A 57,033-nucleotide genomic window follows, 5' to 3' on the forward strand; every position below is an offset into this window, starting at 1 on the left:
GCAGCGTTGCCGCCTCCGGGTGGTGGGCCAGCAGGCCGTTGAGCAGGGTGCCCGACCAGTTGCCGGCCGCCGGGTGCACCACCAGCCCCGCCGGCTTGTCGATCACCAGGAGGTGAGCGTCTTCGTGGACGATGGCCAGGGCGACCGGCTCCGGCCGGAAGGCGCGGCTCTCGGCCGGCGGCACGAGGTCGATCTCGACACGCTGTCCGAGCAACAGCTTGCGCGATGCGGTGGTCGCCACCCGCCCGTCCACTTGCACGCGGCCCTGCTCGATGAGCCCCTGGAGGTGGCTGCGCGAGAACTCCGGCGCCATGGCCACCAGCGCCTTGTCCAGGCGTTGCGCATGGCCGGCGTCGTCCACGACGGCGCTGCGCCGCTCGGCTTCGCCGCCGGCGGGCTCGGCCGCCTCGGTGTCGTCGTCCGGGTCGCTGGGCAGGGTGGCGGAAGGGGCGCTCATATACTGTCGGCTCTTTGCACGAGAAGCGGCTCGGCCGCGGGTCGAAGTTGATGAACCTGTTCTGCTTGAAGGATCGCGGCCTGCACTGGCTGCGATGCGCGGTCGCCGTCGCGGCGGTAGGCCTTGTGAGCGCGTGCGGCTCGATGTCGAGAGACGAGTTCGCCGGCACCAGCAATGAAAAATTGTATGAGGATGCCCGCGACGAGATCTCCGCCGGCAACTACGAGCGGGCGATCAAGATGTTCGAGAAGCTCGAAGGCCGTGCGGCAGGCACTCTGCTGTCGCAGCAAGCGCAGCTCGATCTGGCGCACGCCTACTACAAGACAGGCGAGAAGGCGCAGGCCCTCTCGACCGTGGAGCGCTTCATCAGGCTGCATCCGTCCAGCCCGGCAATCGACTACGCCCACTACCTGCAGGGCCTGATCAACTTCAATGACGATCTCGGCCTGCTCGGCAAGCTCTCGAGGCAGGACCTCTCCGAGCGCGACCAGCAGGCCGCGCGCGACTCGTACCAGTCGTTCAAGCAGCTGATCGAGCAGTTTCCGGACTCCAAGTACGCACCGGACGCCCGGCTGCGCATGAACTACATCATCAACTCGCTGGCCGCCTACGAAGTGCACGTGGCGCGCTACTACTACCGCCGCGGCGCCTATGTCGCGGCCGCCAACCGCGCGCAGCAGGCCGTGCAGGACTTCCGCAGCGCACCGGCCGCCGAAGAGGCGCTCTACATCATGGCGCGCAGCTACGACCGCCTGGGTCTGGCCCAGCTTCGCGACGATGCAGAACGTGTGCTCAAGCAGAACTTCCCGGAGAGCGGCTTCCTGACGGGTGGCTTCCGGACGGAAGACAAGCCCTGGTGGCAGCTCTGGTGACGCGGCGCGGATGAGAGCCGCTGCAGCGGCTCAATGCCGCTGCGCCAGAACCGCCAGCCACTCCTTCGCTTCGCTCTCGCTGGCCAACGGTGTCATTTCGGGCAGGGCCGCCCGCAGCCGGCGCCCGTAGTTCATCTGCGCCATGCGCGGGTCGCAGATCACCAGCAGCCCATGGTCCGACTCGGTACGGATCAGACGCCCGGCCCCTTGCTTCAATGACACCGCCGCCTCGGCGACGAAGTAGTCGCTGAAGGCATTGCGCCCTTCGGCTTCGAGGCGCTTCACCCGCGCCTCCACGAGGGGATCGTTCGGGGGCGGGAACGGCAGCTTGTCGATGACCACGCACTGCAGCGCGTCGCCGGGCACGTCGATGCCTTCCCAGAAGCTCTGCGAGCCCACCAGCACGCTGCGCGGCGTGGCCAGGAACTGCTGCAGCAGCTGCCGCTTGGGCGAGCGCCCCTGCACCAGCAACTGGATCGACCCTCCCGGCGCCGTTGCCAGCGGCTCGGCCAGCACCTCGCTGATGGTCTGCAGCGCACGCAGCGTGGTAGTCAGCACGAAGGTGCGCCCTCCAAGGGCATGCGCGAGTTCGATGGCGAGCCGGGCCACCGCCGCCGGATGCCCCGGCTCGTTCGGCTTCGGAAAGGCACGCGGCACGTACAACCGGGCCTGCGCCGCATAGTCGAACGGGCTGCCCACGCGCAGCGTACGCGCCCCCTCGAGCCCGGCCGCCTCGGTGAACCACGACAGACTGTCGTCGTCGCCGAGCGTCGCCGAGGTGAAGACCCAGGCCTTGGGGGCACGTTCGATCTGTTCGCGCATCGCCTCTCGCACGTCCAGCGGCGACTCCACCAGACGGGCTTGGTGCGCGGTGAGGTCGATCCAGCGCACCTGGCCCGGCGCCGCAGGCAGCAGGAAAGCCCGTGCACGCTGTTCTAGGGTGTGTGCACGCTCGACCAGCTTGACGAAGTCGGGCGACAGCTCGCTCACCGTGTCGAGCCCCTCATGCGCCGCGGCGCAGGCGCGCGCCAGCGCCTCGAGGGCCAGGCGGAACTCCTCGCGCGCCCCACGCTCCTCCCAGCGCAGCTTGAGGGCGCTGCGCACGTCGCGCAGGGCGCCGGCCGCTGCGATGCGCAGGTCGCGAGCGGCTCGATCGCAATGGGCGGCCAGGTCGTTCCAGGGCACGAGGCCACGGGCCTGCTGCAGGCCTGCGGCCAGCATGTCGCGCGCGAAATCGAGCACCTGGCTGGTGCCGAGCGTGGCGCCGAGGAACTGCACACCCGCTTCCGCCAGCTGATGCGCCTCATCGAACACCGCGATGTCGACGCTCGGCAGCAACTCCGCCACGCCGCTGTCGCGCAGCGCCACGTCGGCAAAGAAGAGGTGATGGTTGATCACCACCACGTCGGCGGCCATCGCGTCGCGGCGCGCCTTCATCACGTGGCAGCTGCGGTATTCGGGGCACTCGGAGCCCAGGCAGTTCTCGCGCGTGGAGGTGACGAGCGGAATGACGGGCGAGCGTTCGTCCAGCCCCTCGAGCTCGGCCAGGTCGCCGCTCACCGTGCCGTGGGACCAGGTCTCGATGCGCGCCAGGGCGCGCACCGCAAACCGGTCTGGCAGCTCGGCGGACTGGCGCGCCTGGGCGAGCCGGTGCAGGCACAGGTAGCTGCCGCGGCCTTTCAGCAGCGCCGTCGTCACCGGCACCTGCAGGGCTTCACGCAGTCGCGGCAGGTCGCGCAGGTACAGCTGGTCCTGCAGGCTCTTCGTGGCTGTGCTGATGAGCGCCCGGCCGCCGGACAGCAGCGTGGGCACGAGGTAGGCGAAGGTCTTGCCCACGCCTGTGCCGGCCTCGGCCACGAGCACATCCTTCGCGTCGATGGCTGCCGCCACTTCGCTGGCGAAGCGCACCTGCACCTCGCGCTCGCGATAGCCGGCATCGGCACCGGCCAGGGCGCCGCTGGGCGCGAACGCAGCGGCCACAGCCTCCTGCAGCTCAGAGGCGGGTTCACTCACGCGGGTTCTTTCGGGGAGAGGTCGGCTTCGAGGCGGGCAATCTGGTCTCTCAGCATCAGGCGACGCTTCTTCAATCGGCGCAAGGCCAGTTCATCCTTGGCCGGCTCGGTCGCTGTCTGGTCGATCAGGCTGTCGAGGTCAGCATGTTCGATGCGCAGTTCGATCAGGCGGCGCTGCGGAGAGTGCAAGTTGTCGTCCATGGCGCACGCGTGCGGGTGGTTTTCGAGATTCGAACGAACCCAAAACGATTATAGTTTTCGCCCATGAGCACAACGGCCCAGGGATACCGCCTCACCGCCGCCACCGGTATTCACCGTGGCGATCGGATGTACCAGCAGGACCAGGTGGAGATCCTGCCCCACACCCGGGTGCCAGGCTGCCTGTTGGCCGTCGTGGCCGACGGCATGGGGGGCAAGAGCGGCGGGCGCAAGGCGGCCGACCAGGTGATCCTCACTGCCAAGCAGCTGTTCGAGCGTTACGCACCGGCCAAGGACGACCCGGCCGAGGCGCTGAAGCAGGTGGTGCTCGAGTCGCACCTGATGATCAAGCTCACCGCGATCACGGCCGAGGAAGAGCCGCACAGCACGGTGGCCGCCTTCCTCATCAACCCGACACGCGAGTGCGACGTCATCCATGCCGGCGATTCGCGCGTGTACCACTTCCGCGGCCCCGACATGGTGAGCCGCACCACCGACCACTCCTTCGTGCAGCGGCTGGTCGACGAAGGCCAGATCACCGAAGACGAGGCCAACACGCATCCGCAAGCCAACCTGCTGACCGGCTGCCTGGGCACCTACCAGGACCCGCCGCTCACGCTGCACCGGATCGACCGCCTCGAGATCGGCGACAGCCTGCTGGCCTGCAGCGACGGCCTGTGGCACTACTTCACCCCCAAGGAACTGGGCGCCATCGTGCACACCCTGCCGCCGCGCGAAGCCAGCGAAATGCTCATCAGCAAGGCCCGGCACCGCGCCCGCCAGGGTGGCGACAACCTCTCGCTCGCGCTGGTGCGAGTCGAACCGCTGGCCTGATCGAAAAAGAGCCGTCAGGGCTTCGGGCCGCCGACGGCCGAAGCTGCCGGCACCGGCAACGGCGCAGCCCGTTCGCGCTTGGCCGCCCGCTCGGCCCGCCGCCTTTCAACCGACGCACGGTGTTCTGCCGCCTGCTTGCGGCGAGCGCGTTCGGCCTGCGCCGCCTGGGCCGCCCCGCGTTCCGATGACCTGGCGCCGGACGCCGCGGCAGAAGCCTCTTCCGCGGGTTCAGGCTTCGCTGCACTGGCCATGGCGCTGGCAGGCACCGCGGCCGCACGCGGCTTCGGCTCCCGCAGCGGGCGGGGCGGCGCTGCCGCCGCGGCGCTCTGCGCGCCGACCTTTTCATGGATGCGGCGCATCCGGTCGGCCGCCCTCCTCTGGCGCTCGGCGTCGTCCAGCGCCTGCTGCCGCACCCGCACCTGGTCCAGCGCAGTGCGCCTGTCCCTTTGCGCCGCATCCAGGCAGGCGGTGACGAAAAACTCCTGCTGGCAGGCCTGCGCCCTTTCGGCGTGACGCGATTCGATGGCGCCCCGTTCGGCCGCCAGCCGGGATCGCTCCGACGGCTCCTGCGCCCCAGCAACCAGGACGCAACCCACCAGCACCGCCAGGCAAGCGATCGTCTTCATGTCAGTCGTGTATCGACTTCACGCTTGGCCTGCGTGAGGTATTCCTTGGACTGCATTTCGTTCAGCCGCGACACCGTGCGAGGGAATTCATGTGCGAGTGGCCCCTCGGTGTACAGCTGCTCGGGCGGCACTTCGGCAGAGATGATGAGCTTCACGCGCCGATCGTAGAGCACGTCAACCAGCCAGGTGAAGCGGCGTGCCTCCGAGGCCAGCCGCACCGGCATGGCCGGCACGTTCGACAGGATGATGGTGTGGAACTGGCTCGCGAGCTCGAGATAGTCGTTCTGCGAACGCGGACCGCCGCACAGCGTGGCGAAGTCGAACCACACCACGCCGCCGGCACGCCGCAGCGCCCGCAGCTCGCGGTGCTCGATGTGCAGGCGCGGATCCTCGTCCTTCGCTTCGGCCAGCCGCTCGAAGGCCTCCTCGAGCGCAGCATCCGCCTCGTCATCGAGGGGGGTGTGGTACAGCTGCACCTGCTCCAGCGTGCGCTGCCGATAGTCGGTGCCGTTGTCGACGTTGATGACCTCGAGCTTTTCCTTCAGCAGCGCGATGGCCGGCAGGATGCGGTCGCGGTGCAGGCCGTTCGGGTACAGGCCGTCGGGGTGGAAGTTCGACGTGGTGACGATGCTCACCCGATGCTCGAACAGCGCCGCCAGCAGGCGGTGCAGGATCATCGCGTCGGTGACGTCGGCCACGTGGAACTCGTCGAAGCAGATGAGCCGGAAGCGACGCGAGATGCGCTGGCCGAGCGCGTCGAGCGGGTTCACCGTGCCCTGCAGCTCCTGCAGCTCACGGTGCACTTCGCGCATGAACTCATGGAAGTGCAGCCGCGTCTTGCGCGCCAGCGGCACGGCCTGGAAGAAGCAATCCATCAGGAAGCTCTTGCCGCGCCCCACCCCACCGAACATGTAGACGCCGCGCGGCAGCGGAGGGCGCACCAGCAGCTTGGTGAGCGCGTTCGAGCGCCGGGCCTTGTAGTCGGCCCACTCGTCCTGACAGCGCTGCAGTGCCGCCACCGCGCGCAGCTGCGCCGGGTCCGGCTTGTAGCCGCGTTCGGCGAGTGTCTGATGGTAGAGCTCGGTAACGGTCGGCACGTCTCATCCCCGCCGCGGCCAGCGTGTCGTCGATATGGGCCGGGCGCGGCGGTCCGTGCCGCGCCACGGCTGCAAGGGTCAGAAGTTCAGCGAGCGCTTGTCGACCGCCAGGGCTGCTTCCTTGGTGGCTTCGCTCAAGCTGGGGTGCGCATGGCAGATGCGCGCGATGTCCTCGGCGCTGGCCTTGAACTCCATCGCCACCACGCTCTCGGCGATCAGCTCCGAAGCGTAGGGGCCGACGATGTGCACGCCCAGGATCTCGTCCGTCTTGGCATCGGCCAGGAACTTCACCATGCCGGTGGTGTCGCCCAGCGCCCGCGCACGGCCGTTGGCCATGAAAGGGAACGTGCCCGCCTTGTAAGCACGACCCGCCGCCTTGAGCTGCTGCTCGGTCTGGCCCACCCAGGCGATCTCGGGGCTGGTGTAGATCACCCACGGGATGGTGTTGAAGTTCACGTGGCCGTGCTGGCCGGCAATGCGCTCGGCCACAGCGACGCCCTCTTCCTCGGCCTTGTGCGCAAGCATGGGGCCGCGCACCACGTCACCGACCGCCCACACGTTGGGCAGGTTGGTCTTGCAGTCGTCGTCCACCACGATGGCGCCGCGCTCGTCGAGCTTCAGGCCCACCGCCTCGGGGTTGAGGCCGATGGTGTTGGCCACCCGGCCGATCGAGACGATCAGCTTGTCGACCTCGAGCACCTGGGCACCGCCCTTGGCGTCGGTGTAGGACACCTTCACGCCCTTCTTGTCGCTCTTGACCTCGTTGATCTTCACGCCGAGTTCGATCTTCAGGCCCTGCTTGGAGAAGGCCTTGTGGGCTTCCTTGGCGATCTGCTCGTCCACCGCGCCCAGGAAGGTGGGCAGCGCCTCGAGCACGCTCACCTCGGCGCCGAGGCGGCGCCACACCGAACCCATCTCGAGGCCGATGACGCCGGCGCCGATGAGGCCCAGCTTCTTCGGCACGCCCTCGATGCGCAGTGCGCCGTCGTTGCTGAGGATGTTCTCCTCGTCGAACGGCGCGCCGGGCAGCGCACGGGCGTTGGAGCCGGTGGCCACGATGACGTGCTTGCCGACGATGCTCTCTTCGGCGGCGCCGGCCACCTTGATCTCATAGCCGCCCTCGGCTGCCTTCACGAACGAGCCGCGGCCGTGGAAGAACGTGACCTTGTTCTTCTTGAACAGGTAGACGATGCCGTCGTTGTTCTGCTTCACGACGTTGTCCTTGCGGGACAGCATCTTGGCCACGTCGATCTCGAGGCCCGAGACCGTGATGCCGTGGTCGGCGAAGTGATGCCTGGCGTGCTCGTAGTTCTCGCTCGACTGCAGCAGGGCCTTCGACGGAATGCAGCCGACGTTGGTGCAGGTACCGCCCAGGGCCGGGCCGCCCTTGGCGTTTTTCCATTCGTCGATGCAGGCGGTGTTGAAGCCCAGCTGCGCCGCGCGGATGGCCGCGACGTAGCCGCCGGGGCCGCCGCCGATGACAACGACGTCGAATTGTTTTGCGCTCATGGTCCGCCCCTCAGATGTCGAACAGCAGGCGGGCCGGATCTTCCAGCGCTTCCTTCATGGCCACCAGGCCCAGCACGGCTTCGCGGCCGTCGATGATGCGGTGGTCATAGCTCATGGCCAGGTAGTTGATCGGGCGCACGACGACCTGCCCGTTCTCGACCACGGCGCGGTCCTTGGTGGCATGCACGCCCAGGATGGCCGACTGCGGCGGGTTGATGATCGGGGTGGACAGCATCGAGCCGAACACGCCGCCGTTGGAGATCGAGAAGGTGCCGCCTGAAAGCTCTTCCAGCGACAGCTTGCCGTCCTTGGCCTTCTGGCCGAACTCGGCGATCTTCTTCTCGATGTCGGCGAAGCTCATCTGGTCGGCATTGCGCAGGATGGGCACCACCAGGCCGCGCGGCGAACCCACCGCGATGCCGATGTCGAAGTAGCCGTGGTAGACGATGTCGTTGCCGTCGACGCTGGCATTGAGCACCGGGTACTTCTTGAGCGCGGCCACCGCGGCCTTCACGAAGAAGCTCATGAAGCCGATCTTGACGCCGTGTTCCTTCTCGAACTTTTCCTGGAAGCGCTTGCGCATTTCCATCACCGGCGCCATGTTCACCTCGTTGAAGGTGGTGAGGATGGCGTTGGTGGCCTGCGACTGCAGCAGGCGCTCGGCCACGCGCGCGCGCAGGCGGCTCATCGGCACGCGCTGCTCGGGACGGTCGCCGAGGTTCACCATGGCCGGCGCGGCCACGGCCGGCAGCGGCTTGGCGACTGCCGGCGTGGCAGGCACCTGCACGGCCGGAGCCTGCACGCCGGCGGCGATGGCACCCAGCACGTCGCCCTTGGTGACGCGGCCGTCCTTGCCGGTGCCGGCGACCTGTGCCGTGCTCAGGTTGTTGTCGGCCAGCAGCTTGGCTGCCGCGGGCATGGCGACGTCGGACTTGGAACCACCGGCCGCCGGGGCGGCGGCAGCCGGGGCCGGCGCGGCAGCAGCGGGCACCGCCTTCACTTCGAGCGGGCTCACCTGGGCCTTCGCCTCGGTGTCGATCCTGGCGATGACCTCGTCGCTGGTGACGGTCTCGCCATCGTTCTTGACGATCTGGGCCATCACGCCGGCCGAGGGTGCCGGCACTTCGAGCACGACCTTGTCGGTCTCGATCTCGATGAGGATCTCATCCACCGCCACGGCTTCGCCGGGCTTCTTCTTCCACTGCAGCAGGGTGGCTTCGGCCACCGATTCGGACAGCTGGGGGACCTTGACTTCAACAAGCGCCATGATGCGTGTCTTCCTTGATTCTTCGCGTTGCGTGCGAGTGTTCGCTGTATTCGCTGTGTTCGATGCGTAAGCGCAAGCCGGCCGCGCTCAGGTAACCAAGCGCGCCAGCCTGCAAACCGTCATTTCGTGAGCACGAAGCCCTTGAGCTTGGCAAAGGCCTGGTCGAGCAGGGCCTTCTGTTGCTCCTGGTGCAGGTGGGCATAGCCCACCGCGGGCGACGCCGAGGCCGGGCGGCCGGCGTAGCCGAGCTTCTGGCCTTCGAGCATGTTCTCGTGGATGTTGTGCTGCACGAAGAACCAGGCGCCCTGGTTCTGCGGCTCGTCCTGGCACCACACGATGTCGGTCGCGTTCGGGTACTTCTTCAGCTCGGCAGCGAACGCCTTGTGCGGGAAGGGATAGAGCTGCTCGACGCGCAGGATCGCCGTGTCGGTGCTCTTCTTCTCGTCGCGCTTCTTCACGAGGTCGTAGTAGACCTTGCCAGAACAAGCGATCACGCGCTTGACCTTGGAAGCGTCGATGTCGCCGTTGAGCTCGCCGATCACGGTGCGGAACTCACCCTTGGTGAATTCGGTGAGCGCAGACGTCGCGTCCTTGTTGCGCAGCAGCGACTTGGGCGTCATCACGACCAGCGGCTTGCGGAACATGCGCACCTGCTGGCGGCGCAGCAGGTGGAAGATCTGGCTGGCCGTGGTGGGCTGGCAGACCTGCATGTTGTTATCGGCCGCCAGCTGCATGAAGCGCTCCAGGCGGGCCGAGCTGTGCTCGGGACCCTGGCCTTCGTAGCCGTGCGGCAGCAGCAGCGTGAGACCGTTGGCGCGGCCCCACTTCACTTCGCCGGAGGCGATGAACTGGTCGATCACCACCTGCGCGCCGTTGGCGAAGTCGCCGAACTGCGCTTCCCAGATGGTGAGCGTGTTCGGGTCGGCGCTCGCATAGCCGTATTCGAAGCCGAGCACGGCTTCTTCGGACAGCAGCGAGTCGATGACGACGAACGGCGCCTGGTTCTCGGCCACGTTCTGCAGCGGAACGTAGATGCCTTCGTCCCACTTCTCGCGGTTCTGGTCGTGCAGCACCGCGTGGCGGTGGGTGAACGTGCCCCGGCCGCAGTCTTCGCCCGACAGGCGCACCGGGTAGCCGCTGGCCACCAGCGACGCGTAGGCGAGGTGCTCGCCCATGCCCCAGTCGACGTTGATCTCGCCGCGGCCCATGGCCGCGCGGTCGGCCAGCACCTTCTCGACCAGCGGGTGAGCCTTGAAGTTGGACGGCAGCGTCGTGATGCGCTCGGCCAGGCGCTTGATCTCGGCCAGCGGCAGCGCGGTGTCGGCCGCGTCGGTCCACTTCTTGCCGAGGTAGGGCTGCCAGTCGACGGCGTACTTGCTCTTGTAGTTGGTGAGCACCGGGTCGACCGTGTGCTTGCCGGCGTCCATGGCGGCGCGGTAGGCCTTGACCATGGCGTCGGGGCCGTCGGCCGGCAGCACGCCCTGGGCGACCAGCTTGTCGCCGTAGAGCTTGCGGGTGCCGGGGTGCTGGCCGATCTTCTTGTACATCAGCGGCTGGGTCAGCGCAGGCGTGTCCTGCTCGTTGTGGCCCAGCTTGCGGAAGCAGATGATGTCGACCACCACGTCCTTGTTGAACTCCTGGCGGTATTCGAGCGCGAGCTGGGTGGCGAACACCACGGCTTCCGGGTCATCGCCGTTCACGTGCAGCACCGGCGCCTCGATCATCTTGACCACGTCGGTGCAATACAGCGTGGAGCGCGTGTCGCGCGGATCGCTGGTGGTGAAGCCGATCTGGTTGTTGATGACGAGGTGCACCGTGCCGCCGGTGTAGTAGCCGCGCGTCTGCGCCAGCGCCAGCGTTTCCATCACCACGCCCTGGCCGGCGAATGCGGCGTCGCCGTGCACCAGCACCGGCAGCACCTGGTCGCCTTCCTTGTCGCCGCGGCGGTCGAGGCGGGCCTTGACCGACCCTTCTACGACCGGGTTCACGATCTCGAGGTGGGAGGGGTTGAACGCCAGGCTCAGGTGCACCGGGCCGCCGGGGGTGGACACGTCGCTCGAGAAGCCCTGGTGGTACTTCACGTCGCCGGCCGGCAGGTCTTCCTTGGCCGTGTGCTCGAACTCGGCGAACAGGTCGGCGGGCATCTTGCCCAGCGTGTTGACCAGCACGTTCAGGCGGCCGCGGTGGGCCATGCCGATCACGAATTCCTGCACGCCCTTTTCACCGCCGCGCTGCACCAGCTCGTCCATCGAGGCAATGAAGCTCTCGCCGCCTTCGAGCGAGAAGCGCTTCTGGCCGACGTACTTGGTGTGCAGGTAGCGCTCCAGGCCTTCGGCCGCGGTGAGGCGGTCGAGGATGTGCTTCTTCTTCTCGGCGCTGAAGTTCGGCTTGCTGCGGCTGCTTTCGAGCTTTTCCTGCCACCAGCGCTTTTCCACCGGCTCGGTGATGTGCATGAACTCGGCGCCGATGGTGCCGCAGTAGGTTTCACGCAGCGCCTGCAGGATCTCGCGCAGCGTCTGCTGCTCGGCCTTGGTGAAGTAGGTGTTCGTGGCGCTGAACGTGATGTCCATGTCGGACTCGGTCAGGTCGTAGAACGCCGGCTCGAGTTCGGGGATCTTGGCGCGTTCCTGGCGCTTGAGGGGGTCGAGGTCGGCCCAGCGGGCACCGAGCGAACGATAGGCAGCAATCAGGGACTGGACATGGACCTGCTTGCGGGCCACCGCCAGTTCGCTGGCGCTGGCGCGCACCGCGAAGGCGTTGGCCTTGGCACGCTGCGCGAACGACTCGACGACCGGCGCATGGGCCACGTCGCGCGATTCCGTGCCGTCGACGGCCGGAACGTTCTGCAGGGCATCGAAGTAGGCCCGCCAGTTGTCGGGGACCGAACCGGGGTTGTCGAGGTACGCCTCGTACAACTCTTCCACATAGGGCGCATTGCCCCCGAACAGGTACGAGTTCGACCTGTATTGCTGCATCATCTTTCGCTCACCTTTTGCGCCGGTTTCCAGCGCTCATGTGGGTTGAACAACCTTCCGCGACACGGCTTGACCGGTTGGCGGATTGCGACCCGCCTTTACGGTTCCGAGAACCAGAAAAGGGGACGGGAAGGACCTACAGAGTCAGAGGCGCGACTCTAACACCGCCCCGGTTGCCTCACAAATGCGTGGAAACCGAGAGCGAGAACAGCTGCACGGCCCGCGGGCTCTGGCTTTGGCTCTGGCTCAGGCGATCGTCGCTTCGTCGCTGCGCTTGTCACCGCGGCTGTCGGTCCACGACACGCTGAGGCGGTCGCCCGCCTTGCCGCCCTTGAAGCTGAACTGCAGGTAGGGGTTCTTCGACACCGCGGCGCCCCACTGGGCGGCGAGCACGGTGCGGCCGGCATGCTGGACCAGCACCTCCTGGATGAACCAGGCCGGGATGGTCCGGCCGGCCGCGTCCTTGCGCTGGCCGCTTTCCATCTCGTGGGCCATCAGGATGCGCACGGTGGTCCTGTCGCCCTGCACTTGCGCGCGGATGCGCATCGGTTCTGCCATGTTCGAGGGCCCGTCCTTCAGTTGCCGCAGCCGCCCAGCGTCACGGTGACCTGCTGCGCGGCGTAGTAGTACCGGTCGCCGACCTTCGCCAGGGCATAGACCTTCGAGGTTTCGGCCATCTTGATGTTGGTGGCGAGGTGGGCGTCGGTGCCTGACGGCAGCTCGAACACCGCCGCCAGCGCATTGGGATTCTTCTCGACCACGATGGCCAGCTGCGTGGTGCCGGGCAGCTGGCTGGCGGCGCTGACCCGCACGACCGCGCCGTTCTCTGCGATCTCGGGGGCCTGCAGCTGGACCTGCCGGCTCTCGGCCGCGGCCGCCGTGCCGCCCAGGGCCTTGACCACGGCGGCCAGCGACTGCGCCTCGAAGGCGGCCTGGTTCCAGGCGGCCCGGGCTGCCTGCGGCGAAAGGCCGGCCGCCGCGCCCAGCACCGCAGCGCCGGACTGCAACAGCTCGCGGCGGTTCGTCATGTGTGCTCCATCGGTTCGAGAAAATTGCATGCGGGAGCATGCGGGGCGCACTCTACGGCAAATGCGCAGGCCCCTCCCCGCCGGCCTTTGCCGCCGGCGCCGTCAGGCCAGCACCGCGCCCTGGGCAGCCCCTGCGTCGCGCCCCTGCAGCGACATCAGCCGCTCGAAGGCCTCGGGCGCCACCGCCGGCGAATAGAGGAAGCCCTGGAACTCGTCGCACCCCGCAGCCTCCAGGAAGCGGCGCTGCGCCTCGTTCTCCACCCCCTCGGCAATGACGGCCAGGCGCAGGGCCTTGCCCAGGTGGATGATGGCGTGGGCGATCCCGACGTCGCTCTCGTCGTCGGGCAGGCCGCTGATGAACGACCGGTCGATCTTGAGCTTGCGGATCGGGAAGCGCTTCAGGTAGCCCAGGCTGGAGTAGCCGGTGCCGAAGTCGTCGATCGCCAGGCACACGCCCAGCCGGGCCAGCGCGCTGAGGCGCTGCAACGCTTCGTCGGCATCGCGCAGCAGGATGGACTCGGTGAGCTCGAGCTCCAGGTATTCGGCGGGCAGCCCGGCACTGCCCAGCACGCCGGCCACCCGCTCGACGAAGTTGACCTGCTGGAACTGCAGCGCCGACACGTTGACCGACACGGTGATCGGCTGGCCGGCGCGGTACCACTGTGCGCCCTGCCGCACCGCCTCGGCCAGCACCCAGTCGCCCAGCGCCACGATGAAGCCGCTCTCCTCGGCCACCGGGATGAACTGCGCAGGCGACATGTCGCCCATCACCGGATCGCGCCAGCGGATCAGTGCCTCGGCACCGATGATGCGGCCGCTCGCGAGCTCGACCTGCGGCTGGTAGTGCAGCTTGAACGCGTCGTTGGCAAGCGCCAGCCGCATCGCGTGGTCCAGCTTCATGCGCGACAGCAGGTCTACGTTCATCTGGGGCTTGTAGAAGCGGAAGCTGCCCCGGCCGCGTTCCTTCACCCGGTACATCGCGGTGTCGGCATGCTTGACCAGGTCGTCCAGCGTGACGCCGTCGTTCGGGTACATCGCCACCCCGATGCTGCCGGTGACGGAGAAGTTCAGGTCGCCCAGCGCGAACGGCAGCGCCAGCGCTTCCAGCACCCGGCGGGCTGTCGACTCGGCGCCGCGCGCGTCTGCCTCGTGCAGCAGCATCACGAATTCGTCGCCGCCCAGCCGGGCCACGGTGTCCACCTCGCGAAGGCAGCCCTTGAGCCGCTCGGCCACTTCCATCAGCACGCGGTCGCCGAAGTGGTGGCCCAGCGAGTCGTTGATGTGCTTGAAGCGGTCGAGGTCGAGGAACAGCAGCGCGAAGCTGCCGTTGTCGCGCCGGGCCAGCGCCAGCGCGAACTCGATGCGCTCGGTGAGCTTCAGCCGGTTGGGCAGGCCGGTCAGCGCGTCGGAATAGGCGAGCTGCTCGATGCGGCGCTGGTCATGCAGCTTGTCGGTCAGGTCGCGGAAGAAGCAGATGTAGTGCAGCGGTGCGCCGTGAGCATCCGGCACCCGCACGAAGGACACCTGGCCGGGCCGCGCCTCGCCGTCGGCGCGGCGGTGCCACAGCTCGCCGGCCCAGTAGCCCTGGGCCGCCAGCGCCTGTTCTGCCCGGGTGGTGCCGGCTTCGTCGGCCGGATCGTGGAACAGCTCGTGCAGCCGCTGCCCGGCGACGCTGCGGCCCACCCCGCCCAGCAGCCGTTCGCAGCTCGGGTTGGCGGCCACGATGCGGCCATCGGCATCGGTCACGAAGATCGCATCGAGGCTGGCCTCGAACACCTTGGAGGCCAGCTGCAGCCGCGACTCGTTGGCCAGGCGCTGGGTGATGTCGCGGAACGAATACACCCGGCCGATCGGGCGACCGCGCCCGTATTGCGGCAGCGTCACACGTTCGAGCACCTTGCCCGAGTGCAGCACCAGCACGTCGGTGGCCCTCAACAGCGGCGCGTTGTCGATGTCCAGCAACCGGCGGGTGTAGCTCGCCTCGTCGACCACGCCGCGGTGCATCCAGGCATAGATGGCCGCGTCATTGCGTTCGGTCAGCAGCTCCGGCGGCAGGCTCCACAGCGCGGCGAAATGCTGGTTGTATCCGCGGATGCCGCCGTCGAGGTCGGTCACCAGGATGCCGTCGGCGGTGCTCTCCAGCGTGGCCCGCAATTCGGCCACCAGCTTCTCGAGCTCGTCTTCGGCGCGGCGCTGTTCGCTCAGGTCGCGCACGCCGACCACATAGACGGCCTCGCCGGGCGCCACCCACACGCGGCTGACGCGCCGCTCCACCTGCACCGTGCTGCCGTCGCGGCGGCGCACCAGCGTGTCCGACAGGATGCGGTCCGACACCCCGGCAGTCACGTCCTCCCAGAAGAACAGGTCCTCGGGCGCCGCCGCGAGATCCACCACCGGCAGTCCGACCAGTTCGGCCGCCGGTGCGCCGAGCAGACGCGCCGCCGCCTCGTTGGCCGCAAGCAGCCGCAGCTCGTGCGGGTCGACGACCCACACCGCCTCGAGCATGCCCTCGATGAGGTTCTTCCACGACATCACGCGGCCTCCGGCGGCGCCAGCTCGCGGGCACGCTCGAAGAAGTAGCTGATGCGAGGGCGCGGCGACAGGTAGTCGAGCGTCGCGCGGGGCAGCTGCTGCGGCTTGAGGCTGCGCCGCACGCCGAGTTCGGGCGTCTCCTCGAGATCGAGCACCAGGCACTCGGCACGCGGCACCCGCACGTCGTGCACCACCACCCGCGGCTTGAGCGGTCGCGCCGAGTTGACCGACACCACCAGGGCATAGCGGTCGTCGGTGAGCTGCACCACCGAGCCCGGCGGGTACACGCCCATCATCTTGATGAACGCACCCAGCATGGCGGCGTCGTAGCGCGCCTTCATCTGGGCAAAGATGTATGACAGCGCCTCGTGCGGCGTCATCGCCTGCGCGGGGCTGGGCGGGTTGCAGAGGTTGTCGTAGCGGTTGACCAGCGCAATGATGCGGCCGGCCTGGGTCATGCGGTCAGCCTTCGCCCGCTGCGGGAAGCCGGTGCCGTCGGCATGCTCGTGGTGCTGGCCGATCGCCAGCGTCGCGCCGGCGCTCAGGTTCATCTTGCGCGCCAGGTTCACGCCGTGGTTCACGTGCTCCTGGTAGAGGCGCGCCTGGGCCGCCGAGAAGGTGTCGTCCTTGTAGCGCACCCGGTCGGGCAACTCGATCTTGCCGATGTCGTGAAGCAGTGCGCCCACGCCGAGGTCCGCCAGCTCCTGGCCCTCCAGCCCCACCGCCTTGCCGAGCAGCAGCGAGGTCACCGTCACGTTCAGCGCATGGGTCGAGGCTCGGTCGCCGGCCCCTTCGGAGAGCAGCCGGATGCAGATCTCGTCGGCGCAGGACATCCTGTTCAGGAAGCCGTCCACCAGAGCCTCGGACTGCTCGCGGGCGGTCTGCGGTTGTGCCGAGCACAGGTCGACCGCCTGCCTGTAGGCCTTCGCAGCCTCGGCGAACTGGCGCTCGCACTGCCGCAGGCTGGCCTGCTGGCTTTGCAGCAGCTCCCGCCGGGCGCGCAGGCCGGCTTCGCGTGCCTCGGCCTCGGCACGCGCCGCTTCGTTCGCCGCTTCGTTCGCCGCCTCGGTCACCGGCAGCGTGGCCATCGACGCCGGCTGCAGCGGCACCTCGGGGTCGCTGCGCTCGGGCGAGTAGCGCACGCGGGCCATGCCCAGCTCGCGGATGGTCGAGATCTGGTCGGCCGAGGCGATCTTGAAGCTGCTCAACGGGAATGGATGCCCCATCCACCCGACGTCGAGGTGGACAAACATGCCGACGCGCAAGTGCGCCACATCGACATACTGCGGATCCGGTTTGGTCTTCATCCCTGAACGGTCAACTCGACGGCGGCCCATGCGGGCCTTTTCGCTTCTCCAGCGGATATCGACACCGTTTCAGGCTTCTTGAGCACGCCGCAGGTGCAGGGAAAAGCAGGTGCCCGTGATCTCCGGCGCGCTGGCCACTGTGAGGCGCCCGCCCAGCCGTTCGCTGACCTCGCGGGCGATGGCCAGGCCCAGGCCGGAGCCGTCGTCATTGCGGCGGTCGGCCCGGTCGCCGCGCCAGAACGGCTCGAACACATGCGCCAGGTGCTCGGGCGGGATGCCCGGCCCGTCGTCATGCACGCCGATGTGCACGCCGGCGTCGTCCTGCTCGATGCGCAGCTCGATGTTGGGTCCGCCGTAGCGCAGCGCGTTGTCGAGCAGGTTGTTGACGATCTCTCCCAGCCACACCGGATGTGCCCATGCCAGGCAAGGCTGCGGCGGCGCTTCGAGGGCAATGTTGCGGCCCTCCCGCACCGCCTGGAGCACCAGCGGCTCGGCCGCGCTGCGCAGCACCGGCGTCACGTCGAGCACCTGCTGCGACTGCACGTCGGTGAGGGCTGCTTCGGCGCGCGCAAGGCGCAGCAGCTGCGCGATGAGCCGGGCCATGCGGTCGGTGGACAAGGCGAGCGCGTCGGTCAGCTGGCTCCAGCCGCCCGGCGGAAGGGCCTGCAGCTCATGCTGCAGCTCCTGCACCAGCACGCGCAGGCCGGCCACGGGCGTGCGCAACTGGTGGGCCGCGTCGGCCACGAAGCGGCGCTGGCCGTCGATCGATCGCCTCACGTTGCCCAGCAGCGTGTTGATGCGCTCGATGAGCGGCAGGATCTCGCGCGGCACGGCCGCCAGCGGCAGCGGCCGCAGGTCGTGGGCGTCGCGCCGCTCCACCTCGCCGATCACCTCGCGCAGCGGTGCCACGCCGCGGCGGATGCCCCAGGCCAGCAGCACGAAGGTCAGCGTCCCGAGCGCCAGCGTCGGGCCGATCGCGCCCCACTGCACCTCGCGCACCAGCTGGGCGCGCTTGCGGGTCGTTTCCACCACCACCACGGTGACCAGCTGGTCGAGCATCGGCGAGGCCACCGTGACCAGGGCGCCGCGCACCGGCTCCTTCAGGTAGGTGGCGTCGAACAGCACCGTCTTGTCGAGGTTGCGGGTTCGAGCGGGCGGCATCGGCAGGTCGCCGGCGCCGGCCAGCACCTGCCCGTCCTCGTCCACCACCATGAAGCTGTTGCGGTCGGCCACGTCCCAGGACATGAGCTCCAGCGTCTGGCGGCTGATCTGGATGCTGGGGCCCTGCTCGCCCCAGGTGACCTGCGTGGCAATGGCGCCGGCTTCGTCCTGCAGGGCGCGGTCGAAGGCCGCATTGCCCGCATAGCGGGCCACGACGTAGGCGCCGCCGGCGGCGACCGCCACGCCGAACAGCCACACCCACAGCAGCGGCGCGAGCAGCTGGCGCCGCAGGCTCGGCTGGCGGGGCGAATAGAAGTCGGGGACGGCCAAGGTTCAGGGGTGGGCGTCGGCCGGCGCGGCGCCCGGCTCGGCAACTTCCATCACGTAGCCGAAGCCGCGCACCGTCTTGATGACGACGCCGAGTTCGCCAAACCGCTTGCGCAGCCGGTGCACATAGACCTCGACGGAGTTTTCGCTGAAGTCGGCCTCCCAGTTCGAGAGGGTCGAGACGATCAGCTCCTTGGGCACCACGCGGCCGGGCTTGGCCATCAGCATCTCGGTCAGCGCGAACTCGCGCGGCGACAGCCGCACACGCTCGCCGTTGCACCGCAGTTCCTTGTGCTGCAGGTCCATCGTGAGCGGCCCGAGCTGCAGGGTGTCGTCCACCCGGCCGTCGGAGCGGCGCTTGAGCGCCCGCAGGCGGGCCAGCAGCTCGGGGATGTCGAAGGGCTTGACCAGGTAGTCATCGGCGCCTGCGTCGAGCCCCTGCACCCGGTCGCGCACGTCGTCGCGCGCGGTGAGCAGCAGCACCGGCAGCTTGGCACCCTGCTTGCGCCAGAAGCGCAGCACCTCCATGCCGTCGCGGCGCGGCAGGCCCAGGTCGAGCACGGCCATGTCGAACTGGCCGACCAGCCCTTCGGCACAGGCGGCCATGCCGTCGGCCAGCACGTCGACCTGCCAGCCTTCGCGCTGCAGCGCGCGCGCCACGCCCAGGCTCAACGCCGAGTCGTCTTCCACCAGCAACACCCGCACCGCCATCGTCACCTCCAGCGCGGAATTGTCGCCGTGCCGCGCCATGAAAAAGGCCGGCTCGAGGCCGGCCTTTCCCCAATAGCGTGTGCGATCAGGCGAAGTTCTTCTCGGCGAAGTCCCAGTTCACGAGGCTCGTGAGGAAGGTCTCGACGAACTTCGGGCGGGCATTGCGGAAGTCGATGTAGTAGGCATGCTCCCACACGTCGATGGTGAGCAGCGGCTTGTCGGTGGTGGTCAGCGGCGTGGCGGCGTTGCTGGTGTTCACCAGGTCCACGGAGCCATCGGCCTTCTTGACCAGCCAGGTCCAGCCCGAACCGAAGTTGCCCACGGCCGACTTGGTGAAGGCTTCCTTGAAGGCGGCATAGCTGCCGAACTTGGCATTGATGGCCGCGGCCAGCGCCCCCTTGGGCTCGCCGCCGCCCTGCGGCTTCATGCTGTTCCAGAAGAAGGTGTGGTTCCAGACCTGGGCGGAGTTGTTGAAGATGCCGCCGCTGGACTTCTTGATGATCTCTTCAAGGCCCAGGTTCTCGAACTCGGTGCCCTTGATGAGGTTGTTGAGGTTGGTGACGTAAGCCTGGTGATGCTTGCCGTAGTGGAAGTCGAAGGTTTCCTTCGAGATGTGCGGGGCGAGTGCGTCGGCCGCATACGGCAGGGGGGGCAGGGTGTGTTCCATGTCTTCTTCCTCTCGTGAGATGGGTGGTTCGAATCGAACCGGAGGATTGTAGGCAGGCGTGATGGCCCTGCCGTGCCTGCAGACTTGGGCGCCTCAGGGCTTGCCTTCCTCGATCCGATGGACCTGCGCCTCGATGCGCCCGTCGGCCAGCACCGCGACGATGCCCTGCCCCAGCTGCACCTGCTTCGCGGAGGTCACGGCATGGCCTTGCGCATCGCTGATCCACGCATAGCCGCGCTGCAGCACGCGCTGCGGGTCGACCGCCGACAGGCGGTTGCCCAGCGTTTCGAGCCGCTGCCCGCGCAGCAGTTGCGCCATGGCCGCCGCACGCTGCAGCCGCTCGGCCTGCCGCAGCAGCTCGCGCTCGCGAGCTGCGCGCCAGTGGGAGGTGCCGGTCAGCCAGCGCTGCTGCAGGAGCGCCAGCGTGTGCCGGTGCCGCTGCAGCATCTGCGCCGGCCTTGCCATGCGCAAGGCCGTCTGGTCGAGCCGCTGATCGGAGGCGTCGAGCTGGCGCCTCACACGCTCGCGCAGGCGGCGCGCGAGCGCTTGCAGGTGCGACTTGCAGTCGGCACACACCGGGGCCGCCAGTTCCGCGGCCGCCGTCGGCGTGGGCGCCCGCAGGTCGGCCGCGAGGTCGGCCAGCGTCACGTCGGTTTCATGGCCCACGCCACAGACCACCGGCAGCGGGCTCGCGGCCACCGCACGCACGACCCGCTCGTCATTGAAGGCCCAAAGGTCCTCGAGCGAGCCGCCGCCGCGGCAGAGGATGAGCGCGTCGACTTCAGCGCGCCGCCCCGCCAGCGCCAGCGCGGCCACCAGCTGTGCCGGCGCTTCGGCGCCCTGCACCGCACTCGGGTAGACGATCACCTCCACCTGAGGCGCCCGCCGGGCCAGCGCCGTCACCACGTCGTGCAGGGCCGCAGCCCCGAGCGAGGTGACCACACCCAGGCGCCGCGGGAATCGCGGCAGCGCCCGCTTGCGCTCGGCGGCGAAGAGGCCCTGCGCCTCCAGCCTGGCCTTCTGTCGCAGGAACTGCTCGTACAACGCGCCGGCACCCGCGCTGCGCATGCTCTCGACCACGAACTGGAGGTCGCCGCGCGGCTCGTACACCGCGACGCGGCCGCGCACCTCGACCAGCTGGCCCTCCCGCGGCTCGAAATCGAGCAAGGCGGCCGAGCGGCGAAACATCGCGCAACGCAGCAGCGCGGCGCCGGACTCGTCTTGCAGGCTGAAGTAGCAATGGCCGCTCGCTGCGCGGCTGAACCCCGCGAGTTCGCCTCGCACCGTGCAGGCGGCAAAGCGCGCGGCCAGCGTGTCGGCCACCGCATGCACGAGGCCGGCCACCGTCCAGACTTGCCGCCCGAGCCCGCCGGACGGGGCGTTCATGTCACGCATGCGGCGCCAGCCCAGTGTTTTTGCGGCACCAGAACTCCACAACCGCGCCGTTGCAGGCTTTGCGCCGGGGTGTGCATGTCATGAGGCTTTCACAATCGCGTAAGTGACTGATCTGCAATGACTTTTCATTGCCTTTTGTTTGAGCATTTTGTCGAAAGCCTTGATTTTTCGGGCCTTCGCGTGGCGGCGACCCCGGTTGCCCACAAAGTTGTCCACAGCAACGGTGGATGGATCCGGGTTTCAGGTCGGTGTGGTGCGCATGCCGCGCCACCTGATCCACGAGGCCCATGCGGCGCCATAATCGCGCCCGACTCAAAGCCGCCTAGAGGGGACCTTGCTTTCGATCATACAAGCCGCTGGCTGGCCGATCTGGCCGCTGATCCTGTGTTCCATCGTCGCGCTGGCGCTGGTGATCGAGCGCTTCATGAGCCTGCGCTCCACCCGCGTGGCGCCGCCCAAGCTGCTCGATGAAGTGATCTCCTTCACCCGCTCGAGCCTGCCCGCCCCCGACGTGGTGAACAAGCTCGCGAACAACTCGGTGCTGGGCATGGTGCTGGCTTCAGGCCTGCGAGCGCTGATCGCGGAGCCGCGCATCAGCGAGCAGGCCCTGCGCGCGGTGTTCGAGTCGGCCGGCCGCGCCGCCGTGCACAAGCTCGAGCGCTACCTCAACACGCTGGGCACCATCGCCACCGCAGCGCCGCTGCTGGGGCTGCTGGGCACTGTGGTGGGCATGATCGAGATCTTCGGTTCGCAGTCGCCCACGTCCGGCAGCAATCCCGAGCAACTCGCTCACGGGATTTCGGTGGCGCTGTACAACACCGCGTTCGGCCTCATCGTCGCCATCCCGTCGCTGATGTTCTACCGGTACTTCCGCGGACTGGTGCATGACTTCACCATCGAGCTCGAGCAGGCCGCCGAGCGCATGGTGCCGCACCTGATGCGCTTCGTGATCGCCCGCGAGAAGCAGCAGCAACAAGGCTGAGCCAGGCCATGCGATTCACCCACCGCCGAAGCGAAGAGCCGGAGATCAACCTGATCCCGTTCATCGACGTGCTGCTGGTCGTGCTGATCTTCCTGATGCTCACGACCACCTACTCGAAGTTCACCGAACTCAAGGTGAACCTGCCGGTGGCCGATGCGGAGCGCTCGCGCGACTACCCGAAGGAAATCATCGTCTCGGTGGCAGGCGACGGCCGCTATGCGGTCAACAGGAAGCCGGTCGAGGGTCGCAGCATCGAGCTGCTGGCCGCCGAGCTGGCGGCGGCAGCCGCCGGCGAAAAGGACCGCATGGTGATCATCTCGGCCGATGCCACGGCAGCCCACCAGAGCGTCATCAACGTGATGGACGCGGCACGCCGCGCCGGGCTTTCGCAACTCACCTTCGCGACGCAGTCCTCACGCTCCGGCGGCGACTCGAACTGAGTCGCGCCACGGAAGGCCCTCGCTTGTCCACCGGGTCGCAGCGGCTGCAGCAGGCCTGGCTGCAGCGCGGCGCACTCTCCCGAGCGCTGTGGCCGCTGTCGCGGCTGTTCGGCCTGCTCGTCGGCACCCGCAGGCTGCTGTATCGCAGCGGACTCAAGCGCGCCGAAAGCGTGGGGCTTCCGCTCGTCGTGGTGGGCAACCGCATCGTGGGCGGCGCGGGCAAGACCCCGGTGGTGATGGCGCTGGTGGAGCACCTGCGTTCACGCGGCCTGCGGCCGGGTGTCATCTCGCGCGGCTACGGCCGGCGCACGCAGGGTGTGCTCGAAGCCACGCGTGAGCGCACCGCCAGCGAGGTCGGCGACGAGCCGCTGCTGATCCACCTGCGCACCGGAGCCCCGGTGGTGGTGGGCCGCGACCGCACAGCGGCGGCCTGGGCCTTGCGGACCGCCCATCCCGAAATCGACGTGATCGTCTGCGACGACGGCCTGCAGCACCTGCGCCTGGCGCGCGAGATCGAGATCATCGTGTTCGACGATCGCGGCGCCGGCAACGGCTGGCTGCTGCCGGCCGGCCCCTTGCGCGAACCGTTGCAGGCCGCATCGCTCGCGAAGCGCCAGATCGTGCTCTATACCGGCGGCGTGGCGAGCACGCCGCTGCCGGGCTTCATCGCGCAGCGCGGCCTGGGCGGCGTGGTGCCGCTGGCCGGCTGGTGGAATGCGCGTACCGCCACCGACCTGCGGGTGTTGGCCGGCCGCAGTGTCTTGGCGGTGGCCGGCATCGCGCGCCCCGAGCGCTTCTTCGAATCGCTGGCCCGAGCCGGCCTGGAGATCACCCCGCTCCCGCTGCCCGACCACGACGGCTTCGAGCATCTGCCCTGGCCGGCCGGCACGACCGACGTCGTGGTCACCGAAAAGGATGCGATCAAGCTGGACCCGGCGCGGGTGGCGCGCGAAACGCCGGCGACGCGGGTGTGGGTGGCAACGCTAGACTTCCAGCCCGATCCGGAATTCTTCGGCGCCGTGGACCGTGCGCTGCAGGACATCGGTGCCCTCGCGCACTGACCGGCCGAACGCCTCACCGAGAACCGCCATGGACACCCGCCTGATCGAACTGCTGGTCTGCCCCCTCTGCAAAGGACCGCTCACGCACGAGCGCGAAGCGCACGAACTCGTCTGCCCGGCCGACCACCTGGCCTTTCCCGTGCGCGACGGCATCCCGGTGATGCTGGAGAGCGCCGCACGGCCGCTCGACGAGCCCGCGCCCTCCGTTCCGGCGGCCAGCGCATGAGCTTCACCGTGCTCGTGCCGGCACGGCTGGCTTCGACCCGCCTGCCCAACAAGCCGCTGGCCGACATCGCCGGACTGCCGATGGTGGTGCGGGTGGCGCAGCGTGCGGCACAAAGCAAGGCCAAGGCCGTCGTGGTCGCGGCGGACGATGCCTCGGTGGCCGAGGCTTGCAAGGCCCATGGTGTCGGTGTGGTGCTGACGCGCCGCGACCACGCCACGGGCAGCGACCGCCTGGCCGAGGCTTGCATGCTGCTGGGGCTCGATGGCACAGACGTGGTGGTCAACGTGCAGGGCGACGAGCCGCTGATCGACCCGGCCCTGATCGACGCCTGCGCGGCCCTGCTGGCCGAACGCAGCGACTGCGTGATGAGCACGGCCGCCCATGCGATCGAAGACCCGGCCGAGTTCACCAACCCCAACGTGGTGAAGGTGGTGCTCGACGCGGCAAATCGCGCGCTCTACTTCTCGCGCGCGCCCATCCCGTGGTGGCGCGACGGCTATGCCTCGGGCATCTCAGGCCTGAGCGACCCATTGCCGCTGCGGCATGTGGGCCTCTATGCCTACCAGGCCGGCTTCCTTCGCCGCTTCCCGAGCCTGCCGCCGGCGCCTCTCGAAGGCGTGGAGTCGCTCGAGCAATTGCGTGTGCTGTGGCACGGCGAACGCATCGCAGTCCATGTGAGTGCGTCGCGTCCCGGACCGGGCGTCGACACCGCCGAAGACCTGGAGCGGGTGCGCGAAATCCTCTTGCGGGCCGCCTGATGGTGCGTGCCCCCGCAGGGGGCGCCGAGTCAGGTTCGCGAAGGGGTGCGTGGTATCCTCGCCGCGAAAAAACGCGGGGCCTCAGGCTCTCTCTTCGAGGACCCCGGATCCATACGAGACACCAAGGAATCCCATGAGATTGATCCTGTTGGGCGCCCCCGGCGCCGGCAAGGGCACGCAGGCTGCCTTCATCTGCCAGAAGTACGGCATCCCGCAGATCTCAACCGGCGACATGCTGCGTGCCGCAGTGAAGGCCGGGACTCCGCTGGGCCTGGCCGCCAAGAAGGTGATGGATTCCGGTGCCCTGGTGAGCGACGACATCATCATCGGTCTCGTGAAGGAACGCATCGCCCAGCCGGACTGCGCCAAGGGCTTCCTGTTCGACGGCTTCCCGCGGACCATTCCGCAGGCCGATGCCATGAAGGCTGCCGGCGTGAAGCTCGACTACGTGCTCGAGATCGACGTGCCCGATGAAGCCATAATCGAGCGCATGAGCGGGCGCCGCGTGCATGCGGCGTCGGGCCGCACCTACCACGTGAAGTACAACCCGCCCAAGGTCGCCGGCCGTGACGATGCCACCGGCGAAGAACTGATCCAGCGCGAGGACGACAAGGAAGAGACCGTCAAGAAGCGCCTGGCCGTCTACCAGGCGCAGACGCGCCCGCTGGTCGACTACTACTCCGCCTGGGCCGCCACCGGCGATGGCGCGGCGCCGAAGTACCGCAAGATCAGCGGCACCGGCGGCGTCGAGGAGATCACCGCACGCGCGCTCGCCGCACTGGCCTGAAGTCTGCAAGATGGAGCCGCCCGCGAGGCGGCTCTTTTTCGGCCTCGAATTGACGTTTACGTCAACGTCAACGAACTGCGGCCGACCGTACTCACTCACACATCCACCGACAGGAGCACTCCATGGAAATCAAAGGCAAGGTCTTCATCGTCACCGGCGGCGCATCGGGCCTGGGCGAAGGCACCGCACGCATGCTCGCCAGCGAAGGCGGCAAGGTCGTGATCGCCGACCTGCAGGTCGAAAAGGGCGAGGCCCTGGCCCGCGAGATCGGCGGCGCCTTCGTGAAGTGCGACGTGTCGGACGAAGAGGACGGCAAGGCCGTCGTGGCGAAGGCCGTCTCGATGGGCAAGCTGATGGGCCTGGTCAACTGCGCCGGCATTGCGCCCGCCGTCAAGACCGTAGGCAAAGACGGCGCCCACCCGCTGGCGGTCTACACCAAGGTGATCAGCGTCAACCTGATCGGCAGCTTCAACATGATCCGGCTGGCTGCCGAGGCGATGTGCAAGAACGAACCGGAGGCCACCGGTGAACGCGGCGTGATGATCTCCACCGCCAGCGTGGCCGCCTTCGACGGGCAGATCGGCCAAGCCGCCTATGCGGCCTCGAAGGGTGGCGTGGTCGGCATGACGCTGCCGATCGCCCGCGACCTGGCACGCAACGGCATCCGCAACATGACCATCGCCCCCGGCATCTTCGGCACGCCGATGCTGTTCTCGATGCCGCAGGAGGTGCAGGACGCGCTGGCCGCCAGCGTCCCCTTCCCCAGCCGCCTCGGCAAGCCGGAGGACTACGCGAAGCTGGTGCACCAGATCATCACCAACGACATGCTCAACGGCGAAGTGATCCGCCTCGACGGCGCGATCCGCCTCGCCCCTCGCTGACGTCCGACCGCGGCATGCGGTTGTGAGCGAGGTAACAAAACGCCAGCAGCGCTCGCGGCGCAGGGAGTGCTGGCGCAGGATGGCGTGTTTTCCGGAGACACCATGCATCTGAAGAGCACGTCGACATCGCCGCACCATCGGCTCGCCGCTCATGCCTGGCTGCTGAGCCTGTTGTTGCTCCTGGGTGCCTGCGCCACCCAGCGCCCTGCTGCCGAGTTCAACTACCAGCCGCCCGACCAGCCCGAAGCCGCGTCGGGTTATGTCGAGAAGTCCGGCTGGCAGACGCGCAAGTTCGCGGTGGCGGCGGCCAACCCGCTCGCCACTGACGCGGGCTACCAGGTGCTCAAGGCCGGCGGTTCCGCCATCGATGCGGCGATCGCGGTGCAGATGGTGCTCACGCTGGTGGAGCCGCAGTCCAGCGGCATCGGCGGCGGCGCCTTCCTGATGCACTGGGACGGCAAGCGCACCGAGGCCTACGACGGGCGCGAAACGGCGCCGGCTGCCGCCGATGAACGCCTGTTCCTCAAGCCCGACGGCACGCCGATGAGCTTCATCGAGGGCGTGGTCGGCGGCCGCTCGGTGGGAACGCCGGGCGTGCTGCGCATGCTCGAGCAGGCCCACAAGGAGCACGGCAAGCTGCCCTGGGCCCAGCTGTTCGAGCCCGCCATCCGGCTGGCCGAACAAGGTTTCAAGCTCAGCCCGCGGCTGCACACCCTGCTGTCCGGTGAAAAGCACCTGGGCCAGGACGGCACCGCCGCCGGCTACTTCCTGCTACCCGACGGCAAGGTGCCGGAACTCGGCACGGTGATGCGCAACCCGGCGCTCGCCGCCGTGTTGCGGCAAGTAGCCAGCAAGGGCGCCGATGCGTTCTATCGTGGGCCCATCGCCAGGGACATCGCCGCCAAGGTGCGCAACCACTCGAGCAACCCCGGCCGCCTGAGCGAAAAGGATCTCGCGGACTACAAGCCGAAGAAGCGCGAGCCGCTGTGCACTGACTGGCGGCGCTACCGCCTGTGCGGATTCCCGCCGCCGTCGTCCGGCCACATCGCGATCGCACAGATGCTGGGCATCCTCGAGCAGGCCACGCCCGTGGGGTCACCGCTCACCAACGGGCTGCCCAGCGACGAGGTGCTGCACAACTACACCGAGGCTGCACGCCTGGCCTTCGCCGACCGCGGCATGTACGTGGCCGACCCGGACTTCGTGGCGCCGCCGGCCGGCTCCTGGCGCAGCCTGCTGAGCGAGGCCTACCTGCTGGAGCGCGCCTCGCTGATCGGCCCCCAATCGATGAAGATCGCCAAGCCGGGCCAACCGCGCGGCACCTCGCTCGCGTGGGCGCCGCAGCCCGAGCAGCCCGAACGCGGCACCTCGCACATCTCGATCGTCGACGCCGAAGGCCGCGCCATCGCGATGACCACCACCATCGAGGACCAGTTCGGCTCGCGCCAGATGGTCAATGGCGGCACCGGACTGGCGGGCGGCTTCCTGCTCAACAACCAGCTCACCGACTTCAGCTTCGCGCCGGCCGATGCCACCACAGGCCAGCCCATCGCCAACCGGGTGCAGCCGGGCAAACGCCCGCGCTCGAGCATGAGCCCGACGCTGGTGTTCGACAAGGCGAGCGGCGAGTTGCTCATGTCGGCCGGCTCACCGGGCGGCGCGCTGATCATCCACTACACCGCGAAGACGCTGTTGGGCACGCTGGCATGGGGGCTCAACGCCCAGCAAGCCATCAACCTGCCCAACTTCGGCTCGAACAACGGGCCGACGCTGCTGGAGGCCAAGCGGTTCCCGCTCACCACCGTCGAAGCGCTCAAGTCGCGCGGCCACGAGGTGCGCGAGCAGGACATGACCAGCGGCCTGCAGGCCTTGCAGCGCAACGCCGAAGGCTGGTTCGGCGGCGCCGACCCGCGCCGCGAAGGTGTGGTGGCAGGCGACTGAGGCGGCCTCCTCGCGGAAGCGCCGCTCAGTCGAGGTTGAACCCGAGCTCCACCACCGCAGTCTGCGTCTTGCGGACCGGCTTGAAGCGCCATTGCGACACGGCCTCGATGGCCGTTTCGTTGAGGCGGCGATGCGTGGTCTTCACGACCTCGGCCTTGGCGACCGTACCGTCTGCCTGCACGTCGAAACGCACCTGCACCAGGCCCTTGCGCAGCTGGCGCATCACCGATGCCGGGAATTCGGGCTCGCCTTGCCGCACGGGCACCAGCGCGATGTCTTCGTCGTCGTCGTCAGCCGGCGCGGCGGCCTGGTTCGGAGCCACCGAGGCGACCTGCCTCTGCGCTGTGTCCGCGCTCTGGCCTTTCGCGAGTTCGCCGCCAGCCGGGTTCGCCGATACGGAGGCGGACGAAGCATCCACCTTGGTGGCATCACCGCCCTTCACTGCTGCTGAAGCTCCAGCAGTCGCGGCCGCGTCCGCGCGAGCAGGGCGCCCAGCCGGGGACGCTGTCGCTGTCGCTGGCGCAGCGGCCGGCCTGTCCTTGTCGTCGCGCCTGGATTCGGCCTTCGCTTCGGGCCTTGCCTCAGACTTGGGCTCGGGCTTGGGCTCGCCTTTGGCTTTGCGCGGCTTGTCCGAGTGGATCATGATCCAGTGGAACACCTTGTCGGCATCGCGCTTTGCGCGCTCTGCCGCCGACATCTCGCCGTTCGGCGCGGGCGGCGGCGCCACGGCAGCAGGTGCTTGCGCATGCGCCGCTTCGGCCCCCAGCGCCATGAAGGCAATGGCGGCCATTGCATGGCGACCGCGCTCACGCATGCGGCGCGCAGGTTCCAGCAGGCAGTGGGTGAGCTCCAGTGAAGTGCGCGGCAGCGATGGCCTGCCGGCAGATGCATGACGGGGCATGCAGTCCTCCGAACGTCCTTGGCGCGCACGCACACGATCGGTGGACGGCGCTTGTTGTGTTGTGCTTTCGGGTGGGAAAGCGGCTCGTGGCCGCAAGATCGCAAAAAGTGTACCCAGCTGTAGCACGACGGACGTCGGGTCGAACCCGGGCAGGCGGACGTGAAGCACTTCACGCCTGCCGGTTACATCAAGGCATCATGCGCGCCCCGGCTTGTACGGCAGCCCCTTGATCGCAGCCGCCGCCATGTCGAGCGCTTCACGCGGCTTGCGCTGGCCGCCGTTGATGTCGCGCAGCGCCGTCGTGAAGTGCTGCCAGAACAGCGTCATCTCGATGTTGCTCGGCATGGCCCGACCGGCGTAGATCGCATCCATCGAAGTGCGGATGCGCGGGTCGGCATACAGCGTCCAGAACATCTGCTTCGAAGCCGGCACGCCGAGCGGCTTGTCGGCGTTCATCTGCGCCAGCGCCGCGGGTTTCAGCAGGTGGTTCTCCAGGAAGTCCACCGCCAGCTTCTGGTGGGGCGAACCCTGCACCAGCATCGCGCCCAGCACACCAACGAAAGGCTTGGCCGCCTTGCCCGAGAGGCTGGGCAGCGGCGCCACGCCGAAGTCGATGCCGTTGTCCTTCAGCCCTTCCCACGCCCAGGGGCCGGTGATCCACATGGCCTGCTTGCCGTCCTGCATGTCGGCCTCGGCCTGCTGGTAGCTGAGGCCGCCCTCGGGGATCATGCCGATCTGCATGAGCCTCACCAGGAATTCGGCCCCCTTCACTGCACCTGGATGATTGATGCCGGTGTCGCGTGCGTCATAGCTGCCATCGAGCTTGCGCTGGAAGACGTAGGCGCCGCCCGCGGCCATCAAGGGCCAGGTGAAGTAGGGGCTGGCGGTCTCCCAGCCGAGCGCGCGGATGCCGCGGCTGCGAAAGCCGTCGTGCAGGCTGATGATCTCTTCGCAACTCTTCGGCGGCGTCGGCACGAGCTTCTTGTTGTAGAGCAGCGCGACCGCCTCCACCGAGATGGGGTAGCCCCACACCTTGCCGCCGGAGGTGAAGCCGTCCCAGGCCACTTGCACGATGTCGCTGCGAAGCGCCGGGCCAGGCGTCACCGGGACGAGCCAGCCCCGTGCCATCCAGTCGCCCAGGCGGTCGTGCGGCCACACCCAGATGTCCGGGCGTTCCGAAGCGTTGCCGCCCTTCATCACTTCCTCGAAGCGGCTCACCGCGTTGTCGAAGTGCTCGACCACCACCCTGACCCCGGTCCTTGCCGAATAGGCCTGCGCTGCTTTCGCGAGTCCCTTGTAGCCCTTGTCGGCATTGATCCAGATCCTCAGCGCGCCGCTGCCGGCGGCGGCGTGCACCCGGGGCAGCGCGGCAGCCGTTGCCGACGCACCCAGCCAATGGACGATGTTTCTGCGCTTCATGTTCTCGTACTCCTCGGTCGACGCCCTCTGCATGCGGGGCGCCGCGATCGTGCATCGGCCTGCGAACCGCCGGCGGGGTGTTGTCCCTGACGCTACGGCCACTACAGCCGGCGTCGCGCGATCGCTCGTGACAATCTGCCCGCCCGGCGCCCGGCCGAGGTCATGCAGCGTGTTCGATAGACTCGCCTGGTGATTCCGCAACCCTTCATCCAGGAACTGCTCGCCCGCACCGACATCGCCGAGGTGGTGGGCCGCTACGTGCAGCTCAAGAAGGCCGGCATCAACCTCAAGGGCCTGTGCCCTTTCCACGGCGAGAAGACACCCAGCTTCATCGTCAGCCCCACCCGCCAGACCTATCACTGCTTCGGCTGCGGAGCGCACGGCAATGCGGTGGGCTTCCTGATGGAACACGCCGGCATGGGGTTCATCGACGCCGTGCGCGACCTCGCCCAGCAATGCGGACTGCAGGTGCCCGAGGACGACAGCACCCCCGAGGAACGTGAGCGCGCCAAGGCGCTGAAGGAGCGCCAGTCCACCCTGACCGACGTGCTGGCGAAGGCAGCCGAGCACTACCGCAAGCAGCTCAAGGCCAGCCCGCGCGCCGTGCAGTACCTGAAGGGTCGCGGGCTGACGGGAGAAATCGCGGCCCGCTTCGGCCTTGGTTACGCCCCCGAAGGCTGGCGAGGCCTCGCCAGCGTGTTCCCGCGGTACGACGACCCGCTGCTGGCCGAAAGCGGCCTCGTCATCGTGCAAGGCGACGAAGGCGAAGAGCAGAAACGCTACGACCGGTTCCGCGACCGTGTGATGTTCCCGATCCGCTCGGTGCAGGGTGAGGTCATCGGCTTCGGCGGCCGGGTGCTCGACAGCGGCGAACCCAAGTACCTCAACTCGCCCGAGACGCCGGTCTTCGTGAAGGGCCGCGAGCTCTACGGGCTGTACGAGGCGCGCGCCGCGCTGCGCGAACGCGGCTACGTACTGGTGACCGAGGGCTACATGGACGTCGTGGCGCTCGCACAGCTCGGCTTTCCCAATGCGGTTGCCACACTGGGCACCGCATGCACCGCAGAGCATGTGCACAAGCTGTTCCGCTTCACCGACCGCGTGGTGTTCAGCTTCGACGGCGACGCTGCCGGCCGGCGCGCCGCCGCACGGGCGCTCGAGGCTGCCCTGCCTCATGCCAGCGACACCCGCAGCATCAAGTTCCTGTTCCTGCCGACCGAACACGACCCGGACTCCTACGTGCGGGAATTCGGCAGCGAGGCCTTCGAGCGATGCGTGAACGACGCCGTGCCGCTGTCGCAGCAGCTCATCGAACACGTGCGCGAGGACTGCGACCTGGGCACCGCCGAGGGCCGCGCCCACATGCTGGCCAATGCCAAGCCACTAGTCCTGCAACTGCCAAGCGGGCTGCTTCGCGAACAGCTCGTGGCGGAGCTGGCGGGCATGGGTGGGGTCACGGCAGAGCAGCTGGCGCAGCACTGGGGTGGGGGCGCCAGGCCACAGTCGCCCGCCCGGCAGAACGCGGGCCCCGGCCCGCGCACGGAGCGGTCCGCCACCGCTCCTTCGCACTCCGCGCCGCGCACGCCGCCGCGGGCGGTTCGCCATCAGGCGGCCACGCTGCTCGACCGCGCCGCCTGGATGCTGCTGCACCGCAGCGAACTGTCAGAGCACCTGTCGGGCTCCTTGCACGACCTGCTGGGCGGCCAGCCGCAGCCCTATGGCGACTTCTTTCGCTGGCTCGACCGAACGGTGCACGATCACGGCCCCCTGGCGCGCGCCGCGCTGGTGGAGCAGCTCGAGCAGGACGCCGAAGCGGCGGTGTTCGGCCCGCTCGTTTCGCGCCTCAACGCCATGCATGAGGTCCCCGACGAGGCCGATCCGATGAAGGACCTGGAGGTGACGCTCTTGCGCCTGCGCATGCAGGCGCTGCGAGAGCAGCAGGAAGCCCTGGCGGCTGCTGGCGACCTGTCCGAGCCGGTGAAGACCAGGCTGCGCGAGCTCAAGGCCGAGCAGGACGAGCTCACGGCCGCCATTTCGGCCGCCACAGCCCCGCCGGGGCGCTGATTTGCGCCCACTTTTGACGAACGCGTGTCAATCGACGATAATTAAGGGTTTGTTACTGCGGCAAGAGTGACAGCAGCACCTCCGGGCCCCGGCCACCCGCGACACGGGTTACATACAGGCCACCCTTTCCCCGCAAGGGCTGCACCTCTAAGACGTCCACGCGATCTTGCCCGTCGGTAGCTCGTTAGACCGTCCGCCCGCCGTGCTTTGCACTGTGGGGCCGCGGCCTTTGCCGAAGTCTTGCCAAACCCATCGTTGGCCCGCACCTGGCATGGAATCCGCTGCATGAGCACGTCACGAGCCCGAGCCTTCACCATCCGAGGAACCGCATGACCGCGAAGAAGAGCGCCCCCACCCCGGCAGCGAAGTCCGTTGCCGCCAAGCCCGCCGCCAAAGGCGGCAAGGCCGTCGAGGCTGAAGACAAGAAGACCAAGGCCACGGCCGCAGCCAAGCCTGCCGCCAAGGCTGCGGCTGCCACTTCCGACGAACCCAAGGGCAAGCGCGGGCGCAAGCCGAAGGCCGCCACCGAGTCCAAGAAGGCTGGCGCAGCCGACGGCGAGGAAGAAGACTTCTCCGACGTCGAGGCCGAGTTCGACACCGAGGCCGAAGGCGAAGCCCTGCCCGAAGAAGGCAGCGACGACAAGCCCAAGGCCAAGCCGCTGCGCATGAAGGTGTCGCGCGCCAAGGAGCGCGCGCTGATGCGCGAGTTCGGGCTCGACGAGACCGCGCTCACCGAAGAGGAAGTCAACAAGCGCCGCCAGGAGCTCAAGACCCTCATCAAGATGGGCAAGACCCGTGGTTTCCTGACGCACCAGGAAATCAACGACCACCTGCCTGAGAAACTGGTCGAAGCCGAGATCCTCGAGGCCATCGTGTCGATGCTCAACGACATGGGCATCGCGGTGTACGAGCAGGCGCCCGACGCCGCCACGCTGCTCATTTCGGGCAGCAACACCTCCACCGCCACCGAGGAAGAAGCCGAAGAAGAAGCCGAGGCGGCTCTTTCGACGGTGGATTCCGAATTCGGCCGCACCACCGACCCGGTGCGCATGTACATGCGCGAGATGGGCACGGTGGAACTGCTCACGCGCGAAGGCGAAATCGAGATCGCCAAGCGCATCGAAGGCGGCCTGCAGGCCATGATGCTGGCGATCTCCGAGTCGCCCACCACCATCGCCGAGATCCTGGCGATGGCCGACAAGATCGCCGCCAGCGAAGTGCAGATCTCCGACGTGGTCGACGGCTTCGTGTCGGAAGACGAGGCCGACGACTACGTGGCTGAAGAGGACGTCGACTTCTTCGACGAAGAGGACGACGACGACGGCAACGGCGGCTCCAAGGCGCTCACCAAGAAGCTCGAGGAACTGAAGGCCCAGGCGCTGACGCGCTTCGGCGAACTGCGCACGCACTTCGAGCGCATGCGCAAGGCCTACGAGAAGGAAGGCTACAAGTCGCCGGCCTACAACAAGGCCCAGCTGGCGGTGAGCGCCGAGATCACCAGCATCCGCTTCACGGTCAAGACCATCGAGCGGCTGTGCCAGATCCTGCGCGACCAGGTCGACGACATCCGCCGCTACGAACGCGAGCTGCGCAAGATCATCGTCGACAAGTGCGGCATGCCGCAGGAGTACTTCATCAAGCACTTCCCGCCCAACGCCTTGAACCTCAAGTGGGCCGAGAAGGAAGCTGCTTCGGGCAAGCCCTACAGCGCGGTGATGGGCCGCAACCTGCCGCCCATCCAGGACCTGCAGCAGAAGCTGATCGACCTGCAGGCGCGCGCGGTGGTGCCGATCGAAGACCTGAAGCTCATCAACAAGAAGATGAACCAGGGCGAGGCCAGCTCTCGCGAAGCCAAGCGCGAGATGATCGAGGCCAACCTGCGCCTCGTGATCTCGATCGCGAAGAAGTACACCAACCGCGGCCTGCAGTTCCTCGACCTCATCCAGGAAGGCAACATCGGCCTGATGAAGGCGGTGGACAAGTTCGAATACCGCCGCGGCTACAAGTTCTCGACCTATGCGACGTGGTGGATCCGCCAGGCCATCACACGCTCGATCGCCGACCAGGCCCGCACCATCCGCATCCCGGTTCACATGATCGAGACGATCAACAAGATGAACCGCATCTCGCGCCAGCACCTGCAGGAGTTCGGCTTCGAGCCGGATGCGCCGACGCTGGCTGAGAAGATGGAGATGCCCGAGGACAAGATCCGCAAGATCATGAAGATCGCCAAGGAGCCGATCTCCATGGAAACGCCGATCGGCGACGACGACGATTCGCACCTGGGCGATTTCATCGAGGACACCAACAACACCGCGCCGATCGAAGCGGCCATGCAGGCCGGCCTGCGCGACGTGGTGAAGGACATCCTCGATTCGCTCACCCCGCGCGAGGCCAAGGTGCTGCGCATGCGTTTCGGCATCGAGATGTCCACCGACCACACGCTGGAAGAAGTGGGCAAGCAGTTCGACGTGACTCGCGAGCGCATCCGCCAGATCGAAGCCAAGGCCATCCGCAAGCTCAAGCACCCGAGCCGCTCGGACAAGCTCCGGACCTATCTGGACAATCTCTGATTGGCCGGATGGGCCACCGCCGCAGGCGGTGGGCGATTGCGCAGCAAGCGCACCGGGCTTGCGCCGCCAGGCACAAGCTCCGGACCTATCTGGACAATCTCTGATTGGCCGGATGGCGATCAGCACGGAAAGCCCGGCAAAGCCGGGCTTTTTCTTTGTTGCCTTTCACATTGCAGGACTAAACTGCGGGTGACTTCACGAATCACGATGACCAGCGCCGTCGTTCGCACTGTCCTGTTCGCCGACCTGCGTGGCAGCACTTCGCTGTACGAGACGCTCGGCAACGCCGAGGCCGCCTCCGTGGTGACGCAGAGCGTGGCCTTGCTGGCGCAGATCGTGGTGAGCTGTCAGGGGCGCGTGATCAAGACGCTCGGCGACGGCCTGATGGCGGTGTTCGAGCGTGCGCAGGAGGCGGTCACGGCCGCCGACGAGATGCACGAATCGCTCGAACGCATCGTGAGCCTGCCCGGCAACCCCGGCCGTGCACCGGCGATGAAGCTGCAGGTGGCGGTGGCCCACGGCGAGATCATCGAGGTCGACAACGATTGCTTCGGCGACGCGGTGAACGTGGCCGCGCGGCTGCTCGACGCCGCCGGCGACAACGAAACCCTGGTCACCGGCAGCGTGCTCGACCACCTGGACCGCAGCCAGCACGAGCGCTTTCGCCACCTCAACCGCATGCAGCTGCGCGGCCGGCAGGAACCGGTGGAGGTATTGCGCATGGAAGGCCGCCGCTTCAGCGACGCCATCTCCACCGCGTTCCAGGACTCCCCGCCGTCCTACGCGCCCGATGGCATCCGTCTCGTCGGCCAGAACCTCAACCGCGTGTTCGCCGGGACCAGCCTGCCCGTCATCCTCGGGCGCAGCCCCGAAGCCACCTACTGCATCGACGACACCCGCGTGTCGCGCTCGCACGCGCGCATCGAATGGCACGGCGGCAACTTCCAGCTCACCGACCTCAGCTACAACGGCACCTACGTGCGCTACGGCAACCAGGCGGAAGTGGTGACCCTCAAGCGCGGCACCTGCGTGCTGCACGGCAGCGGCATCATCTGCCTGGGGGCATCGCCCAGCGACGCCACCGTGCCCACGGTGCGCTTCGAGGTGCTGTCGTTCTCGGACACCGAGCCGCAGTTCCCCTGAATCCCGGCGCCGCCCCTCAGGCTTCCAGCAGGTCCGCCAGGGTCAGGAGTTCGGCCACCACGTGCGTGGCCTGCGGTTCATGCGTGTGGCTGGCCCCGGCCCGCCGCACCCAGACCGCAGGGTGGCCGGCGTTGAGCGCGCCGAACACGTCCAGGTGCGGGTCGTCGCCCACGTGGAGCACTGCATGCGCAGGCTCGCCCAGTCTCCGGCAGGCCTCGCCGAAGATGCGCGCATCGGGCTTGCCGACGCCGAACTCGCGGGCACCGACGCAGCCGCTGAAGTACTGGGCGAGCCCCACACGCTTCAGGTCGGCGTTGCCGTTGGTCAGGGCCAGCAGCGGGTAGCGGCGCGCCAGGCGCTCCAGGGCCGGGAGCACGTCGTCGAACAGCTCGACCTTCTGCCGCTCGGCAAAGAAGTACTCGAAGGCAGGCACCGCCAGGGCCGGGTCGTCATCAGCGGCCAGCAGGGCCTGCCTCAGGCTTTCGAGGCGCATCGCACTGAAGTCGTGCGCCAGGTCGGGGCGGTCGACCTCCACCCGGTCACGCAGGGCGCGCAATGCGGCAACGTCGTGCCGCTGCGCCGTGGCAGGCGCGTGCTCGACGAGCCAGGCGTGCAGCTGCCGCTCCGCCCGCTCGATGGTCGGCCAGATGGGCCACAGGGTGTCGTCCAGATCGATGGAGAGCGCACGGATCGCACGGGGCATGTGTACTGCAGAGCAACATGAGATAGGCCCCAGAGTGTCGCTCACCTCCATTACAGTCGGACATCCCTTCCGGTGGCCGAGCCTCACGCGCACCGACCCGCATGTCCCCAGACCCGCTGCCACCCGACAAGCTCCAGCGACTGCGTGTACTGGAGCAGTTGCGTGTCCTGGACACGCACGACGAGCCCGCCTATGACGCCATCGCGCGGCTGGCCGCCGACCTCACCGGCAGCCCGATCGCGCTGGTAAGCCTGGTCGACGAGAACCGCCTGTGGTTCAAGGCGCGGGTGGGGGCCGCAGTCCACGAGGTGCCCAGCGACGCTGCGTTCTGCGTGCAGGCGATCGCCGGCGACGAGGTGTTCGTCGTGCTGAACGCCGCCGACGACGCCCGGTTCGCCGCCCACCCCACCGTCTCGGGCGCACCCCGCCTGCGCTTCTATGCCGGCGCCCCCATCACCGTGGCCGGCTGCCGCATCGGCACGGTGAGCGTCCTGTCGCCCGAAACGCGTGGCCTTTCGGAGCGGGAGCGCCGCACCTTGCAGGACCTGGCCGTCGCCGCCGGCTCGCTGCTCGAGGCACGCCTGCGCGAACAACGCTCCCGCCAGCAGGAAGAGAGCGTGCGCAAGGCCGCCTCCGCACTTGCGGCGCAGCAGGCGCGTTCGCATGAAGTGCAAGTGCAGCTCGGCGCCATGCTGGCGGCCGTGCCGGACCTGTGGTTCCTGATGGACCGCGAGGGCCGCTATTTGCAGTGCAGCGCCCCGGGGCATCCGATGCTGCCGCAGCCCTTCGAGCAGATGCAGGGCCGACGCCTGCACGACGTGCTGCCCGAGCACCTGGCCAGCATCATCGCTCGCGGCATCGCCGCGGCCCTGCAGGCCGAACAGGTCCAGCGCATCGAGTACGAACGCGTCACGCCCGATGGTGTGCTGCGGCACCTGGAGGTTCGCATCTCGCCGGTGCAGGACGGCCGCACGCTGCACCTCGTGCGCGACCTGACCGACCTGCGCACTCTCGAACGCGACGTGCTCGTCATGCAGCGCGTGCTCGAGGCCGACGCGTCCCTGCCGATCACCGTCACCGACGCCACCCTGCCCGACCAGCCGCTGATCTACGTGAACCCGGCTTTCGAGCGTCTGTCGGGCTATCGGCGCGACGAGGTGATCGGCCACAACTGCCGCTTTCTCAATGCCGGCTATCGCGACCAGGCGGCGCTCGACGAGCTGCGCCATGCGCTCGCCGAGGGACGCGCCAGCACCGTGCTGCTGCGCAACGCGCGCAAGGACGGCAGTGCCTTCATCAACGAGTTGCACGTGGCGCCCATACGCGACGCGGCAGGCCGGGTCACGCACTTCATCGGCGTGCACACCGACGTCACCGAGCGCACCCGCGCCGCCGAGAAGCTGCGGGTGAGCGAGGAGCTGTACCGCTCGGTGGCCGGCGCGATCAGCGACGGACTGCTGGTGGTGACGCAGGACCACGGCGTGGCCGCCGTCAACCCGGCCGGCTGCCGCATCCTCGGCATGCGCCAGGATGAAGTGGTGGGCGGGCCGCACGCCCCGCCGCTGCAGTTGCTCGATGAACGGCTGGCCCCCCTGCCGCCCGATTCGCACCCGGTGTGGACGGTGCTGGCCGGCGGGTCTTCCCTGCTCGATCGGGTGTTCGCGCTGCACCGCCCCGACGGCGACCTGCGCTGGCTGAGCGTGAGCTGCCAGCCGCTGCGGCTGCAGCCGGGCGACCTGCCGTTCTCGGTGGTGGTGACTTTTCGCGACATCACCGAACAGCGCCGGGCCGAGCAGGCGCTGCTGGTCAGCGAGGAGCGCTGGAAGTTCGCGCTCGAAGGCAGCGGCGACGGCGTGTGGGACTACGACGGCGACAGCAACACCGCCTTCTATTCGCGGCGCTGGAAGGAGATGCTCGGCCATGCCGAGCATGAGATCGGCACCTCGCTCGCCGAGTGGCGCCAGCGCGTGCATCCGGACGACAAGGAGCGGGTGTTCGAGGAGATCCGCCGCTACCGCGCGGGCGAGATCCCGGCCTACGAGATCGAGTACCGCATGCGCCATCGCGACGGGCACGACATGTGGATCCTCGACCGCGGGAAGATCGTCGCCCGGCGGGCGGACGGCTCGCCGCTGCGGGTGGTGGGCACCCACCGCGACGTGACGCGCCAGAAGCTCACCGAGGAGGCCCTGCGCGACAAGCAGGCGGCAGAGCTCGCGAACCGGGCAAAGACCGAGTTCCTGTCGCGCATGAGTCACGAGATGCGCACGCCGCTGAACGCAGTGATCGGCTTCGCGCAGCTGCTCAAGCTGCAGCAGAGCCCCAGCGTGACCAACCGGCCCACCTACGCCGACCACATCCTGCAGGCTGGCCAGCACCTGCTGGCGCTGGTCAACGACGTGCTCGACCTGCAGCAGGTCGAAGAGGGCCGCGTCTCGCTGAACATCGCGCCGGTGGCGCTGGCCGAGTTGGCCGCGCGCTGCACCGAGCTGCTGGCGCCCATGGCGCAGGCCCGCGGCGTGACATGCACCAACGCCGTCACCGAAGCTGCGGCTCAGCGCCGCGTGTGGGCCGACAAGCAGCGGCTTCGCCAGGTGCTGCTGAACGTGGCCTCCAACGCGATCAAGTACAACCGCCCCGGCGGCCACATGCGCATTTCCGTCGAATCTGCCGGCGACGAGCGCCTCGCCCTGCTGGTCGAGGACAACGGCTACGGCATGACCAGCGAACAGATGAGCCGTCTGTTCCAGCCCTTCGAGCGTCTCGGCCGCGAGACCTCCGCCATCGAAGGCACGGGGCTGGGCCTCATCATCGCGCGCGGCCTCATCCAGGAAATGGGTGGTAGCCTCGCCGTGGCCAGCCGCCCCGGCGTCGGGACGCAGGTGCGCATCGAGCTGCCGTCGCCGCTCGACGCACGCCGCAGCGAACACGCCGTGTTCGCGCCTTCCGTGCATGGCCTTCCGCTCGATCAAGAACAAAGGAAACCTGACCGCATGCGCATGCTTTATGTCGAGGACAACCGCATCAACGCTCTGCTCTTCGAAGAGACCCTGAAGCTGCGCGGCCACATCGAGCTGCGCGTGGCCGAGGACGGTGAAGAAGCCCACGTCATCGCCAGCGAATGGCGGCCCGACGTGCTGGTACTCGACGCGCACCTGCCCGGCCTCACCGGCTTCGAGGTGCTGCAGCAGTTGCGCCAGCTGCCCGGCCTCGCCGACGTGCCGGCGTTCATGTGTTCGGCCGACGCCATGCCGGAGGACGTGCAGCGTGCACTCGCGGCGGGCTTCGTCGGCTACTGGACCAAGCCGATCGACGTGCACAAGGTGATGGCCGACCTCGACGTGCTGCAGCAGTCCTGATGAAGTTCCGACCCGAACCCCCGCACCAGCATGGCCGGCCCGCGCGCACCGGCGTGCTGCTGGTCAACCTGGGCACGCCCGATGCGCCCACCGCGCCGGCGGTGCGCCGCTACCTCGCCGAATTCCTCGGCGACCCGCGTGTCGTGGAGATCCCGGCGCTGGTGTGGAAGCCCATCCTGCACGGCATCATCCTGCGCACCCGGCCGGCCAAGTCGGCCGCCAAGTACGCCACCATCTGGACCCCCGAGGGCTCGCCGCTCGCGGTGTGGACGGCCAGGCAGGCGGCCCTGCTGCGCGGCTACCTCGGCGAGCGCGGTCATCGCGTGCTGGTGCGCCATGCCATGCGCTACGGGCAGCCCGGCATCGCGTCGCAGCTCGATGCCTTGAAGGCCGAAGGCGCCGAACGCGTGCTGGTGCTGCCGCTGTACCCCCAGTATTCGGGCACCACGACGGCCAGCGTGTTCGATGCGGTGCAGGCCTGGGCCCGCAGCACCCGCCGGCTGCCCGAGCTGCGTTTCGTGAACCGCTACCACGACGAGCCGCTGTACATCGAAGCGCTCGCCAAGCGCCTGCTCAACCACTGGATGGCCCACGGCCGGCCCGAGCGCCTGGTGTTGAGCTTTCATGGCGTGCCGCGGCGCACGCTGGAGCTGGGCGACCCCTACCACTGCGAATGCCGCAAGACCGCGCGGCTGCTGGCCGCCCGCCTGGGGCTGTCGGCACAGGAGGTGGTGGTCACCTTCCAGAGCCGATTCGGCAAGGCCGAGTGGCTCAAGCCCTATACCGAACCGACGCTGGTGGAGCTCGCCCGCGGCGGCGTGAGGCGTGTCGACGTAGCCTGCCCCGGCTTCACGAGCGACTGCCTCGAAACCCTGGAGGAGATCGCCCAGGAAGCGCGCGAGGCCTTCCTGCATGCGGGCGGTCAGGAGTTCCACTACGTCCCCTGCCTCAACGACCAGCCCGAGTGGATCGCTGCGCTTTGCCACATCGCGATGCGCCACATGGCGGGCTGGCCCACCCAGCCGGTGCCGGGCGACGAGGCAGCGCTCGAGCAGCAGCGCGGGCGTGCCCTGGCTCTGGGCGCGCAGCACTGAGTTCAGGCCGCGCCGCTGTTGCGGTTGCGCGCCGTGCGCCAGCCTTCGGGCACCTGGATCAGGTGCACCAGCACCTGCTCGCGCTTGGCGTTCCGGTTGCTGAGCGCGGCGTACTTGTCGTAGAGCGCGTCCATCTCGGCCTGCAGCGCCGCCCGCTCGGCTTCGGTGAGCCACAACCGAGCCCAGTAGTAGATGAAGTCGTCGCGCAGCGACGAGCCCGGCTTGGGCATGATGGTCGAGAAGACGCCGCTCGTGTCGCTGGACGTGATGCACAGCTCGAGCTCGGACGACTGCCGCTCCAGCGACTCGGCCAGCGCGGTGAGCGCATGCTGCTTCCAGCGCGAATGGAAGTTCTCGAACACGTCTTCGTAGCTGGCCAGCGGCGCGTTCATCAGGCCCACGCGCAGCTTGTCGGCCACGCAGCGGTAGAAGCGCACCTTGTGCCGCGGCCGCCTCTCCACATGCACCTCGCGGATCAGCCCCACCTCGAGCAGGCGGTCGATCCAGTAGCTCATCGCGTTCTTCCTGATGCCCAGCTCGCGCGCCGCGCCGGCGAGGTCGATGGCCTTGCCGAGGAAGGGCTTCAGATACAGCCGCTTCTTGGGATACCACAGCACGTCGATGGCATCGGGCTGCTCGACCCGCAGTTCGTCCATCGCGGCCCAGCCGCTCGGTTCTTCGTTCGGCACGTCGTCTTCTCGTTCCCGGGGGTCACCGCCTCGACCGATTGCGCCCACCGTTCAGATTCAACGCTGTGATTTGAACCGTGGGCGCCCTAGCCTTCTGCCGCTTCAACAGAGAAACGGCAGGAAGGAAAGGATTGTCATGACGATCAGCATCTCGAAGGCGTGGCTCGCCGCCCTAGTTGTAGGGATGGCCCTGGTAACAGCATGTGGTGGCGGCGGAGGCGGCGACGACGGCGGCGGCACCACCCCGCCGCCTGGCGGCAATCCGCCGGCCACCGGCGAATATCAGCCCGGACGCCTGTGGCACGACAACTACGCGCTCGACTACCGCAGCGGCACGCAGATCGCGTCGGCCGGCGACGCCCCGGTACAGGTCACGCCCAAGCTGCCGGCCCGGCCCTGGCCCGACGGTGCCCAGTACGCCACCGCCGACTGGAACGTCTACGACGACTACACAGACATCGTCGTCACCGAGACCGCGAGTTCACAGGTGCGCTACAGCACCCGCGTGGACGGCTACTTCCGCGACATCCGGCCGTCGCCCGCCAGCAAGGACATGATCATCGGCACCTGGGGCGAAGACTCCACCTCGGACGCCACCGACGTGTTCGTCGACCTCGCCGGCATGAAGGTGCTGGCCAGCATGGACACCGCCAGCGGCTCGCTCAACTGGCTGCCCGACGGTCGCTACATCCACATCACGCCGGCCGGCGCCATCACGGTGGGCACCGTCGGTGGGGCATCGCAGCCGCACGGCCAGCTCGCGCTGCCGGCAGCCCATGAGGTGGCCTATGTGTGGGTCAACCGCCAGGGCACGCAGATGGCGCTGCGGCTGCTGCATGCCGAGGGCGGCAGCACCGAGTCCGACATCTGGGTGTCGGCTCTTGACGGCAGCGGCCTGGGCCGCCTCACCATCACCAAGCTGAGCCACCTGGCGCGCTGGTCGCCCGACGGCACCCGCATCGCCTTCGACGTGGACACCGGGCACTTCTGCAACGGCGTTGGCTGCGTGGGCACCTGCGAGGTCTGGCACGCCGCAGCCACCGACCGCAACGTGCGGGCCCTGCCCGCGGTGGGCGACGCGCTGCGCTTTCGCGTGAAGGACCGAGCAGGCAGCGAGCAGCGGCTGGGCTGTGACCTGCTCGGCTGGACAGACTAGGGCTGCTGCCTGCAGCCCCGGCCCCTGCCTCAGCCTTCGGCCTGCAGCTTGGCGCCGCGCCGCTTGTTGAACAGCTTCATGAGGCGCGGCAGCACCACCAGCCCCACCACGATGGCCAGCAGCGTGGCCGACAGCGGGCGGTCGATGAACACCGACCACCGGCCCTCGCCGATGGACAGCGCGTTGCGCATCTGCGCCTCGGCCAGCGGGCCGAGGATCATGCCCACCACCACCGGCGCCGTCGGGAAGTCGAAGCGACGCATCATCACGCCCAGCACACCCACGCCGAACATCATGAAGAGGTCGAAGGCGCTCTGGCGCATGCCGTACACGCCCACGGTGGCGAAGATCAGGATGCCGGCGTACAGCTGCGGCTTCGGGATCTTGAGCAGCTTGACCCACAGGCCCACCATCGGCAGGTTGAGCACCAGCAGCATGATGTTGCCGATGTACAGCGACGCGATCATGGCCCACACCAGCGCAGAGGAGGTCTGGAACAGCTGCGGCCCGGCCTGGATGCCGTAGTTCTGCAGCGCACTCAGCAGGATGGCCGCCGTGACCGAGGTGGGAATGCCCAGCGTCAGCAGCGGCACCAGCGTGGCGGTCACCGCCGAGTTGTTGGCTGCCTCCGGCCCGGCCACACCTTCGATCGCGCCGACGGTGCCGAACTCTTCAGGATGCTTCGACAGCTTGCGCTCGGCGGCATAGCTCAGAAAGGTGGGGATCTCGGAGCCACCTGCCGGGATGGTGCCGAACGGGAAGCCGAGGAAGGTGCCGCGCAGCCAGGCCGGCCACGAGCGGCGCCACTCGGCGCGCGTCATGTGCACCCGGTTCATGCTGTTCAGCTCCGAGCTGCTGCGGCCTTCGTACAGCGCGTTGTAGAGCGTCTCGCCGACGGCGAACAGGCCCACGGCCACCAGCACCACCTCGATGCCGTCCATGAACTCGGGAATGCCCTCGGCATAGCGCACCTGGGCCGTGATCTGGTCGATGCCCACCAGCCCGATGGCCAGGCCGATGAACAGCGCCGTCATGCCGCGCAGCGTGCTCTTGCCCAGCACCGCGCTCACCGTCACGAAGGCCAGCAGCATGAGGCAGAAATACTCGGGCGGCCCGAGCTTCACTGCGAAGTCGGCCACGAAGGGGGCGAACAGCGTGACCAGCACGGTGGCGATGGTGCCGGCCACGAAGGAGCCGATCGCCGAGGTGGCCAGGGCCGCGCCGGCGCGGCCGTTCTTGGCCATCTTGAAGCCTTCGAGCGCCGTCACCATCGTGCCCGTCTCGCCGGGCGTGTTGAGCAGGATGGAGGTGGTGGAGCCGCCGTACATCGCGCCGTAGTAGATGCCGGCGAAGAAGATCATCGAGGCCGTGGGCTCGACCTGCGACGTGATGGGCAGCAGCATCGCCACCGTGACTGCCGGGCCGAGGCCGGGCAGCACGCCGATGGCCGTACCGATGGCGCAGCCGACGAAGGCCCACAGGAGGTTGATCGGCGTGGCAGCCGTGGCGAAGCCGCCGAGAAGCTGGGTCCAGAGTTCCATACTGCAGCTTCCTTTACAGCCAGCCGGTGCCGGTGAGACCCGGCAGATTGATCGCGAGCAACTTGGTGAACAGCCAGAACACCGGCGCGGAGATCGCGATGCCGGTGGCAAGGTCGATCACGCTCTGGCGCAGGCCGCCTGCGGGCTTGCCCTCGGCGCCGCGCAAACCACGCACGGCCAGCGCAAAGCACAGGGCGCAGGCCAGCACGAAACCGATGGTCGTGATGAGCGCCGCATTGGCCAGCACGCCGGCCGACACCCAGGCCAGCGCAACCCAGTCACCCCGCACCGAACCCGAAGGCGGATCCATTTCCCGGAAACCGCCGGTTCGCGATTCCCACACCAGCATCGCCCCGCAGACCACGAGCGCGATCGAGACGATCCACGGCAGGAAGTTGGGACCCACGCCGGCATAGCCGGCCGCCGAAGGAATGGACCAAGCACCCCACCCCAGCAGGACACCGATGACGAGCACACCGGCACCGACCAGGGTCTGATGAAAGGGCGAGGCCGCCTGAGGTTCAGACATACGTATTTCTCGGATCAGGAAAAGCAAAAAGGGGCTGACCTGGAGTCAGCCCCGCGGCGCGAAGGCCGCCTCAGACCATGCCGGCTTTCACCATCGTGGCGCGCAGCGATGCGAACTCGCGATCCACGAATTCGGCGAACTGCGTGCCGACCATCCAGGCGGAAGTCCAGCCGTTCTTTTCCATCGACTCGGCCCACGACTTGGTCTTGGTCGCCTTGAGGATGGCGTCGCCCAGCGCCTTGGCCTGGTCCGGCGTGATGCCGGGGGCGCCGTACACGCCGCGCCAGTTGCCGATCTCGACGTTGATGCCCTGCTCCTTCAGCGTGGGCACGTTGATGCCCTTCAGCCGCGCAGCCGAGGTGACTGCGATGGCGCGCATCTTGCCGCTTTCGATGTACTGCGCGAACTCGCTGTAGCCGCTGCCGCCCACCGTGATGTTGCCGCCCAGGATGGCCGCGGTGGCCTCGCCGCCCCCACGGAACGGCACGTAGTTGATCTTGGCTGCGTCGACGCCCACTTCACGGGCGATCATGGCCGCCGCGATGTGCTCGGTGGAGCCGCGCGAACCGCCGCCCCACTTCACGCTGCCGGGGTCCTTCTTCATCTGCTCGACCACGTCTTTCATGGTCTTGAGCGGCGAATCGGCCGGCACGACGAACACGTTGTATTCGCTGGTCAGGCGGGCGATCGGCGTGGCCTGGGTGAGCGACACCGGCGGCTTGCCGGTGATGATGCCGCCCAGCATCACGGCGCCCATCACCATGATGGCGTTCGGATCGCCCTTGCTGGCATTGACGAACTGCGCCAGGCCGATGGCGCCGGCGGCGCCGCCCTTGTTCTCGAAGGTCACCGACGAAGCCACGCCGGCTTCCTGGAGGGCCTTGCCGAGCGCGCGGCCGGTGGTGTCCCAGCCGCCGCCGGGGTTGGCCGGGATCATCATCTTGATGCTGGCGTTCGCCCGCGCCGACATCGGCAGGGTGCCCGCGGCGGCCAGCGCCACCATGGACTTCAGGAATGTGTCTCGACGCATGTTTGTCTCCTGTGTGTGGGATACAGCCCCTGCATGTTCGGCACTCTGCCTGTCAGTCGGCTGTCGGGCGAGTAGGGGCAAATGCTAATGTGTCGGGGTTCGAGAGGCCCTCATGAAGCTGCTGCTGATAGAAGACGATCCCACCATGCAAGCCACGCTGCAGCGCGCCTTCGAGCGTCGCGGCATGCAGGTCGTGGCCTGCGGCGACGGCACCCGTGCGCTCGACCGCTGGCGCGCCAGCGCACCCGACGTCGTGGTGCTCGACCTCAGCCTGCCCGGCATGGACGGCCTGCAGGTGCTGCAGCAGGCGCGCGCGCAAGGCCACAAGACGCCGGTGCTCATCCTCACCGCGCGAGGCACCGTCGGCGACCGCGTGCTGGGCCTCAACACCGGCGCCGACGACTACCTGCCCAAGCCCTTCGACCTCGACGAGCTGGAAGCCCGCGTGAAGGCGCTGGCACGGCGGGTCGGCTCGCCAGCCGAGGCGCGCCGCGAGTTCTGCGGCATGAGCTGCGACGAGGAAAGCGGCGCCATCTACTTCAAGGATGAGGTGATGGAACTGCCGCCGCGCGAGGCGGCGCTGCTGCGCGCGCTGCTGGCGCGGCCCGGCCATGCGGTGGCCAAGGAGCGCCTGTTCGAGCTGGTGTTCCCTGGCGAGCACGAGGTGCAGTACGAGGCGATCGAGGTGGTGGTGTACCGCCTGCGGAAGAAGCTCGCCGACACCGGTGCGCAGCTGGTCACGCTGCGCGGCCTGGGCTACCTGCTGAAGGCGCAGGCGTCCACATGACGGCCCCGCCCGCCGGGCCGCCGCGCCGGTCCATGACCCTGCGGGGTCGGCTGATGCTCGGCATCCTGGTGCCGGTGGCGGTGTTCATCTTCATCAACACGGTGAGCCTGTACCGCCAGGCGCTCGAAGCGGCCGACACCGCCTACGACCGCACGCTGCTGGCCTCGGCCAAGTCGCTCGGCGAGCTGCTCGAAGTCACCGGCAGCGGCGCCAGCGTTCAGCTGCGGGCCACGGTGCTGTACTCGGCGCTCGAAGCCTTCGAGGCCGACAACCGCAGCCGCATCTACTACAAGGTCACCGGTTTCTCGGGCGAGATGGTTTCGGGCTTCGAGGACCTGCCGGCATGGAAAGGCAGCCTGCCGCGCAAGGGGCCCTATGCCGCGCTGGTGGACTTCTACGACGACGAGTACCGCGGCCAGCCGGTGCGCATGGCGGTGCTGCTGCAGCCGGTGGCCGGCATCGCAGGCCAGGGCATGGCCACCATCCAGGTGGCCGAGACGCTCGAGCTGCGGCGCACGCTGGCCCGCAAGGTCCTCATCGACACCCTGTGGCGCCAGGCAGCGCTGGTGGCCGTGATCGCGCTGGTGGTGGTGGTGGTGGTGCAGCGGGCGACGCAGCCGGTGCGCCGGCTGAGTGCCGACCTGGCCACCCGCCGCGAAGGCGACCTCGCACCGATCGACTCGCCCGACGCCCCGCGCGAGCTGCAGCCGCTGGTGGAAGCCACCAACGACGTGATGACCCGCCTGCGCCACCTGCTCGCCCACCAGAAACGCTTCGTGAGGGACGCCTCTCACCAGCTGCGCACCCCGCTGGCGGTGCTGAAGACGCAGGTCCAGTCGGCCCTGCGCGGCGACGTCGATCCCACCCAGGCCCTGCACGAGATCAACACCACGGTGGACCGCGCCACCACCCTGGCCAACCAGATGCTGGCCCTGGCCAAGGTGGAGCAGTTGCGCCAGCAGGGCGACGCACCGGTGGTCGACTGGGCCGACATCACGCGCGCCGTGGCGCTCGACCTTTCGGCGCTCATTGCCGACCATCAGCTCGACTTCGACATCGAGACGCAGCCGGCCCCGGTGCGCTCGCACGAATGGGCCCTGCGCGAGCTCACCCGCAACCTGCTGCACAACGCCATCAAGCACACGCCCCAGCAGGGCAGGCTGTCGATGCGGCTGGTGAGCGACCCGCGCTATGCAGCGCTCACCATCGCCGACAGCGGGCCGGGCATTTCACCCGAGCAGCAGCAGCGGCTGTTCCAGCCGTTCGCCGCCGGCGACCTGCGCAGCGGCTCCGGACTGGGCCTGGCCATCTGCGAGGACATCGTGCGTTCGCTGGGCGGCAGCATCTCGCTGGAGAACCGCCAAAACCACGGCCGCGTGTCGGGCCTGGACGCGGTGGTGCGCATCCCGCTGGAACAAAATCCGGGCCAATGAGCCACGACAAGACCGCACCCACCGCCCCCGCCGCCCGCATGCGCCTGGACAAATGGCTCTGGGCCGCCAGGTTCTTCAAGACCCGCAGCATCGCCGTCGAAGCCATCGACAAGGGCCGGGTGCTGGTGGGCGACCAGCCGGCCAAGCGCTCGCGGGACCTGCATGTGGGCGACGTGCTGAGCGTGCGCCAGGGCAGCGGTACCGAGCTGCCGCGCGTGGTGGTGGTCAAGGCGCTGAGCGAAGTGCGCGGGCCGGCGCCGGTGGCCCAGGCGCTCTACGAAGAGACGGCCGAGAGCATCGCCGCCCGTGAAGCGGCCGCCGAGCGCCGCCGCTATGCCGCCGAGCCGGCCGACACCATCGAGCAGGGCCGCCCCACCAAGCGCGACCGCCGTCAGCTCGCCGACTGGGACCGCTGGAGCGCCTCGCTCGACGAGTGAGCCTGCCGGTCGGCGCGGCGCCTGGCGCGCGCCTCCAGCCGCAGCAGGATCGCCAGGATGCCGAGCGCCAGCAGCGTGCTCACGATGGCGGTCATCTCCCGGCCCATGCCGGCGGCCACGCCGATGGCCGCGGTGGTCCAGATGCTGGCAGCGGTGGTGAGGCCGCGCACCAGCCGGCCGTCACTGAGCTTGATGATCGCCCCGGCACCCAGGAAACCCACGCCGGACACCACGCCTTGCAGCACCCTTGTGAGGTCGGCGTTCGACACGCCGGCCTCCAGCGGCACCAGCACGAACAGCGCCGCGCCGAGCGCCACCAGCATGTGGGTGCGCAGGCCGGCGGCGCTGTCGCGCATCTCGCGTTCGTAGCCGAGCACGGCGCCCAGCAGCACGGCCATCGACAGGCGCAGGCAGACCCGTGTGGCCTGCTCGACGTCGCCCATGTCGGAGAACTCCGACTGCAGCGTGGTCCAGATGCGGCTGAAGGTGTCCATGCAGCAAGGCTGTGAACCCCCGCCCCGGCTTCACTGTATGCAGTACCGGTGGAGCCGACCGCCGGACTGCACGGCATGTTGCCGCCGGACGGCTCCTACAGGGCCGTGCAGACCGGGTGCGCGCCTACCGGCACTGCACGATTTCGGCCTGCACGCCGCCGTTCACGATGCCGGCGGTCACCGAAACGTCCTGCCCATTGCTCAAGGTCGTGCGGCAGGCCGGCGGGCGGAAGTCGGTGGCGGTCGAGTAACCCACGGTGACACCACGCACCTCGAAGGTCTGCGCGACGGCATCGAGGCCGGAGACTGCCCCGCTGAGCTGCACCTCGGAATCGCCCGCCTGCTTGTTGCGGATCTTCACGTGCGAGGCATCGAAGCTGCCGTCATTGGCGAAGCTGCCGCGCACCTGCACGTACTGGCCGTTTGCCAGCGTGGTATTCGCCGGGGTCACGATCGCGTTGGTATGGCGGACCACCACGCCGTTGAGCTCGAAGCTGCTGCCGGTGAGGTTGCCGACCACACCGCCAACCCAGGCGTCGACGCCAGGGTTCTCGGCGCGCTTGATGCGCACGCGGTTCGCCGTCAGCGTCTGCTGGCCGCTGGTTGCATCGGTGACCACGTTCTGCCCGAACACGACGACCGCCTGGCCGTTCGCCAGCATGCGGCTGGCCGGCACCACTGTGGCGGTGGCGGCGTCCACCCGCAGCTGACCCAGCTTGAACACGGAGGCGGAAGCGCCCGTGCCGAGTTCGCTCACCACACCAGCCACGCGCAGGTAGGCGGGCAGCGCCGCGAGCTTCTCGATGCGGGAGGCCTGCACATAGGTCACGCCGGCGCCGTCGCGACGGATCGGCCCGTGAATTTCCACCGCGTCGCCCGGCTGCACTTCGGCCAGGCTCGCATAGCCGACCAGCAGCGTGGCCGGCCCGGCATTCGGGTCACTGTTCACCTTGATGGTCTGCGACAGCACCGTCAACGTGTCGGGGAGCGTCACCGCACTCACCGGGCCCACGACCTGTGCTTCGATGCGAATGACTTCGGCGGCGGTGGTGCCCGACAGGCTCATCTCCACCTGCTGGCCGAGCTTGACGGTGGCCGGGATCACACCCCCTGGTCCGTGATCGACCTGGACGGAAGCCCGCGAGTCGTCGAACGCGGTGCCATCGACGATCACGCTGCCGAAGCCGGTGACCGAACCTTCCGAATAGCCCACCGGGCTGCCGGTGCCGCCCGAGCCGACGCCGCCGCCGCAGCCGGCCAGCCAGGCCGCCAGCGACACGGCCGCGACGGCCGACTTGATGTACCAGGTCATTTCGATCTCCCAACGGATGGCTTGGCGCTGTCGTCGGCGCCGCCTTCTCGCATCGATTCAAAGTAGTAATAGACGCCGAAGCGCATGCGCATGGCTGCCAGCAGCGGGTCGAGAGACTCGTCATGCTGCACCTTCTGGGTGGCTTCGGCCACCATGCGCTCGAAATCGCCTTTCCACAACTCCCGGGCCAGCGTGCCCAGCGCCTCGACCGAGGCCATGCTCAGGCCGTCGGCGAACACGCTCTGCTCCAGGAACCGGGGGGCCGGGCGAGTGAGGTTGTGGACCGCGGCGGCCAGGTGGTCGGCCGTATTGGCCGCGAGCAGCGCTGCGGCCTCGGCCTGGCCGGCCGCCGGAACGAAGGTGTCTGCCTGCAGCTCGACCTCGTCGCCCTGAAGCGTGCCCAGGCCCAGGCGCACCAGCTCCTCGAGCAGCGTGCGCGGATGCACGTCGGTGCAGACCTCCCGAGCCAGCGATTCGAAGCTCGGCGCCGGGCCGGCGCGCTGCAGGCGGCGGGGCCGCCCGTCAGCCCCGCGGAAGCGCGGGTCGCTCACCCAGCGGGTGAACAGTTGCGACACCGGCGTGGGACTCAGCGCGGCAGCGGCGTCGGGCCCCTGGGTGCCACCCGCCAGTTGCCGCACGTCCTTGCGGTGCACCCCGGACATCACGCTCAGCGCAGAATCGGTGATCTTTGCGCCGCCTTCGGCCAGTTCGGCGCGCGCCACTTCGACGAACAGCGGCTTGAGCGCCGCGGCGAGCGCGCCGTAGCGCACTCCGCTGCGCAGCAGCCAGCGCACCAGCGGCACCAGCACCGCCAACGCATGCTGCAAGGCCTGTTCGGCCTGAGCGTCCTGGGGGGAAGCCGGTACTGCAGGGTCGGAATGCGGCGGAGACGAGTCGGTCATTGGGTGCCCACAAGGTGGCTGGGATTATTTCCCACCCTTCGCCCCATTACCAAGCTTGACATTGCGAAAGTTGCCGGCAAGTGGTCAGCAGTCGTGAGGAAGTTGTGAAAAATTTCTTGGGAAACCCTCTTGAATGCACGGGCAAGGCCCTCAGGTAGCGCCCGATCGAAATGGATGCCGGACATGTCAGACGCACAAAATCCCCAGACGAATCAACAAGTTGCACCCGGAGCTGAAGGGCCGGACAGCGCGGCGCCGCAGGTTTCGCCGGCCGATCGCCTGGCCGAACTCGAAGCCAAGCATGCCGAAGTGGCCGATGCCTACCTGCGGGCCAAGGCCGAGGTCGAGAACATGCGCCGGCGCGCGGACGAGGAAATCGCCAAGGCCCGCAAGTTTGCCGTGGAGAGCTTCGCCGAGAGCCTGCTGCCGGTGAAGGACAGCCTGGAGGCGGCGCTGGCCATCCAGAACGCCACCAACGAGCAGTTGCTCGAAGGCACCCATGCCACGCTGCGCCAGCTCGGCGCGGCGCTCGAGCGCAACAAGGTGGTCGAGGTCAACCCGCCGGCCGGCACGAAGTTCGACCCGCACCAGCACCAGGCCATCAGCATGGTGCCGGCCGAGCAGGAGGCCAACACGGTGGTGGCCGTGCTGCAGAAGGGCTACCTGATCGCCGACCGCGTGCTGCGGCCCGCCCTCGTGACGGTGGCCGCACCCAGGTGAGCCCCTTGCGGGCCTTGATGTGGAGCAAGCGATTTCCACAGCCTCCCGCGCTTGAAATACCGACAGTTATTCACAACTAGACGACAACCAAATCCGGTCTCAAGGAGTACAGAACATGGGCAAGATCATCGGCATCGACCTGGGCACCACGAACTCGTGCGTGGCCATCATGGAAGGCAACAACACCAAGGTCATCGAGAACAGCGAAGGTGCGCGCACCACGCCGTCGATCGTGGCCTACCAGGAAGACGGCGAGATCCTCGTCGGCGCCTCCGCCAAGCGCCAGGCCGTCACCAACCCCAAGCACACCTTCTATGCGGTGAAGCGCCTGATCGGTCGCAAGTTCACCGAGAAGGAAGTTCAGAAGGACATCGACCTGATGCCCTACAAGATCGTGGCGGCCGACAACGGCGACGCCTGGGTCGAGGAGCGCGGCAAGAAGCTGGCGCCGCCCCAGGTGAGCGCCGAGGTGCTGCGCAAGATGAAGAAGACCGCCGAGGACTACCTCGGTGAGGAAGTGACCGAAGCCGTGATCACGGTGCCGGCGTACTTCAACGACTCGCAGCGCCAGGCCACCAAGGACGCCGGGCGCATCGCCGGCCTCGAGGTCAAGCGCATCATCAACGAGCCGACCGCCGCCGCGCTGGCCTTCGGCCTCGACAAGCACGGCAAGGGCGATCGCAAGATCGCGGTGTTCGACCTGGGCGGCGGCACGTTCGACATCTCGATCATCGAGATCGCCGACGTGGACGGCGAGAAGCAGTTCGAAGTTCTGTCGACCAACGGCGACACCTTCCTGGGCGGCGAGGACTTCGACCAGCGCATCATCGACTACATCATCAGCGAGTTCAAAAAGGAACAGGGCGTCGACCTGTCGAAGGACGTGCTGGCGCTGCAGCGCCTGAAGGAAGCCGCCGAGAAGGCCAAGATCGAGTTGTCGAACAGCACGCAGACCGACATCAACCTGCCCTACATCACCGCTGATGCGTCGGGTCCGAAGCACCTGAACATCAAGCTCACCCGTGCCAAGCTCGAAGCGCTGGTCGAAGACCTGATCGAGCGCACGATGAAGCCTTGCGAAACCGCCATCAAGGACGCCGGCGTGCGCGTCGGCGAGATCGACGACGTGATCCTGGTGGGCGGCCAGACCCGCATGCCCAAGGTGCAGGAGAAGGTCAAGGAGTTCTTCGGCAAGGAGCCGCGCAAGGACGTCAACCCTGACGAAGCCGTGGCCGTGGGTGCTGCCATCCAAGGCCAGGTGCTCGGCGGCGAGCGCAAGGACGTGCTGCTGCTCGACGTGACCCCGCTGTCGCTGGGCATCGAGACGCTGGGCGGCGTGATGACCAAGATGATCACGAAGAACACCACGATCCCGACGAAGTTCTCGCAGACCTTCTCGACCGCCGACGACAACCAGCCGGCGGTGACGATCAAGGTGTTCCAGGGCGAACGCGAGATGGCCTCGGGCAACAAGCTGCTGGGCGAGTTCAACCTCGAAGGCATCCCGCCCGCGCCGCGCGGCACGCCGCAGATCGAAGTGACCTTCGACATCGACGCAAACGGCATCCTGCACGTGGGCGCGAAGGACAAGGCCACCGGCAAGGAAAACAAGATCACCATCAAGGCGAACTCGGGCCTGAGCGAAGACGAGATCCAGAAGATGGTGAAGGACGCCGAGCTCAACGCGGCTGAAGACAAGAAGAAGCTCGAACTCGTGCAGGCCAAGAACCAGGCCGACGCCATGGTGCACAGCGTGCGCAAGAGCCTCACCGAGTACGGCGAGAAGCTCGAGGCCGCCGAGAAGGAGAAGATCGAGGCCGCGATCAAGGACGTGGAAGAAGCCCTGAAGGGCGAGGACAAGGCCGAGATCGAAGGCAAGACCGAGGCGCTCATGGCAGCGAGCCAGAAGCTGGGCGAGAAGATGTACGCCGACATGCAGGCCGCGCAGGGCGCAGCCGGCGCGGCAGGGGCTGCACCGGGCGGCGAAGCCCCGCAGTCCGAAGCCAAGCCGGGCGACGACAACGTGGTCGATGCCGAGTTCAAGGAAGTCAAAGACAAGAAGTAATCGAACGCTTGAGCCCACCGTTGTGAGCCACCCCCGTGGGCACCGCATGCACACGGGGGGTTTTTGCGTTTAGAGGGCAATCCACATGGCAAAGCGTGACTACTACGAGATCCTCGGCGTCGCCAAGAATGCGAGCGACGAGGACATCAAGAAGGCTTATCGCAAGCTGGCGATGAAGCACCACCCTGACCGCAACCAGGGTGACGATGCAAAGAAGGCGGAAGAGAAATTCAAGGAGGCCAAAGAGGCCTACGAGATGCTCTCCGATGCGAAGAAGCGCGCGGCCTACGACCAATACGGCCATGCGGGCGTGGACCCGAACATGGGGGCCGGCGGCTTCCGCGGCGGGCCCGAGGGCTTCGGCGGCTTTGCCGAGGCCTTCGGCGACATCTTCGGCGACATCTTCGGCGGTGCCCAGGGTGGCGGCGGGCGCCGGGGTGCCGGCGGGCCGCAGGTCTACCGCGGCAGCGACCTGTCGTACGCGATGGAGATCTCGCTCGAGGAAGCCGCCAACGGCAAGGAAACGCAGATCCGCATCCCGAGCTGGAGCGAATGCGAGACCTGCCACGGCTCGGGTGCCAAGCCCGGCACGAGCGCCAAGACCTGCCCGAGCTGCCATGGCTCGGGCACGGTGCACCTGCGCCAGGGCTTTTTCTCGATCCAGCAGACCTGCCCGCATTGCCACGGCAGCGGCAAGATCATTCCGGAGCCCTGCACCACCTGCAACGGCCAGGGCCGCGTGAAGCAGAACAAGACGCTGGAGGTGAAGATCCCCGCCGGCATCAACGAAGGCATGCGCATCCGCTCGGCCGGCAACGGCGAGCCGGGCATGAACGGCGGGCCGCCCGGGGACCTCTACATCGAGATCCGCATCCGGCAGCACGACATCTTCGAGCGCGACGGCGACGACCTGCACTGCACGGTGCCGGTCAGCATCACGCTGGCAGCGCTGGGCGGCCCGATCGAGGTGCCCACACTCTCAGGCAAGGCCGAGATCGACCTGCCCGAGGGCACGCAGCACGGCAAGACCTTCCGGCTGCGCGGCAAGGGCATCAAGGGCGTGCGCTCCAGCTACCCCGGCGACCTGTACTGCCACGTGGCGGTCGAGACGCCGGTCAAGCTCACCGAGCACCAGCGCAAGCTGATGAAGGAGCTGGACGAGTCGCTCAAGAAGGGCGGCGAGCGCCACTCGCCCAATGCCAAGAGCTGGACGGACCGGGTAAAAGATCTGTTCAAGTAGCCGGCAAGTTCTACCGACTACCTTTCGCCTCCCCCAAAAGGGCGCCTGCATGGCGCCCTTTTTTCGTGAAAGCTTGCTTGCCTTTCCCGCCGAAACGGCCGATACAGCGCAACGGGCATTCCATTTGCTAATCGATACCAGAGCCCTCCGCAGAGCGGGCAGGCATCGACAGCACAGCACCCAGGGAGGACGCATGCCATCGCAATCGCCCACGTTCATCGCTCCACTGCCCCCGGCCTTCGCCGGAAGGAGGTGTCATGCGCCTGCTTGACGCCGACATCCAGCGGGCCAGCGCCCTCGTCGTCGACCCGAACCCGACGTCGCGCAGCATCCTCGCTGCGATGCTGCGCGACTGCGGCGTGGGCAACATCACCCAGACCAGCAAGGTGCCCGATGCCAGGCGGCTGCTCGAAGCGAAGCGCTTCGACATCGTGCTGTGCGAATACCACTTCGAGGGCGACCCGATGACCGGCCAGGACCTCATGGCCGACCTGCGGCTGGCGCAGCTGCTGCCCCTGTCCACCGTCGTGGTCATGATTTCCGGCGAGTCGGTCTACGGCAAGGTGGCCGAGGCGGCTGAAGCGGCGCTGGACGCCTACATCATCAAGCCCCACACCGAGCAGGCCCTGCTCGACCGGCTGGTACAGGCGCGGCAGCGCAAGCGGGCCCTGAAAGAGATCATCGACAAGGTCGAGCAGAACAAGCTGATCGAAGCTGCGGAGCTGTGCCAGGTGCGTTTCGACACCCGCGGCGCCGCCTGGCTGCAGGCGGCCCGCATCGGCGCCGAGCTGTGGCTCAAGGTCGGCAAGCCGCATGCGTCGCAGGCCATGTTCGAAGCGATCCTGCGCAGCGGTGCACTGCCGTGGGCCAGGCTCGGCATTGCGCGTTCGCAATACGAGGCCGGCGCCGTGCTGCAGTCGCGCCGCACCCTCGAAAGCCTGCTCGGCGAGCAGCCCGGCTATGCCGATGCCTATGACGTGATGGGCCGCGTGCTGCTCGACCAGAACGAGCCCGAGCAGGCGGTGGATTCACTGCGCCGCGCCTGCACCATCACACCCGGCTGCGTGGCGCGGCTGGTGAAGTTCGGGCTGCTGGCCTTCTACTACGGCGAGCCGAGCGAGGCGGCCGACGCGCTGCAACGGGCCGCCCGTCTGGGCCTCAATTCACGCACCTACGACCTGCAGGGCCTGGTGCTGCTGGCCGCCCTGCAGTTCGACCGCTCCGACACCCGCGGGCTCACCCATTCGCTGGAGTCCATGTCGAAGGCCCGCGAGCAGCAGCGCCAGAGTGCGCGGCTGAGGCGCTTCGAAACCGTGATCAGCGTGTTCAAGGCCCAGGTCGAGCGGCGCGTGCCGGATGCGGTGCTGCAGACTCGCGCGATGCTCAATGAG

The 57,033-nt window shown here is 68.2% G+C and carries 49 protein-coding genes (2 of these 49 cut by a window edge); 23 read left to right on the forward strand and 26 right to left on the reverse strand.

Annotation, left to right across the window (positions count from 1 at the left end):
- Window positions 1-457, reverse strand: the 5' end (the start) of a protein-coding gene (locus tag E8D38_RS00965; protein WP_140625839.1) for an RluA family pseudouridine synthase. The gene continues 542 nt to the left of window position 1, outside the view; the window shows 457 of its 999 coding nt (coding positions 1-457); its start codon is at window positions 455-457; its stop codon lies beyond the left edge, outside the window.
- Window positions 458-507: 50 nt separating this feature from the next.
- Here E8D38_RS00965 and E8D38_RS00970 point away from each other — a divergent pair, with 50 nt between their 5' ends.
- Window positions 508-1,329, forward strand: coding sequence for an outer membrane protein assembly factor BamD (locus tag E8D38_RS00970; RefSeq protein WP_140625840.1), 822 nt, complete (start codon window positions 508-510; stop codon window positions 1,327-1,329).
- A 30-nt stretch (window positions 1,330-1,359) separates the two neighbouring features.
- Here the strand turns inward: E8D38_RS00970 and yoaA are convergent, their stop codons facing one another.
- Window positions 1,360-3,342: a DNA repair helicase YoaA gene (yoaA, locus tag E8D38_RS00975; protein WP_140625841.1), complete on the reverse strand. Its 1,983-nt coding sequence runs from the start codon at window positions 3,340-3,342 to the stop codon at window positions 1,360-1,362.
- A complete protein-coding gene (locus tag E8D38_RS00980) occupies window positions 3,339-3,542 on the reverse strand; it encodes a YdcH family protein (RefSeq protein ID WP_140625842.1) in 204 nt (67 codons plus the stop codon). The genes yoaA and E8D38_RS00980 overlap by 4 nt, the downstream gene beginning before the upstream one ends.
- Before the next feature lie 63 nt (window positions 3,543-3,605).
- On the opposite strand from E8D38_RS00980, the gene E8D38_RS00985 reads away from it, so the two are divergent.
- A complete protein-coding gene (locus E8D38_RS00985; protein ID WP_140625843.1) occupies window positions 3,606-4,373 on the forward strand; it encodes a PP2C family protein-serine/threonine phosphatase in 768 nt (255 codons plus the stop codon).
- A gap of 14 nt (window positions 4,374-4,387) precedes the next feature.
- Here E8D38_RS00985 and E8D38_RS00990 read toward each other — a convergent pair whose 3' ends face one another.
- From E8D38_RS00990 to xseA, 13 genes are all read right to left on the reverse strand, one after another.
- Entirely contained in the window at window positions 4,388-4,999 is a 612-nt protein-coding gene (locus E8D38_RS00990) for a hypothetical protein (RefSeq protein WP_140625844.1), read from the reverse strand.
- Window positions 4,996-6,096, reverse strand: coding sequence for a cell division protein ZapE (gene zapE / locus E8D38_RS00995; RefSeq protein ID WP_140625845.1), 1,101 nt, complete (start codon window positions 6,094-6,096; stop codon window positions 4,996-4,998). The genes E8D38_RS00990 and zapE overlap by 4 nt, the downstream gene beginning before the upstream one ends.
- Window positions 6,097-6,174: 78 nt before the next feature.
- The gene (lpdA, locus tag E8D38_RS01000) at window positions 6,175-7,605 is read right to left on the reverse strand and encodes a dihydrolipoyl dehydrogenase (RefSeq protein WP_140625846.1); all 1,431 of its coding nucleotides are present in this window, start codon (window positions 7,603-7,605) and stop codon (window positions 6,175-6,177) included.
- 10 nt (window positions 7,606-7,615) lie between these two features.
- Entirely contained in the window at window positions 7,616-8,872 is a 1,257-nt protein-coding gene (odhB, locus tag E8D38_RS01005) for a 2-oxoglutarate dehydrogenase complex dihydrolipoyllysine-residue succinyltransferase (protein ID WP_140625847.1), read from the reverse strand.
- Between the two features lie 119 nt (window positions 8,873-8,991).
- Window positions 8,992-11,850 (reverse strand): 2-oxoglutarate dehydrogenase E1 component, encoded by a 2,859-nt coding sequence (locus E8D38_RS01010; RefSeq protein WP_140625848.1) that lies wholly within the window; start codon window positions 11,848-11,850, stop codon window positions 8,992-8,994.
- A 243-nt stretch (window positions 11,851-12,093) separates the two neighbouring features.
- Window positions 12,094-12,405 carry a thiosulfate oxidation carrier complex protein SoxZ gene (gene soxZ, locus E8D38_RS01015; RefSeq protein WP_140625849.1) on the reverse strand — a complete coding sequence of 104 codons (312 nt, stop codon included), beginning with the start codon at window positions 12,403-12,405 and terminating at the stop codon, window positions 12,094-12,096.
- A 17-nt stretch (window positions 12,406-12,422) separates the two neighbouring features.
- Window positions 12,423-12,875: a thiosulfate oxidation carrier protein SoxY gene (gene soxY, locus E8D38_RS01020; RefSeq protein ID WP_140625850.1), complete on the reverse strand. Its 453-nt coding sequence runs from the start codon at window positions 12,873-12,875 to the stop codon at window positions 12,423-12,425.
- A gap of 102 nt (window positions 12,876-12,977) precedes the next feature.
- Window positions 12,978-15,407 carry a sensor domain-containing protein gene (locus E8D38_RS01025; RefSeq protein ID WP_140625851.1) on the reverse strand — a complete coding sequence of 810 codons (2,430 nt, stop codon included), beginning with the start codon at window positions 15,405-15,407 and terminating at the stop codon, window positions 12,978-12,980.
- The gene (locus tag E8D38_RS01030; RefSeq protein ID WP_140625852.1) at window positions 15,407-16,714 is read right to left on the reverse strand and encodes a cyclic di-GMP phosphodiesterase; all 1,308 of its coding nucleotides are present in this window, start codon (window positions 16,712-16,714) and stop codon (window positions 15,407-15,409) included. Before E8D38_RS01030 ends, E8D38_RS01025 begins: the two co-directional genes overlap by 1 nt.
- Window positions 16,715-16,783: 69 nt before the next feature.
- Window positions 16,784-18,205, reverse strand: coding sequence for a sensor histidine kinase (locus E8D38_RS01035; protein WP_140625853.1), 1,422 nt, complete (start codon window positions 18,203-18,205; stop codon window positions 16,784-16,786).
- 3 nt (window positions 18,206-18,208) lie between these two features.
- Window positions 18,209-18,907, reverse strand: coding sequence for a response regulator (locus E8D38_RS01040; RefSeq protein ID WP_181178880.1), 699 nt, complete (start codon window positions 18,905-18,907; stop codon window positions 18,209-18,211).
- A gap of 91 nt (window positions 18,908-18,998) precedes the next feature.
- On the reverse strand, window positions 18,999-19,580 hold the full coding sequence (gene sodB, locus E8D38_RS28750) for a superoxide dismutase (protein ID WP_246099294.1): 582 nt from the start codon (window positions 19,578-19,580) through the stop codon (window positions 18,999-19,001).
- Between the two features lie 93 nt (window positions 19,581-19,673).
- Window positions 19,674-20,966 carry an exodeoxyribonuclease VII large subunit gene (gene xseA, locus E8D38_RS01045; protein WP_246099295.1) on the reverse strand — a complete coding sequence of 431 codons (1,293 nt, stop codon included), beginning with the start codon at window positions 20,964-20,966 and terminating at the stop codon, window positions 19,674-19,676.
- A 343-nt stretch (window positions 20,967-21,309) separates the two neighbouring features.
- Between xseA and E8D38_RS01050 the strand changes: the two genes are divergently transcribed.
- From E8D38_RS01050 to ggt, 8 genes are all read left to right on the forward strand, one after another.
- Complete coding sequence (locus E8D38_RS01050; protein ID WP_140625854.1) at window positions 21,310-21,957, forward strand: MotA/TolQ/ExbB proton channel family protein; 648 nt, start codon at window positions 21,310-21,312, stop codon at window positions 21,955-21,957.
- An 8-nt stretch (window positions 21,958-21,965) separates the two neighbouring features.
- Window positions 21,966-22,397, forward strand: a complete 432-nt coding sequence (locus E8D38_RS01055) for an ExbD/TolR family protein (RefSeq protein WP_140625855.1) — start codon at window positions 21,966-21,968, stop codon at window positions 22,395-22,397.
- A gap of 23 nt (window positions 22,398-22,420) precedes the next feature.
- Window positions 22,421-23,458: a tetraacyldisaccharide 4'-kinase gene (gene lpxK, locus E8D38_RS01060; RefSeq protein WP_246099296.1), complete on the forward strand. Its 1,038-nt coding sequence runs from the start codon at window positions 22,421-22,423 to the stop codon at window positions 23,456-23,458.
- A gap of 28 nt (window positions 23,459-23,486) precedes the next feature.
- A complete protein-coding gene (locus E8D38_RS01065) occupies window positions 23,487-23,684 on the forward strand; it encodes a Trm112 family protein (protein ID WP_140625857.1) in 198 nt (65 codons plus the stop codon).
- Window positions 23,681-24,442 carry a 3-deoxy-manno-octulosonate cytidylyltransferase gene (kdsB, locus tag E8D38_RS01070; RefSeq protein ID WP_140625858.1) on the forward strand — a complete coding sequence of 254 codons (762 nt, stop codon included), beginning with the start codon at window positions 23,681-23,683 and terminating at the stop codon, window positions 24,440-24,442. The genes E8D38_RS01065 and kdsB overlap by 4 nt, the downstream gene beginning before the upstream one ends.
- A 133-nt stretch (window positions 24,443-24,575) precedes the next feature.
- On the forward strand, window positions 24,576-25,229 hold the full coding sequence (gene adk, locus E8D38_RS01075; RefSeq protein WP_140625859.1) for an adenylate kinase: 654 nt from the start codon (window positions 24,576-24,578) through the stop codon (window positions 25,227-25,229).
- A 122-nt stretch (window positions 25,230-25,351) separates the two neighbouring features.
- Complete coding sequence (locus E8D38_RS01080) at window positions 25,352-26,110, forward strand: 3-hydroxyacyl-CoA dehydrogenase (RefSeq protein WP_140625860.1); 759 nt, start codon at window positions 25,352-25,354, stop codon at window positions 26,108-26,110.
- 102 nt (window positions 26,111-26,212) lie between these two features.
- On the forward strand, window positions 26,213-28,051 hold the full coding sequence (ggt, locus tag E8D38_RS01085; protein ID WP_140625861.1) for a gamma-glutamyltransferase: 1,839 nt from the start codon (window positions 26,213-26,215) through the stop codon (window positions 28,049-28,051).
- Between the two features lie 25 nt (window positions 28,052-28,076).
- On the opposite strand, the gene E8D38_RS01090 is transcribed toward ggt, so the two are convergent.
- Window positions 28,077-28,778, reverse strand: a complete 702-nt coding sequence (locus E8D38_RS01090) for an energy transducer TonB (RefSeq protein WP_181178877.1) — start codon at window positions 28,776-28,778, stop codon at window positions 28,077-28,079.
- A 369-nt stretch (window positions 28,779-29,147) separates the two neighbouring features.
- Window positions 29,148-30,371, reverse strand: coding sequence for a maltose/maltodextrin ABC transporter substrate-binding protein MalE (gene malE, locus E8D38_RS01095; RefSeq protein ID WP_140625863.1), 1,224 nt, complete (start codon window positions 30,369-30,371; stop codon window positions 29,148-29,150).
- A gap of 186 nt (window positions 30,372-30,557) precedes the next feature.
- Between malE and dnaG the strand changes: the two genes are divergently transcribed.
- The 3 genes from dnaG to E8D38_RS01110 all read left to right on the forward strand — a co-directional run bounded on the left by dnaG (window position 30,558) and on the right by E8D38_RS01110 (window position 36,151).
- Entirely contained in the window at window positions 30,558-32,435 is a 1,878-nt protein-coding gene (dnaG, locus tag E8D38_RS01100; RefSeq protein ID WP_140625864.1) for a DNA primase, read from the forward strand.
- Between the two features lie 329 nt (window positions 32,436-32,764).
- Window positions 32,765-35,008 carry an RNA polymerase sigma factor RpoD gene (rpoD, locus tag E8D38_RS01105; protein ID WP_140625865.1) on the forward strand — a complete coding sequence of 748 codons (2,244 nt, stop codon included), beginning with the start codon at window positions 32,765-32,767 and terminating at the stop codon, window positions 35,006-35,008.
- Between the two features lie 207 nt (window positions 35,009-35,215).
- On the forward strand, window positions 35,216-36,151 hold the full coding sequence (locus E8D38_RS01110; RefSeq protein WP_140625866.1) for an adenylate/guanylate cyclase domain-containing protein: 936 nt from the start codon (window positions 35,216-35,218) through the stop codon (window positions 36,149-36,151).
- A gap of 16 nt (window positions 36,152-36,167) precedes the next feature.
- Here the strand turns inward: E8D38_RS01110 and E8D38_RS01115 are convergent, their stop codons facing one another.
- Window positions 36,168-36,854 (reverse strand): HAD family hydrolase, encoded by a 687-nt coding sequence (locus tag E8D38_RS01115; RefSeq protein WP_140625867.1) that lies wholly within the window; start codon window positions 36,852-36,854, stop codon window positions 36,168-36,170.
- A 101-nt stretch (window positions 36,855-36,955) separates the two neighbouring features.
- Between E8D38_RS01115 and E8D38_RS01120 the strand changes: the two genes are divergently transcribed.
- Complete coding sequence (locus E8D38_RS01120) at window positions 36,956-40,213, forward strand: PAS domain S-box protein (protein ID WP_140625868.1); 3,258 nt, start codon at window positions 36,956-36,958, stop codon at window positions 40,211-40,213.
- Window positions 40,213-41,307, forward strand: a complete 1,095-nt coding sequence (gene hemH, locus E8D38_RS01125) for a ferrochelatase (protein ID WP_140625869.1) — start codon at window positions 40,213-40,215, stop codon at window positions 41,305-41,307. Before E8D38_RS01120 ends, hemH begins: the two co-directional genes overlap by 1 nt.
- 2 nt (window positions 41,308-41,309) lie before the next feature.
- On the opposite strand, the gene E8D38_RS01130 is transcribed toward hemH, so the two are convergent.
- Window positions 41,310-41,996, reverse strand: coding sequence for a hypothetical protein (locus tag E8D38_RS01130; protein WP_140625870.1), 687 nt, complete (start codon window positions 41,994-41,996; stop codon window positions 41,310-41,312).
- A 136-nt stretch (window positions 41,997-42,132) separates the two neighbouring features.
- Between E8D38_RS01130 and E8D38_RS01135 the strand changes: the two genes are divergently transcribed.
- On the forward strand, window positions 42,133-43,152 hold the full coding sequence (locus E8D38_RS01135) for a TolB-like translocation protein (RefSeq protein WP_140625871.1): 1,020 nt from the start codon (window positions 42,133-42,135) through the stop codon (window positions 43,150-43,152).
- A gap of 29 nt (window positions 43,153-43,181) precedes the next feature.
- Here E8D38_RS01135 and E8D38_RS01140 read toward each other — a convergent pair whose 3' ends face one another.
- The 3 genes from E8D38_RS01140 to E8D38_RS01150 all read right to left on the reverse strand — a co-directional run bounded on the left by E8D38_RS01140 (window position 43,182) and on the right by E8D38_RS01150 (window position 46,252).
- Entirely contained in the window at window positions 43,182-44,693 is a 1,512-nt protein-coding gene (locus E8D38_RS01140) for a tripartite tricarboxylate transporter permease (protein WP_140625872.1), read from the reverse strand.
- Window positions 44,694-44,706: 13 nt separating this feature from the next.
- Window positions 44,707-45,222, reverse strand: a complete 516-nt coding sequence (locus E8D38_RS01145; protein WP_140625919.1) for a tripartite tricarboxylate transporter TctB family protein — start codon at window positions 45,220-45,222, stop codon at window positions 44,707-44,709.
- Between the two features lie 70 nt (window positions 45,223-45,292).
- Window positions 45,293-46,252 carry a Bug family tripartite tricarboxylate transporter substrate binding protein gene (locus tag E8D38_RS01150; RefSeq protein WP_140625873.1) on the reverse strand — a complete coding sequence of 320 codons (960 nt, stop codon included), beginning with the start codon at window positions 46,250-46,252 and terminating at the stop codon, window positions 45,293-45,295.
- Window positions 46,253-46,364: 112 nt separating this feature from the next.
- Here E8D38_RS01150 and E8D38_RS01155 point away from each other — a divergent pair, with 112 nt between their 5' ends.
- Genes E8D38_RS01155 through E8D38_RS01165 form a run of 3 tightly spaced genes read left to right on the forward strand, consistent with a single transcriptional unit; the run spans window position 46,365 to window position 48,909 of the window.
- Window positions 46,365-47,039: a response regulator transcription factor gene (locus tag E8D38_RS01155; RefSeq protein WP_140625874.1), complete on the forward strand. Its 675-nt coding sequence runs from the start codon at window positions 46,365-46,367 to the stop codon at window positions 47,037-47,039.
- Complete coding sequence (locus E8D38_RS01160; protein WP_246099298.1) at window positions 47,036-48,472, forward strand: sensor histidine kinase; 1,437 nt, start codon at window positions 47,036-47,038, stop codon at window positions 48,470-48,472. The genes E8D38_RS01155 and E8D38_RS01160 overlap by 4 nt, the downstream gene beginning before the upstream one ends.
- The gene (locus E8D38_RS01165) at window positions 48,469-48,909 is read left to right on the forward strand and encodes an RNA-binding S4 domain-containing protein (protein ID WP_181178878.1); all 441 of its coding nucleotides are present in this window, start codon (window positions 48,469-48,471) and stop codon (window positions 48,907-48,909) included. Before E8D38_RS01160 ends, E8D38_RS01165 begins: the two co-directional genes overlap by 4 nt.
- Here the strand turns inward: E8D38_RS01165 and E8D38_RS01170 are convergent.
- The 3 genes from E8D38_RS01170 to E8D38_RS01180 all read right to left on the reverse strand — a co-directional run bounded on the left by E8D38_RS01170 (window position 48,864) and on the right by E8D38_RS01180 (window position 51,617).
- Complete coding sequence (locus E8D38_RS01170) at window positions 48,864-49,403, reverse strand: MgtC/SapB family protein (RefSeq protein WP_140625875.1); 540 nt, start codon at window positions 49,401-49,403, stop codon at window positions 48,864-48,866. The two genes, E8D38_RS01165 and E8D38_RS01170, sit on opposite strands and share 46 nt — an antisense overlap.
- 124 nt (window positions 49,404-49,527) lie before the next feature.
- Entirely contained in the window at window positions 49,528-50,715 is a 1,188-nt protein-coding gene (locus E8D38_RS01175) for a DUF5666 domain-containing protein (protein WP_140625876.1), read from the reverse strand.
- Window positions 50,712-51,617: a DUF6502 family protein gene (locus tag E8D38_RS01180; protein ID WP_140625877.1), complete on the reverse strand. Its 906-nt coding sequence runs from the start codon at window positions 51,615-51,617 to the stop codon at window positions 50,712-50,714. The genes E8D38_RS01175 and E8D38_RS01180 overlap by 4 nt, the downstream gene beginning before the upstream one ends.
- A gap of 183 nt (window positions 51,618-51,800) precedes the next feature.
- Here E8D38_RS01180 and grpE point away from each other — a divergent pair, with 183 nt between their 5' ends.
- From grpE to E8D38_RS01200, 4 genes are all read left to right on the forward strand, one after another.
- Complete coding sequence (grpE, locus tag E8D38_RS01185) at window positions 51,801-52,337, forward strand: nucleotide exchange factor GrpE (RefSeq protein ID WP_140625878.1); 537 nt, start codon at window positions 51,801-51,803, stop codon at window positions 52,335-52,337.
- A gap of 115 nt (window positions 52,338-52,452) precedes the next feature.
- Window positions 52,453-54,402: a molecular chaperone DnaK gene (gene dnaK / locus E8D38_RS01190; RefSeq protein WP_140625879.1), complete on the forward strand. Its 1,950-nt coding sequence runs from the start codon at window positions 52,453-52,455 to the stop codon at window positions 54,400-54,402.
- An 85-nt stretch (window positions 54,403-54,487) separates the two neighbouring features.
- Window positions 54,488-55,642, forward strand: coding sequence for a molecular chaperone DnaJ (gene dnaJ, locus E8D38_RS01195; protein ID WP_140625880.1), 1,155 nt, complete (start codon window positions 54,488-54,490; stop codon window positions 55,640-55,642).
- 257 nt (window positions 55,643-55,899) lie between these two features.
- A protein-coding gene (locus tag E8D38_RS01200; protein WP_140625881.1) for a response regulator crosses the window boundary here: on the forward strand, window positions 55,900-57,033 show its 5' portion. 507 nt of this gene lie beyond the right edge of the window; only the first 1,134 of its 1,641 coding nucleotides appear in the window; its start codon is at window positions 55,900-55,902; the stop codon falls past the right edge of the window.

Origin of the sequence: Methylibium rhizosphaerae (genome assembly GCF_006386545.1) — a bacterium.
Lineage (GTDB): Bacteria > Pseudomonadota > Gammaproteobacteria > Burkholderiales > Burkholderiaceae_C > Pseudorivibacter > Pseudorivibacter rhizosphaerae.

Bases quoted from the DNA above. Each gene is read 5' to 3' on its own strand.
- adk (WP_140625859.1), top strand. From the start codon at position 24,576: ATGAGATTGATCCTGTTGGGCGCCCCCGGCGCCGGCAAGGGCACGCAG.
- E8D38_RS00985 (WP_140625843.1), top strand. From the start codon at position 3,606: ATGAGCACAACGGCCCAGGGATACCGCCTCACCGCCGCCACCGGTATT.
- E8D38_RS01180 (WP_140625877.1), bottom strand. From the start codon at position 51,617: ATGACCGACTCGTCTCCGCCGCATTCCGACCCTGCAGTACCGGCTTCC.
- E8D38_RS00990 (WP_140625844.1), bottom strand. From the start codon at position 4,999: ATGAAGACGATCGCTTGCCTGGCGGTGCTGGTGGGTTGCGTCCTGGTT.
- E8D38_RS01135 (WP_140625871.1), top strand. From the start codon at position 42,133: ATGACGATCAGCATCTCGAAGGCGTGGCTCGCCGCCCTAGTTGTAGGG.
- ggt (WP_140625861.1), top strand. From the start codon at position 26,213: ATGCATCTGAAGAGCACGTCGACATCGCCGCACCATCGGCTCGCCGCT.
- rpoD (WP_140625865.1), top strand. From the start codon at position 32,765: ATGACCGCGAAGAAGAGCGCCCCCACCCCGGCAGCGAAGTCCGTTGCC.
- E8D38_RS01025 (WP_140625851.1), bottom strand. From the start codon at position 15,407: ATGTCGTGGAAGAACCTCATCGAGGGCATGCTCGAGGCGGTGTGGGTC.
- E8D38_RS01120 (WP_140625868.1), top strand. From the start codon at position 36,956: ATGTCCCCAGACCCGCTGCCACCCGACAAGCTCCAGCGACTGCGTGTA.
- E8D38_RS01165 (WP_181178878.1), top strand. From the start codon at position 48,469: ATGAGCCACGACAAGACCGCACCCACCGCCCCCGCCGCCCGCATGCGC.
- E8D38_RS01155 (WP_140625874.1), top strand. From the start codon at position 46,365: ATGAAGCTGCTGCTGATAGAAGACGATCCCACCATGCAAGCCACGCTG.
- E8D38_RS01160 (WP_246099298.1), top strand. From the start codon at position 47,036: ATGACGGCCCCGCCCGCCGGGCCGCCGCGCCGGTCCATGACCCTGCGG.
- xseA (WP_246099295.1), bottom strand. From the start codon at position 20,966: ATGAACGCCCCGTCCGGCGGGCTCGGGCGGCAAGTCTGGACGGTGGCC.
- E8D38_RS01145 (WP_140625919.1), bottom strand. From the start codon at position 45,222: ATGTCTGAACCTCAGGCGGCCTCGCCCTTTCATCAGACCCTGGTCGGT.
- E8D38_RS00980 (WP_140625842.1), bottom strand. From the start codon at position 3,542: ATGGACGACAACTTGCACTCTCCGCAGCGCCGCCTGATCGAACTGCGC.
- dnaJ (WP_140625880.1), top strand. From the start codon at position 54,488: ATGGCAAAGCGTGACTACTACGAGATCCTCGGCGTCGCCAAGAATGCG.
- hemH (WP_140625869.1), top strand. From the start codon at position 40,213: ATGAAGTTCCGACCCGAACCCCCGCACCAGCATGGCCGGCCCGCGCGC.
- E8D38_RS01055 (WP_140625855.1), top strand. From the start codon at position 21,966: ATGCGATTCACCCACCGCCGAAGCGAAGAGCCGGAGATCAACCTGATC.
- soxZ (WP_140625849.1), bottom strand. From the start codon at position 12,405: ATGGCAGAACCGATGCGCATCCGCGCGCAAGTGCAGGGCGACAGGACC.
- E8D38_RS01080 (WP_140625860.1), top strand. From the start codon at position 25,352: ATGGAAATCAAAGGCAAGGTCTTCATCGTCACCGGCGGCGCATCGGGC.
- E8D38_RS01010 (WP_140625848.1), bottom strand. From the start codon at position 11,850: ATGATGCAGCAATACAGGTCGAACTCGTACCTGTTCGGGGGCAATGCG.
- E8D38_RS00970 (WP_140625840.1), top strand. From the start codon at position 508: ATGAACCTGTTCTGCTTGAAGGATCGCGGCCTGCACTGGCTGCGATGC.
- E8D38_RS01170 (WP_140625875.1), bottom strand. From the start codon at position 49,403: ATGGACACCTTCAGCCGCATCTGGACCACGCTGCAGTCGGAGTTCTCC.
- E8D38_RS01150 (WP_140625873.1), bottom strand. From the start codon at position 46,252: ATGCGTCGAGACACATTCCTGAAGTCCATGGTGGCGCTGGCCGCCGCG.
- soxY (WP_140625850.1), bottom strand. From the start codon at position 12,875: ATGACGAACCGCCGCGAGCTGTTGCAGTCCGGCGCTGCGGTGCTGGGC.
- grpE (WP_140625878.1), top strand. From the start codon at position 51,801: ATGTCAGACGCACAAAATCCCCAGACGAATCAACAAGTTGCACCCGGA.
- E8D38_RS01110 (WP_140625866.1), top strand. From the start codon at position 35,216: ATGACCAGCGCCGTCGTTCGCACTGTCCTGTTCGCCGACCTGCGTGGC.
- lpdA (WP_140625846.1), bottom strand. From the start codon at position 7,605: ATGAGCGCAAAACAATTCGACGTCGTTGTCATCGGCGGCGGCCCCGGC.
- E8D38_RS01065 (WP_140625857.1), top strand. From the start codon at position 23,487: ATGGACACCCGCCTGATCGAACTGCTGGTCTGCCCCCTCTGCAAAGGA.
- odhB (WP_140625847.1), bottom strand. From the start codon at position 8,872: ATGGCGCTTGTTGAAGTCAAGGTCCCCCAGCTGTCCGAATCGGTGGCC.
- dnaK (WP_140625879.1), top strand. From the start codon at position 52,453: ATGGGCAAGATCATCGGCATCGACCTGGGCACCACGAACTCGTGCGTG.
- E8D38_RS01140 (WP_140625872.1), bottom strand. From the start codon at position 44,693: ATGGAACTCTGGACCCAGCTTCTCGGCGGCTTCGCCACGGCTGCCACG.
- E8D38_RS01030 (WP_140625852.1), bottom strand. From the start codon at position 16,714: ATGAAGACCAAACCGGATCCGCAGTATGTCGATGTGGCGCACTTGCGC.
- malE (WP_140625863.1), bottom strand. From the start codon at position 30,371: ATGAAGCGCAGAAACATCGTCCATTGGCTGGGTGCGTCGGCAACGGCT.
- kdsB (WP_140625858.1), top strand. From the start codon at position 23,681: ATGAGCTTCACCGTGCTCGTGCCGGCACGGCTGGCTTCGACCCGCCTG.
- sodB (WP_246099294.1), bottom strand. From the start codon at position 19,580: ATGGAACACACCCTGCCCCCCCTGCCGTATGCGGCCGACGCACTCGCC.
- E8D38_RS01115 (WP_140625867.1), bottom strand. From the start codon at position 36,854: ATGCCCCGTGCGATCCGTGCGCTCTCCATCGATCTGGACGACACCCTG.
- E8D38_RS01175 (WP_140625876.1), bottom strand. From the start codon at position 50,715: ATGACCTGGTACATCAAGTCGGCCGTCGCGGCCGTGTCGCTGGCGGCC.